This window comes from Paenibacillus koleovorans NBRC 103111, from assembly GCF_004000845.1.
Classification (GTDB): domain Bacteria; phylum Bacillota; class Bacilli; order Paenibacillales; family NBRC-103111; genus Paenibacillus_AA; species Paenibacillus_AA koleovorans.
In genome coordinates, this window is record NZ_BIMA01000017.1 from 1 (window position 1) to 57,671 (window position 57,671).

Annotated in this window: 60 protein-coding genes, 1 tRNA gene and 2 pseudogenes (1 of these 63 running past the window's edge); 11 read left to right on the plus strand and 52 right to left on the minus strand. The window is 49.4% G+C overall.

The features are described 5' to 3' along the window. The 8 genes and pseudogenes from PKO02S_RS07830 to PKO02S_RS07860 all read right to left on the minus strand — a co-directional run. On the minus strand, positions 1 to 593 hold a 593-nt coding region (locus tag PKO02S_RS07830; protein ID WP_218033912.1), incomplete at its 3' end, for a hypothetical protein. Positions 594 to 842: 249 nt separating this feature from the next. Then, a pseudogene (locus PKO02S_RS07835) lies at positions 843 to 2,150 on the minus strand (IS1380 family transposase); the annotation flags it as partial. A gap of 153 nt (positions 2,151 to 2,303) precedes the next feature. Beyond that, the gene (locus tag PKO02S_RS07840; RefSeq protein WP_127580738.1) at positions 2,304 to 2,744 is read right to left on the minus strand and encodes an ATP-binding protein; all 441 of its coding nucleotides are present in this window, start codon (positions 2,742 to 2,744) and stop codon (positions 2,304 to 2,306) included. Positions 2,745 to 2,828: 84 nt separating this feature from the next. After that, positions 2,829 to 3,575 carry a tyrosine-type recombinase/integrase gene (locus PKO02S_RS07845; protein WP_246066874.1) on the minus strand — a complete coding sequence of 249 codons (747 nt, stop codon included), beginning with the start codon at positions 3,573 to 3,575 and terminating at the stop codon, positions 2,829 to 2,831. Between the two features lie 20 nt (positions 3,576 to 3,595). Then, complete coding sequence (locus PKO02S_RS07850) at positions 3,596 to 4,090, minus strand: RDD family protein (protein WP_127580740.1); 495 nt, start codon at positions 4,088 to 4,090, stop codon at positions 3,596 to 3,598. Positions 4,091 to 4,202: 112 nt separating this feature from the next. Continuing rightward, complete coding sequence (locus PKO02S_RS33155; protein ID WP_246066875.1) at positions 4,203 to 4,781, minus strand: hypothetical protein; 579 nt, start codon at positions 4,779 to 4,781, stop codon at positions 4,203 to 4,205. Next, entirely contained in the window at positions 4,726 to 5,625 is a 900-nt protein-coding gene (locus PKO02S_RS33160; RefSeq protein ID WP_246066876.1) for a transposase, read from the minus strand. Before PKO02S_RS33160 ends, PKO02S_RS33155 begins: the two co-directional genes overlap by 56 nt. Before the next feature lie 166 nt (positions 5,626 to 5,791). Beyond that, positions 5,792 to 6,190 (minus strand): hypothetical protein, encoded by a 399-nt coding sequence (locus PKO02S_RS07860; RefSeq protein ID WP_127580742.1) that lies wholly within the window; start codon positions 6,188 to 6,190, stop codon positions 5,792 to 5,794. Between the two features lie 256 nt (positions 6,191 to 6,446). Between PKO02S_RS07860 and PKO02S_RS33825 the strand changes: the two are divergent. The 3 genes and pseudogenes from PKO02S_RS33825 to PKO02S_RS07875 form a co-directional block, all read left to right on the plus strand. Further along, positions 6,447 to 6,680 (plus strand): annotated as a pseudogene (locus tag PKO02S_RS33825) (helix-turn-helix domain-containing protein); the annotation flags it as partial. Positions 6,681 to 6,889: 209 nt separating this feature from the next. Then, the gene (locus PKO02S_RS07870; RefSeq protein ID WP_127580746.1) at positions 6,890 to 7,417 is read left to right on the plus strand and encodes a transposase; all 528 of its coding nucleotides are present in this window, start codon (positions 6,890 to 6,892) and stop codon (positions 7,415 to 7,417) included. Beyond that, positions 7,418 to 7,708, plus strand: coding sequence for a hypothetical protein (locus PKO02S_RS07875; RefSeq protein WP_127580748.1), 291 nt, complete (start codon positions 7,418 to 7,420; stop codon positions 7,706 to 7,708). Positions 7,709 to 7,770: 62 nt separating this feature from the next. On the opposite strand, the gene PKO02S_RS07880 is transcribed toward PKO02S_RS07875, so the two are convergent. From PKO02S_RS07880 to PKO02S_RS07925, 9 genes are all read right to left on the minus strand, one after another. Continuing rightward, on the minus strand, positions 7,771 to 8,322 hold the full coding sequence (locus PKO02S_RS07880) for an imm11 family protein (protein WP_127580750.1): 552 nt from the start codon (positions 8,320 to 8,322) through the stop codon (positions 7,771 to 7,773). A gap of 59 nt (positions 8,323 to 8,381) precedes the next feature. Further along, the gene (locus PKO02S_RS07885; RefSeq protein ID WP_127580752.1) at positions 8,382 to 10,532 is read right to left on the minus strand and encodes a polymorphic toxin-type HINT domain-containing protein; all 2,151 of its coding nucleotides are present in this window, start codon (positions 10,530 to 10,532) and stop codon (positions 8,382 to 8,384) included. Positions 10,533 to 10,852: 320 nt separating this feature from the next. After that, entirely contained in the window at positions 10,853 to 12,220 is a 1,368-nt protein-coding gene (locus tag PKO02S_RS07895) for a TadA family conjugal transfer-associated ATPase (RefSeq protein WP_127580756.1), read from the minus strand. A gap of 1 nt (position 12,221) precedes the next feature. Then, a complete protein-coding gene (locus PKO02S_RS07900; RefSeq protein ID WP_127580758.1) occupies positions 12,222 to 12,989 on the minus strand; it encodes a CpaE/TadZ family protein in 768 nt (255 codons plus the stop codon). Positions 12,990 to 12,993: 4 nt separating this feature from the next. Next, positions 12,994 to 13,749, minus strand: a complete 756-nt coding sequence (cpaB, locus tag PKO02S_RS07905; protein WP_127580760.1) for a Flp pilus assembly protein CpaB — start codon at positions 13,747 to 13,749, stop codon at positions 12,994 to 12,996. Between the two features lie 23 nt (positions 13,750 to 13,772). After that, the gene (locus PKO02S_RS07910; protein ID WP_127580762.1) at positions 13,773 to 14,693 is read right to left on the minus strand and encodes a type II secretion system F family protein; all 921 of its coding nucleotides are present in this window, start codon (positions 14,691 to 14,693) and stop codon (positions 13,773 to 13,775) included. Positions 14,694 to 14,717: 24 nt separating this feature from the next. Then, positions 14,718 to 15,617: a type II secretion system F family protein gene (locus tag PKO02S_RS07915; RefSeq protein WP_127580764.1), complete on the minus strand. Its 900-nt coding sequence runs from the start codon at positions 15,615 to 15,617 to the stop codon at positions 14,718 to 14,720. A gap of 18 nt (positions 15,618 to 15,635) precedes the next feature. Continuing rightward, positions 15,636 to 16,064, minus strand: a complete 429-nt coding sequence (locus PKO02S_RS07920) for a TadE/TadG family type IV pilus assembly protein (protein WP_127580766.1) — start codon at positions 16,062 to 16,064, stop codon at positions 15,636 to 15,638. 11 nt (positions 16,065 to 16,075) lie between these two features. Next, positions 16,076 to 16,498: a TadE/TadG family type IV pilus assembly protein gene (locus PKO02S_RS07925; RefSeq protein ID WP_127580768.1), complete on the minus strand. Its 423-nt coding sequence runs from the start codon at positions 16,496 to 16,498 to the stop codon at positions 16,076 to 16,078. Between the two features lie 99 nt (positions 16,499 to 16,597). Between PKO02S_RS07925 and PKO02S_RS07930 the strand changes: the two genes are divergently transcribed. The 3 genes from PKO02S_RS07930 (at position 16,598) to PKO02S_RS07940 (ending at position 19,667) form a co-directional block, all read left to right on the plus strand. Continuing rightward, positions 16,598 to 16,954, plus strand: a complete 357-nt coding sequence (locus PKO02S_RS07930; RefSeq protein WP_127580770.1) for a DUF192 domain-containing protein — start codon at positions 16,598 to 16,600, stop codon at positions 16,952 to 16,954. Between the two features lie 429 nt (positions 16,955 to 17,383). Beyond that, positions 17,384 to 19,441 carry a hypothetical protein gene (locus tag PKO02S_RS07935; RefSeq protein WP_127580772.1) on the plus strand — a complete coding sequence of 686 codons (2,058 nt, stop codon included), beginning with the start codon at positions 17,384 to 17,386 and terminating at the stop codon, positions 19,439 to 19,441. A gap of 154 nt (positions 19,442 to 19,595) precedes the next feature. Continuing rightward, positions 19,596 to 19,667: transfer RNA gene (locus PKO02S_RS07940), tRNA-Thr, on the plus strand. 293 nt (positions 19,668 to 19,960) lie between these two features. Here PKO02S_RS07940 and PKO02S_RS07945 read toward each other — a convergent pair. Beyond that, positions 19,961 to 20,221, minus strand: a complete 261-nt coding sequence (locus PKO02S_RS07945; RefSeq protein ID WP_127580773.1) for a YolD-like family protein — start codon at positions 20,219 to 20,221, stop codon at positions 19,961 to 19,963. 609 nt (positions 20,222 to 20,830) lie between these two features. Between PKO02S_RS07945 and PKO02S_RS07955 the strand changes: the two genes are divergently transcribed. Both PKO02S_RS07955 and PKO02S_RS07960 read left to right on the plus strand, forming a co-directional pair. Further along, positions 20,831 to 21,181, plus strand: coding sequence for a hypothetical protein (locus PKO02S_RS07955; protein ID WP_127580777.1), 351 nt, complete (start codon positions 20,831 to 20,833; stop codon positions 21,179 to 21,181). A gap of 16 nt (positions 21,182 to 21,197) precedes the next feature. Then, a complete protein-coding gene (locus PKO02S_RS07960; protein WP_127580779.1) occupies positions 21,198 to 21,662 on the plus strand; it encodes a hypothetical protein in 465 nt (154 codons plus the stop codon). 24 nt (positions 21,663 to 21,686) lie between these two features. On the opposite strand, the gene PKO02S_RS07965 is transcribed toward PKO02S_RS07960, so the two are convergent. Next, positions 21,687 to 22,418, minus strand: coding sequence for a restriction endonuclease (locus PKO02S_RS07965; protein WP_127580781.1), 732 nt, complete (start codon positions 22,416 to 22,418; stop codon positions 21,687 to 21,689). 191 nt (positions 22,419 to 22,609) lie between these two features. On the opposite strand from PKO02S_RS07965, the gene PKO02S_RS07970 reads away from it, so the two are divergent. Beyond that, a complete protein-coding gene (locus tag PKO02S_RS07970) occupies positions 22,610 to 23,563 on the plus strand; it encodes a 3'-5' exoribonuclease YhaM family protein (protein ID WP_127580997.1) in 954 nt (317 codons plus the stop codon). Between the two features lie 42 nt (positions 23,564 to 23,605). Here the strand turns inward: PKO02S_RS07970 and PKO02S_RS07975 are convergent, their stop codons facing one another. The 10 genes from PKO02S_RS07975 to PKO02S_RS08020 form a co-directional block, all read right to left on the minus strand. Then, positions 23,606 to 24,466 (minus strand): ATP-dependent DNA ligase, encoded by an 861-nt coding sequence (locus PKO02S_RS07975; protein WP_127581000.1) that lies wholly within the window; start codon positions 24,464 to 24,466, stop codon positions 23,606 to 23,608. A gap of 196 nt (positions 24,467 to 24,662) precedes the next feature. Further along, positions 24,663 to 24,848 (minus strand): hypothetical protein, encoded by a 186-nt coding sequence (locus PKO02S_RS07980; protein WP_127580783.1) that lies wholly within the window; start codon positions 24,846 to 24,848, stop codon positions 24,663 to 24,665. A 4-nt stretch (positions 24,849 to 24,852) separates the two neighbouring features. Beyond that, positions 24,853 to 25,413 carry a hypothetical protein gene (locus PKO02S_RS07985; RefSeq protein WP_127580785.1) on the minus strand — a complete coding sequence of 187 codons (561 nt, stop codon included), beginning with the start codon at positions 25,411 to 25,413 and terminating at the stop codon, positions 24,853 to 24,855. Between the two features lie 10 nt (positions 25,414 to 25,423). After that, positions 25,424 to 26,527: a hypothetical protein gene (locus tag PKO02S_RS07990; RefSeq protein WP_127580787.1), complete on the minus strand. Its 1,104-nt coding sequence runs from the start codon at positions 26,525 to 26,527 to the stop codon at positions 25,424 to 25,426. A 240-nt stretch (positions 26,528 to 26,767) separates the two neighbouring features. Beyond that, complete coding sequence (locus tag PKO02S_RS07995) at positions 26,768 to 28,222, minus strand: Kelch repeat-containing protein (protein ID WP_127580789.1); 1,455 nt, start codon at positions 28,220 to 28,222, stop codon at positions 26,768 to 26,770. A 120-nt stretch (positions 28,223 to 28,342) separates the two neighbouring features. Continuing rightward, positions 28,343 to 29,173, minus strand: coding sequence for a peptidoglycan recognition protein family protein (locus PKO02S_RS08000; protein ID WP_127580791.1), 831 nt, complete (start codon positions 29,171 to 29,173; stop codon positions 28,343 to 28,345). Next, positions 29,170 to 29,490: a hypothetical protein gene (locus tag PKO02S_RS08005; RefSeq protein WP_246066877.1), complete on the minus strand. Its 321-nt coding sequence runs from the start codon at positions 29,488 to 29,490 to the stop codon at positions 29,170 to 29,172. The genes PKO02S_RS08000 and PKO02S_RS08005 overlap by 4 nt, the downstream gene beginning before the upstream one ends. Beyond that, the gene (locus tag PKO02S_RS08010; RefSeq protein ID WP_246066878.1) at positions 29,487 to 29,825 is read right to left on the minus strand and encodes a hemolysin XhlA family protein; all 339 of its coding nucleotides are present in this window, start codon (positions 29,823 to 29,825) and stop codon (positions 29,487 to 29,489) included. Before PKO02S_RS08010 ends, PKO02S_RS08005 begins: the two co-directional genes overlap by 4 nt. A gap of 52 nt (positions 29,826 to 29,877) precedes the next feature. Further along, positions 29,878 to 30,081 (minus strand): hypothetical protein, encoded by a 204-nt coding sequence (locus tag PKO02S_RS08015; RefSeq protein WP_127580795.1) that lies wholly within the window; start codon positions 30,079 to 30,081, stop codon positions 29,878 to 29,880. A gap of 15 nt (positions 30,082 to 30,096) precedes the next feature. Further along, entirely contained in the window at positions 30,097 to 31,239 is a 1,143-nt protein-coding gene (locus PKO02S_RS08020) for a phage tail protein (protein WP_127580797.1), read from the minus strand. Positions 31,240 to 31,417: 178 nt separating this feature from the next. Here PKO02S_RS08020 and PKO02S_RS08025 point away from each other — a divergent pair, with 178 nt between their 5' ends. Beyond that, positions 31,418 to 31,657, plus strand: coding sequence for a hypothetical protein (locus PKO02S_RS08025; protein ID WP_127580800.1), 240 nt, complete (start codon positions 31,418 to 31,420; stop codon positions 31,655 to 31,657). Here the strand turns inward: PKO02S_RS08025 and PKO02S_RS08030 are convergent. After that, positions 31,620 to 31,883, minus strand: coding sequence for a hypothetical protein (locus PKO02S_RS08030; protein ID WP_127580803.1), 264 nt, complete (start codon positions 31,881 to 31,883; stop codon positions 31,620 to 31,622). The two genes, PKO02S_RS08025 and PKO02S_RS08030, sit on opposite strands and share 38 nt — an antisense overlap. A gap of 48 nt (positions 31,884 to 31,931) precedes the next feature. Here PKO02S_RS08030 and PKO02S_RS08035 point away from each other — a divergent pair, with 48 nt between their 5' ends. Further along, complete coding sequence (locus PKO02S_RS08035; protein WP_127580806.1) at positions 31,932 to 32,540, plus strand: stalk domain-containing protein; 609 nt, start codon at positions 31,932 to 31,934, stop codon at positions 32,538 to 32,540. Here the strand turns inward: PKO02S_RS08035 and PKO02S_RS08040 are convergent, their stop codons facing one another. The 22 genes from PKO02S_RS08040 to terS all read right to left on the minus strand — a co-directional run. Beyond that, positions 32,541 to 34,601 (minus strand): phage tail protein, encoded by a 2,061-nt coding sequence (locus tag PKO02S_RS08040; protein ID WP_127580809.1) that lies wholly within the window; start codon positions 34,599 to 34,601, stop codon positions 32,541 to 32,543. 6 nt (positions 34,602 to 34,607) lie between these two features. Beyond that, on the minus strand, positions 34,608 to 35,573 hold the full coding sequence (locus tag PKO02S_RS08045; RefSeq protein WP_127580812.1) for a hypothetical protein: 966 nt from the start codon (positions 35,571 to 35,573) through the stop codon (positions 34,608 to 34,610). A 2-nt stretch (positions 35,574 to 35,575) separates the two neighbouring features. Continuing rightward, the gene (locus PKO02S_RS08050) at positions 35,576 to 41,704 is read right to left on the minus strand and encodes a hypothetical protein (protein ID WP_127580815.1); all 6,129 of its coding nucleotides are present in this window, start codon (positions 41,702 to 41,704) and stop codon (positions 35,576 to 35,578) included. Positions 41,705 to 41,719: 15 nt separating this feature from the next. After that, positions 41,720 to 42,526 carry a phage tail domain-containing protein gene (locus tag PKO02S_RS08055; protein WP_127580818.1) on the minus strand — a complete coding sequence of 269 codons (807 nt, stop codon included), beginning with the start codon at positions 42,524 to 42,526 and terminating at the stop codon, positions 41,720 to 41,722. Then, a complete protein-coding gene (locus PKO02S_RS08060; RefSeq protein ID WP_127580821.1) occupies positions 42,523 to 46,248 on the minus strand; it encodes a hypothetical protein in 3,726 nt (1,241 codons plus the stop codon). Before PKO02S_RS08060 ends, PKO02S_RS08055 begins: the two co-directional genes overlap by 4 nt. Further along, positions 46,249 to 46,515 carry a hypothetical protein gene (locus PKO02S_RS08065; RefSeq protein WP_127580824.1) on the minus strand — a complete coding sequence of 89 codons (267 nt, stop codon included), beginning with the start codon at positions 46,513 to 46,515 and terminating at the stop codon, positions 46,249 to 46,251. 32 nt (positions 46,516 to 46,547) lie between these two features. Beyond that, a complete protein-coding gene (locus PKO02S_RS08070) occupies positions 46,548 to 46,955 on the minus strand; it encodes a hypothetical protein (protein WP_127580827.1) in 408 nt (135 codons plus the stop codon). A gap of 65 nt (positions 46,956 to 47,020) precedes the next feature. Beyond that, positions 47,021 to 47,572, minus strand: coding sequence for a hypothetical protein (locus tag PKO02S_RS08075; protein WP_127580830.1), 552 nt, complete (start codon positions 47,570 to 47,572; stop codon positions 47,021 to 47,023). A gap of 13 nt (positions 47,573 to 47,585) precedes the next feature. After that, a complete protein-coding gene (locus PKO02S_RS08080; RefSeq protein ID WP_127580833.1) occupies positions 47,586 to 47,924 on the minus strand; it encodes a hypothetical protein in 339 nt (112 codons plus the stop codon). A 3-nt stretch (positions 47,925 to 47,927) separates the two neighbouring features. Continuing rightward, entirely contained in the window at positions 47,928 to 48,332 is a 405-nt protein-coding gene (locus tag PKO02S_RS08085; protein ID WP_127580836.1) for a minor capsid protein, read from the minus strand. Positions 48,333 to 48,337: 5 nt separating this feature from the next. Next, positions 48,338 to 48,787: an HK97-gp10 family putative phage morphogenesis protein gene (locus PKO02S_RS08090; protein WP_127580839.1), complete on the minus strand. Its 450-nt coding sequence runs from the start codon at positions 48,785 to 48,787 to the stop codon at positions 48,338 to 48,340. Continuing rightward, a complete protein-coding gene (locus tag PKO02S_RS08095) occupies positions 48,765 to 49,097 on the minus strand; it encodes a hypothetical protein (protein ID WP_127580842.1) in 333 nt (110 codons plus the stop codon). Before PKO02S_RS08095 ends, PKO02S_RS08090 begins: the two co-directional genes overlap by 23 nt. Continuing rightward, entirely contained in the window at positions 49,094 to 49,480 is a 387-nt protein-coding gene (locus tag PKO02S_RS08100; protein ID WP_127580845.1) for a hypothetical protein, read from the minus strand. Before PKO02S_RS08100 ends, PKO02S_RS08095 begins: the two co-directional genes overlap by 4 nt. Positions 49,481 to 49,490: 10 nt before the next feature. After that, a complete protein-coding gene (locus tag PKO02S_RS08105) occupies positions 49,491 to 49,829 on the minus strand; it encodes a DUF7210 family protein (RefSeq protein ID WP_127580848.1) in 339 nt (112 codons plus the stop codon). A 49-nt stretch (positions 49,830 to 49,878) separates the two neighbouring features. Beyond that, complete coding sequence (locus PKO02S_RS08110) at positions 49,879 to 51,012, minus strand: major capsid protein (protein ID WP_127580851.1); 1,134 nt, start codon at positions 51,010 to 51,012, stop codon at positions 49,879 to 49,881. Between the two features lie 28 nt (positions 51,013 to 51,040). Beyond that, a complete protein-coding gene (locus PKO02S_RS32785) occupies positions 51,041 to 51,622 on the minus strand; it encodes a hypothetical protein (protein WP_174819890.1) in 582 nt (193 codons plus the stop codon). A 15-nt stretch (positions 51,623 to 51,637) separates the two neighbouring features. Beyond that, positions 51,638 to 52,342: a scaffolding protein gene (locus PKO02S_RS08125; protein WP_127580855.1), complete on the minus strand. Its 705-nt coding sequence runs from the start codon at positions 52,340 to 52,342 to the stop codon at positions 51,638 to 51,640. A 104-nt stretch (positions 52,343 to 52,446) separates the two neighbouring features. After that, positions 52,447 to 52,653 carry a hypothetical protein gene (locus PKO02S_RS08130; protein ID WP_127580859.1) on the minus strand — a complete coding sequence of 69 codons (207 nt, stop codon included), beginning with the start codon at positions 52,651 to 52,653 and terminating at the stop codon, positions 52,447 to 52,449. 14 nt (positions 52,654 to 52,667) lie between these two features. Then, positions 52,668 to 54,263 (minus strand): phage minor capsid protein, encoded by a 1,596-nt coding sequence (locus tag PKO02S_RS08135; RefSeq protein WP_127580862.1) that lies wholly within the window; start codon positions 54,261 to 54,263, stop codon positions 52,668 to 52,670. Beyond that, positions 54,263 to 55,765: a phage portal protein gene (locus PKO02S_RS08140; protein ID WP_164821345.1), complete on the minus strand. Its 1,503-nt coding sequence runs from the start codon at positions 55,763 to 55,765 to the stop codon at positions 54,263 to 54,265. The genes PKO02S_RS08135 and PKO02S_RS08140 overlap by 1 nt, the downstream gene beginning before the upstream one ends. Positions 55,766 to 55,779: 14 nt before the next feature. Continuing rightward, positions 55,780 to 57,042 carry a PBSX family phage terminase large subunit gene (locus tag PKO02S_RS08145; RefSeq protein WP_127580865.1) on the minus strand — a complete coding sequence of 421 codons (1,263 nt, stop codon included), beginning with the start codon at positions 57,040 to 57,042 and terminating at the stop codon, positions 55,780 to 55,782. Then, a protein-coding gene (gene terS, locus PKO02S_RS08150) for a phage terminase small subunit (protein WP_127580868.1) crosses the window boundary here: on the minus strand, positions 57,039 to 57,671 show its 3' portion. 168 nt of this gene lie beyond the right edge of the window; only the last 633 of its 801 coding nucleotides appear in the window; its start codon lies beyond the right edge, outside the window; the stop codon is at positions 57,039 to 57,041. The genes PKO02S_RS08145 and terS overlap by 4 nt, the downstream gene beginning before the upstream one ends.

Genomic DNA, 57,671 nt, shown 5'->3' on the forward strand with positions numbered 1-57,671 from the left:
GTAATCGAACTCCTAAGTGCATCACTGGGTTGTTCCTCAATTGGACCAACTATAACGGCTATTCCCTTGATCCCGTAAGTAAAACCATCTTCAAGCTGATCTATCTCATTCCTTGCTTCTCCTACCGCATAAGGTTTCAAATTGAGCTTATATTCGTTTTGTGTACTGTCACGAAAATACATCTCAATGAAATCCATTGCCATTTCATCTTTTTGATCTTTTTTATATTGTGGATTTGGTTTCGGCTTTCCAAATGCCCGAAATTTTGATTGTAACGTTATATATTCCTCCTGATTTTTAATGGAGATAACTTCACCTAATTTTTTATCAAAAATAAACTTAATATCTGACTGATTTGACTCTGATTGTGCGGGTGAATCTGTGTTTTTTGGTGGAGAAGTCTTAACTGGGTCTTGTGAGGAATTGTTAGTATTTGTTGCAATTGTTGTGCTAGTAGGTGTGCTAGTAGGTGTGCTAGTTGGTGAATAATAACTTGCAGTTTCATGGCCTTTGTCAGAACGAAGCACAAATCCCCATAACAACGCACCTACAATAATCAGAGAAAATGTAATTACTATGTATCTGTTTCTCATTATGGTTTCCACCTCAGTGTGTATGATGATATAAATCTAACTCTTACTAGTAAGAGTTAGATTTATATCAGAGCAAACTAATTGTTTGTAAATCAATCTCCTGAATCCGTGAAACAACTGCATTCGAGGTAAAGGTGTGGAACAGCCCAGGTTCAAAAATTAGAAAGTAGTGGATAACCTCGAAAATAGGTATGACAAACTAGAGCCTGCGAGGTGCAGACGTCGTTTCGAACATTCGTTTGCTTTTGATCAGCCCGACAATACCGTATACATACGGCGGAAAACAGGAAACCACGGACTATGGACACCAAAACGGAGCTTCGTTTGCCGCGCATGCTCGACCATCCGCGAGGCGAGCCAGATGAGGTTGTCAATCACGGTCTTCACACGTCGACGATTCCCTTTCGTCTTCACCGGGGCATCAGGTGCCTGCAAGGACAGTTGTCCAATGATCCGCAACAGGTTGTAGGCAACCAGACCGGCACAAAGCACCAAATCGTTGGTCGCAAATTTACCCGAGGGTAGTCGCTCCAAATTCAAATCCGTCTTCAACTCGCTATGAAATTGCTCGCTGGTCGCATGATCGCGGTAAAGCTGAATGACCTGCCAAGGCGAGCACGTCAGGGTCGTAAAGAAAACCTGAACGTCGATTTCAGGCACAAGCAGCAGTTGGCCGTTGGCTTCGATCGTGCGCTCGATGACCTGATACACCACACGGATCGGACGCTTCAGGTTTTTGTCCGTCCAAGTCATGGAGCCGAGATAGACCTTCTTGCCGTCTCGTTCTTCACAGCACATACCGTCTTGCTTGGCGATAAGCAACCATTCTTCCGGCGATTCCCGGCGCAGGTTGCGCTTGACAAGGAAGTCGACGTTTTGCTCCAAACACACGTTCAAGTTCACCAGCGCATCATTGCCGGCATCCATCCGTACCAGCAGCGGCCTGTCGGTCACCCGGCGAGCGAATTCCAAGCTTTGGGTCAGGAACGCGTCCGCTTCTTTCTGCACATGAGTCTTGCCCTCTCGCAGATTGACATTGACCCCATAGCCCTCCTGACCCAGATAGGCGAAAAACGGAGAGTAGCCGTCCACCTTCTTGTACGTCAGGGAGACGCCTTGCTTTCGGGTGTCGCTATTGTCAAACGGAGAAACGTCCAGATCGAGCGGCAGCCATTCCTCCGCGATGCCTTGGCGGTTTGTGGCCCGAACCGGTGTGAGTGGAGTCTGGAGCGAACGGAGCAAATCGGCAGACTCCTCCAGCAAAATCGTTTGCCAATCGTAACTATGCGCGGCCGCCAGATCCAGACGTTGCCGAAGGGTGGGCGACGACGGGACATGCCGAATTCCGAGTGCCTTGGAGAAAAAGCGATCCGCCCGGAACGGTTCAATCTGATCGAAATCGCTTTTCCCTTGGCAGAGCAGACCAAGGTAAGCGAACAGAACCTCTCCATGAGTGACGGTAGGTTGAACAGCACCGGGAAGAACACAGCGAACGAGACGATTGGCGATTTGGGTTTGCGATAAGAGCAAGCCGATGAGCGCAAGACCAAAAAACGGGTTCCGTCAGCTTCCTGTACAACGCAAGATTCCCCAGCTGAAGAGCGTCACGCTCTGCCTGTAATCGCTGAATTTCTTCTCGTAGCCGCTCAATAGCGGCTTCCATTTCAGACAAATCGACTCGATCTGTTTTCGTCATCATCATAGCGCCTCCTAGCGTTCTTTCATCAGAGCATGCTTCATTCTGTAGCTCTCGCCCTCAAACACAAGCAAGTGCCCGTGGTGCGCCAGACGGTCAATCATGGCGGCAGCCATTTGGTCGTCCGTGAAGACAGAGCCCCATTTGGAGAATTCGAGGTTGGTCGTAATGACCAAGCTGCGGCTTTCGTAGCTGTCCGCAATGACACGAAACAGCAACTGCGAGCCCTCCTTGTCGACTGGGATGTAACCCCACTCGTCCAAAATCAGGAGCTGGCAGCGCTGAATTTCGCTCAAGAGTCTCTCGAGTGTACCTGCTCGTTTAGCCTCGGCCAGACGCATCACCAGTTCTGCGACGGTGTAGAATTTCACCGTCATGCCGAGCTCACAGGCGCGAAGTCCAGCCGCAATGGCCAGATGCGTCTTGCCGTTATGGAAAACTTTCCATAACGGCAATTATCGAAAGAATTTGTTTATGGAAAGATTCTCGAATACATCCACACAGGCCAGGGATCATTACCGAAAATCTTTCCATAACAATCATGGACGGCAAAAATTCTGCAACCATTGCAGAATATCGGTATTCTCTTCCCAAGCGGGCGTGTCTGGACTCGTCACTTGGAGATAAGCTGCTTCTAAAGCCTTTCGTTTCACCTCCGTATCGAACTTCAGGTAAATCTCCGTTGTCGTCACACTGACATGCCCCAGTAAATCCCGAATGTAAATCAGATTCACGCCCGATTCCAACAGGTGAAGGGCCTTGGAATGCCTGAGCATATGCGGATGCAGCGAATCTGGGAATCCTTCGTCTTGGTGGTTACGCTTTGCTTGCTTCAAGTACTTGTCGAGCAAATAAGTAATGCCGGGCCTTGTAAACGCCTGGTAACGGCTGTTAAAGAAAACGGGACTTTGCTGACGTCCCGGATCAAGCAAATGGTTCTCTGTCATGTAGCCTTCCAGAAGATTTCTGGTCTTGGCCATGATCGGAATGTTCCTCTTCTTGTTACCCTTTCCGGTCAAGGTAATGGTCGCAGGTTGAGTCAATCTCACATCACAAGCCTTGAGGTCGATCAGTTCCTGTACCCTTGCGCCAGCATCATAGAGGACAACCATCAAGGTCAAATCGCGACGACCTTTCTTCGTCGCTGAACTGGGCTGTTCAAATAAATGGGTGAGCTGCGCCAACGTGAGATGCGGTATGGTCGGTTGTTGCTTTTTCTTAAAGGGAATCCCCAGTATCTTTTGGCTTTCCAATAAAATTTCTGGATAGCAATTATTTTTATTCACTCTTGTGCCACTTTAAACTCTTATTCGGATTGAATTTCTTGGATTAGTTTTCTCATCGAATCGTCATTTTTTGAAATAGACCGTCTAGTTAGATCACTCACTCTTACAACGTACGTCCTTGCCCACTTATCACCAATACGTTGCTTGTTTGAAGATATCCATGAAACAATACCTGCAAGCAACCCTCCGAACATTAAGGGATTAGCTTCCAGTAATTTCACTATATTTCGAATTATCGATTTTACAAAACCCGGTGTTTTTCCGTCCTCGGTTACAACTATGATCCTCATTACCCACTTACCAAGGGTCTGACCGTACTTTGCCTCAAGTAAAAAGAAATATGCTATTAAGCACACTATCCAAAGACCAAGTGAATTAGAATACCACTCTCTACCAATCATGATCTCAACTAAGACCAAAAAGCCGAACATGATGGCTCCGTCTAACCAGAGCGCAACCCATCTTCGCAGAAGAATTCCGATTCCGTAATTTTGTGTAATATCTTTAACACTCATACAACTCACTACCCCTCAACAGGAAATATTCCACGAACTGTTCTAACCTTTTATCCTTAGCATTTTTTTCTATAATATTAATAATATCTGGACAGTCAAAAGTTTTACATCTTTAAGAAACAAGCGAATTAGCGTCAGGCAAGGCTGTTTTTTGCTTGGAACGAATAATTTGGGTTAGTGAAAGCTGCGAATTTTGGGCAAACAGGCTAAAAATCGATTTGCGAAAATAGGCGACAACCGTTGCCTCCGAGACGACGGACTTGGAGGGCGTGCGGAGATAGCGGAAAAACAAACCCGGCTTCTGCCCGGAAAAGCGCAAAGCGATCAACTGAACCAGTCCCGTTGCGATGACACTGCACATGACAAATCCTTCGATGGCTTGCAAGGTCAAACGAATTCGCTTTCGCTGCTGCTCTTCGGTCACACGCTCCAAAGGATCCGGATCGCCTTTCCGACGATAGCGGCTGAGCTTCGGCATTGCCGAACTCCAGAAGCGGTAGCCGAATGCGCCGATGACTTGCTTCATTTCCCTAAACGTGCATTCGATCTTGAAGCGGTAACCGTATGCGGTGAGGATCTGCATCGGTTCAAACGTCAGGTCGGTGCTGACAAATATCGAAAAGCGCTCGTCCTGCTTAACGAGTACAAAACGCAGTTTCTGGTAGAAACCCTGGCCCCATAACAAATCCACACACAGAAAGGATACCGTCTCTTCTTTGTCGTAGAGCCTCACTGTGGCCGTTTGAAAATCGGCTGCACGTGACTGAAACAACGCGGCGAGCTTCACCATCTTGCCTTTCTTTGGCGGACGCCCCCGCGGCGGGCATCTCGTAGGCCACGGCATTCATCTTGGCTCGGGTCACGATGTGTACGTCGGACGCACGTGAATGATTGCCTTCGGTCAGCCGTTGCAGGGCGGGAATAGACAGGTAGTAACGGTCAAGCAGAAGCAGCGCCCGGCCAAAGACACCCGCAGCCGTGAACGCTTGATTGATCACTTGCACGACATGGGAAGCTTGCCGCTCCTCGGATGCATCTTCCCAACCCAAGATCGCTTTTACACCGTCCTGCAGATTGAGGAACAGAGGCAAGCAAAACCATTTTTCCGCCGTGCCGACCAGCACGCCAATCGCGCCGAAGAAGTGACCAAAAATGTATTCGCCTTTCGATGAATTCTCGGAATCCTGATGCAATTTTTTCACACCCGGCATGTACTTGGCTTCTTTGGACTTCTTCATGCCATCGCTAACCAGTAAGACACGTCCAAGAAAGCGTACGATCGGCGCGTGACGGTTCACCGCGTTGTACCAAGCGAGTTGCAGCGATTCCAGCGACCAGGCGGCAGAACGGAAGAAATGAAGCATCGACTCGTAGTGACGCGGATCCAGCGCCAGATCCCGCACGATCGAGGTCACTCCGAGATGATCGGAACGCACCATGAGACCGACAACGATCACGACGAACCATTCGTATGCAGCGACTCGGGAGAAGCAACTTCGAAATGCGGACAAAACTTCATTGATAAATTTCAGCATGGTATGGTCGATCGTAACGAAATCGGGTAAACTAACACAGTAACCCTTTCTGCGATCTACTCTCCTTTCTGGCCTAGGAACCGTAAGGATACCACAGATTCGTTCGATTGGGTTATTTTTCTATGCGTTCATTTTCAACAAGAACTTTTAACTGTCCAGATAATATCTATTTTGTCTGACCTAAATACTCTTGAAGATTCAATCTTTTTACAATTTCAATTATCTCTTCAACAGTCAAATTAGTAGTATCAATATTGTAACGCTTTGCTTCTTCGTAAAAAAAATCATTTTTGGATTTACGTCTCGCCGAAATTTCTTGCAATATTTCATCGTTCGACAAATCAGTGGTATCTATTTTGTATTCATGTGCCACTTTCAGTATATCTTCGGCGCTAGACTTGTCTTCCTTGATTTGGATCGTTTGTTCATCCTGCACTAAATGAATCTGTTGAGTTCCATCTAAACTTTGACTTGATGCAGTATTTTTATAGTTAAGTTTTAAGTACACTGAAATAGTTACCACAAATAACATAATCAATCCTGCACATAATAATATTTTCTTCATTGGTCCTCCTACTATCCTCCACACTAGTACAGCATTCTATAAGTTCGTTCCCTAAGAAATAAAAGGAAAGCTGTAAGGCCTCTCACGAAAACGGGGTAATGAAAAGAAAGCCCTATTCGCAGAGGTGAGCCAAATGAACGGCATTCGCTTAACGACCAAAGAACGGAAACGGATCAGAAAAATGATGCTGGGTCAGAAGATAGCGTTTCGTCTGAAACAGCGAGCCACCCTCATCTGGAAGTTGGCTGTCGAGCGAATGCCCGTAAGCCAGATTGCCCGGGAAGTCCATGTGACGCCCAAAACGGTACGCAAATGGCGGGATCGTTTCGTCAGCGGACGGATTCCCGGCTTGGAGGATGCGCCGCGTACAGGCGCGCCAGCTACCTTTGATGCGGTACAACGATGCGAGGTCATTGCCATTGCCTGTGACCAACCGGAACACTACGGGTTAGCTGGTCAGGTTATATGGACCTACGACACGTTGACGGAGGCCGTCCAGCAGAACGTCACAGGACCGTGCATGAGTCGCTCCAGCGTATGGCGTACACTCGAACAAAACGCTCTCAAACCGCATCGACACACGTTATGGCTGCACAGCAAGGACCCGCAATTCAAAGAAAAAGTCAATGACATTGTCGGGCTGTACCACGCCGATCTTCCCGACGATGTGGCGCTTTGCTGTGTCGATGAGAAGACCGCATGCAGGCCAATGAAAAGAAATACGAAACGCAGTTACCGCGGATCGGCCGAGCGGGTCGAATCGAATACGAATATATCCGTCACGGTACGCAGGCGCTGCTGGCCAGCTTTGACGTCAAGACGGGCGAAGTGGTGGCGTCTTGCGGCGATCATCGCAAGGCCGACGACCTGCTTGCGTTCATGGATCAGGTTGCTGTACGTTACCGACATTGTCGGAAAATCATCATCGTATGGGACAATTTAAATATCCATTACGACGGCACCGACGAGCGGTGGACGGCCTTTAATGAGAAGCACGGCAACAAATTTGCGTTTCACTATACGCCGTTGCACGCTTCATGGGTGAACCAGATTGAGATTTTCTTCTCAATTCTGTACAAACGCTGTCTGCGTCACAACAGTTTCATCTCCAAAACCGATCTTCGGCAAAAAGTGATGGCCTTTATCCGACGCTGGAACGACAAAGACGGGCATCCGTTTCATTGGACCTTCCGGGGATACCCGATCCAAGACCAGGAGGCGATGTAAATGGACAAGATGATCCTCGAAGCCATTGGCGATGAAGTCGAAGAACTGTTGGAGGCGAACGGCTTTTCCCATATTCAGGTGCGCCCCCGCGGACAGCATTTGATTCTATTTTCAACCGAGGGCGGTGAACGTGTGAATCGCGCCCGTTTGAGCGTAATCGATACGCGAACTTTCGGATTAAGCATGGCAGATCACCGAGGAAAATGGGAGCCGACTCCGTTTACCGACGCGCCTCAAGCTTTGACTCGCCTGCTGATCGACCAGTTTTCTTTTGCCCTCGTCAACCTGTAGGGCTCCTTTTTTTGATAGGTACGGATTTCTGAAATGTTGTCTAGCTTATTACATCAACATTTTTATCCATTCCAAACTTCAGTAAAGTAAAACCCTTTTAATTTACTTTTTTCGACCTTCTCAACGAATTCATCTGAAACAAAAATAATGTCTACCGGTACATCTCGAACAGTATGGTAAGTCGCTTTGAAAATGTGCTGACCTGCTACCATTTCCTTCTTGAACTCCCACTTCGTATATGCCTTAATTGTACCAGTCGGGTATGAAGTAAACTGTATTTTTGATTCATCAATACAATCAATTATATTAAGTATATTAAGAACAAAATACTCCCGGTCAGGGTGTATTAACGGAAGAATTTCGGCCATGTCCTTGATTAATTCTTGAATTACTTGAACTGCATCCTTACTAAGGATTGGCACTCTCAGTTCCTTGTGAAAATCCAACTTTTCACCTTTTTCTATTGAATTTATTGAAACTGCATTCCAACTTTTCTGAATAGAAACCCTGCTTCTTCCTATAAACTTAATAATATCCAACCCTTGTTGTACATTATCATAATTTAAAATTTCGTTACCTATATCAATTGTCCCACTCAGAATCCAAACTTTCATTGTAATCTCTCCTTAATTTGCTGCGACTCCAGGTACAACAGGAGTCGCAGCAATACTTTTTAATAATTATGCAAAACGATATTGCCATTCATTAAATTTATTCTTATATCATGTATAGCGGTTTGCAAATTGCTTTGAATGGTACTAAAAGCCCCCCCTTGTTGAACAACCGCATCTAATTCACTAGCTACATAGTCATAGTAGGAATAGATATGTCTTCCATTATGAGTTGCAATTTTACTTGACCACTCCACAGAAGTAAACTCAACTCCTGGATTTTTAGGAAGCCATACACCGTTTACTGGTGAATTCACATCAATCCCATAATTCCCCAGGATCGTTCTAGCTTGTACGGCACTTAAATATTGCTCTCCTGCAGGAACGATATGGTGGGCTTCCCAGTTTGTTATGCCCCTACTTGGAATCGGATCTGGCCTCGATAATCCCACAGATCCCAAAGCATGGGCAAGTCTTTCAGAGTTTGACCCACTTGACGATGTAGGGTTACGCTGTCCTACTACATTTGACCAATAATTCGGACAACTAGTATTATGAGTTAAAATCTTCAAATTGGAAACATAGTAAGTATGAAAATCTTCGACTCTAAAATTATAGACTGTTGCATGATCGGGTTTTACTTCAATACTGTCTATTGCAATATTATGCCCATCACTTGTCTCGACAAGATCACCAACAGTAAGGTTTTTTGCAATTACCCAACCCTTATCCTTCACCCAAAAAGGGTGTTCGTCTGTTGTTGTTATTGTTTCATTGCCAACTTTAATATTCCAAGATTCCGAAATTTCTTTTCTAAACAACATATCTACCCGTCTATAAGAAACTGCTCCGGAATCAACATTTTTGGCAAGAACCATATCTCCAACTTGTATTTCTTCGATTTGTTTCTCTCCGGTGTCAGTTGTGACTAGAGTCCCCGCAGTAAAACAATGACAAGGAACTAAATCAATGATCTTTTTAAAATGTCTTAATTCGGAAAGCACTACGTTTGCGCCTTTGGCACCAATTACAGAAGTAGCCGTTTCGCCTACCATCTTTCCAATAAGCTCTGCCCTATCGTTGCCACTTCCACTTGTCCATTGATTTTTTATATCAATGATTTGATTCCCCAGTGCATCAATAAGTGGTTCCACATATGATTCATCAAATGTAGTTACCCACTTATATAAACTATGAGCCATCTCATATACTGCACGAAGGGTATCTACTGGATGTCTAATCATTTCAAAGGTTCCTTTTAAGGAACCGTATATCCCCTTAACAATCCCTTTTGCAAAGTGATATGCGAGCGATCCAAGGCTCTTGATGTCATCCCATATTCCTTCTATTACACTTGTTTCTTGAGGTGGTGTAGGACCGGCTAGATATGGAGGACCATATTCTGAGCAATAGCCTGTATACACCCATCCAGTTTCAATAAATTGAAAGTTTCCATATGCACAATCATGCAGATCAGGCATAGTGGGAGCTGTATTAGGATTAGTATAAGCTTCCCCATAACTACCACTACTGCCGGTTCCTCCACCTGGATTTCCCGAACCACCACCAGATGCAGGAAATTCTCCAGTAAATTTTAAAAATGAAGAACTAGTTGTATACACCCATTGATAGTCGTTATAATATTCCGTTATCCATGCATCTACCCAAACTTGACCATATTCGTAATACCCACCAGTACATACTTCATAGGGTTGACTTTCATAATATCCGCCACCTGATGCTGTCACTACCCATTCATAGTACCCACCGCCCCATGATGTTACAACCCATTCATAGTATCCTCCTCCCCAATTTCCGTTCCCATCTTCCCAATAATTAACCCAATACCAAGCGCCTTCTTCCCAATAGTTCACCCAGTACCAAGCGCCTTCTTCCCAATAGTTCACCCATACATCTTGATATTCCGTGTGACAACTATAGTTAATCCACGTCGCAGTCGGCTCATAATGTCCGTTATACACTTGACGTGATTTCACTGTTGTAAGTAATTCCCAATCCCAAACATCAAAATACCAGTACCCATCTCCTGCATATTCGTCTTTAACCTCAGCATACCCAGGAGTGGTCGGTTTTGGTGGCGGCCCATCAGCATTTACTAAATTAATAGGAATTAATGAAGTGAGTACAGCAAATAAGCATATTAGAGGGATTATTTTCCTCTTAAAGCTTTTTATTAATTTATCAAAGATCATAGTAAGCCTCCAAGGACATTGTGATTTAAAAAATAATGCAACTTCCCAACGAAAAATTGCGTATACTGAATAAGGGTGAGAAGGGCGTTAACTCAGGACTCGCCAAAGACACCGGGTTATGCACCTCTTCTTGCCCCCTCGCTTATGTCCCTACCCCATTCAAGGAATTAATAATTCTCGTAAATACGGATTTCAGAGCGTCCTTGAATAGGATTAGCGTGGCAATAATCAAAACTGCAATAACGCCGACAATAATCGCATATTCACTTAGAGCCTGTCCTTTCTCCTCTCTCTTCCAATTGTCCAGATAGTAATTTGCTTTAACCCACATACTCACCAGTCTCTTCAATAGTCTCACCTCCCTTCCAGTCCATTGCGAGCCCAGCTCCAACGAACTTCTCCATATCCCGCATTTTGTTGCCGGTCGTTCTCACTTTTTGAAGTATCTCGTCCCATTCATACAGCGATTGGGTTTGGATCTCGCCCTGTTGGATTCCAGTGATCTCGATGACTTCGACCACTCTTCTCTTGCCATTCCTTTGTTTGCTCAGGTGCACAATAATATCTATGGAAGAAGCGATTTGCTTCCGGATGGCAGCGACCGGCAATTCCAGCCCCGCCATTAGCACCATCGTCTCAAGTCGACTCAGCATATCCACCGCCGAGTTGGCATGGCCAGTTGATAGTGAGCCGTCATGGCCGGTGTTCATAGCCTGTAGCATGTCTAGCGCTTCTCCAGATCGGACTTCACCTACGACGATTCGATCTGGACGCATTCTTAAGGCCGTCCTCACCAAATCCCTCATTCGAATTTCTCCCTTGCCTTCCATATTGGGAGGTCTCGTTTCCAGACGAATGAGATTTTCCGCTTCGAGCAGCTTTAATTCAGCGGCATCCTCGATTGTTATGACTCGGGAATTACTTGGGATGAACATGCTTAACGCATTGAGAAAGGTTGTTTTGCCCGAACCTGTGCCCCCCGAGATAATGATGTTATATCTGGCGTATACTAATTTCTTCAAGAAATCCGCCAACTCTTTGTCCAATGTGCCGAACTCTACCAACTGATTCATTGTGTACGGTTTCTGAGGAAACTTCCGAATGGTTAGAGTAGAACCGTCTAATGCGATGGGATGAAGAACTGCGTTTACCCTTGAGCCATCCGGCAGCCGAGCATCGACGATAGGTTCACTTTCATTGACTTTCCTGTTAATGGGCGAGACGATCTTCTCAATGACATGCATTAATTCCTCATTGTTATTAAATTTAAGTGGCACTCCTCTCCGATCACGAGCAATGTGAAACTTGCCATCCTTCTCGATAAAGATTTTGCTTAACCCATTGACCATGATTTCGGTCACGCTCGGATCGTGGATCAGATTCTCCAGAATTCCATAACCGAACATGGTATGCATTAACTGCTCTAGAATTTCTGCCCGTTCGTAGGAATTTAACGTCCACTCTCTCCTATTAAATTCCATCTCATCTTCAATGATTCTCCATATCATGTTGCGTATGTATTCCAAATCTTGATTTAGTCCTGAAACGAATAGATCTCGGTTTTCTGAAATTCGCTGTCGGACTCTTTGATACACATCGTGCTTCTTATCCAATCCTTCTGTCTGCTGCCGCTCTTCCGCCTCTAGAAACCGTTTCTGCTTGTCCTGAATGAGTTGCTCAACGCTCATATTACCCTCCTAACTTCTTTAAGAGCTGATTGGACAAATTCCTGAATGGCATAGCCGCTCTTTTATTGCCCGAGTTTACAATCGGAACACCATTGTTGATATGTTTTTGTGCCTTTTTAGATACGTCTTGTATCTCTGCGAGTAAAGAATATCCAAGCTCATCCCGGTACTCCAGGTTATTGAACCCTGAGTATTTGGTGCAGCGGTTCACAATAACGGAGATTTTGTCCCGGTCGATATTCAAGCTTTCCAAGATTTCTTTGAATAGAATCGTCTTCCAGCCCGATGTCACATCCTGCAGGGTAGGAATTAGAATACAATCCGCTTGCTCCAGACATCCGATGTTTCGTTCACACAATTCGGAAGAAGTATCAATAATGATCGCAGAGTAATGCTCCATTCTGGCAGCTTGGATGATGGCTTGCACGTAGCCGATCGTTAGCTTCTCCATCTTGAGTGGCGATGCGCTCAGCAGAAGATGCAAGTTCTTTTCCCCTTCGTACACCATCAAGGAATCTCTGAAATAGGAGGAGAACTGTTCTGGATGGATTTTCCCTTCGTTCTGCTCTAAGGCAGTAATTAAACTAGACATTCCTTTGCCGCGTATCGGTATCTTTAGCATGGAGGGCAAACTCCCATAACATGCCATATCGATCAGCAACACCTTCATATTCATATTGGCAAAATGCAAGGCTGTATTTAATGCGATCGTGGATTTGCCCGAGCCCCCTTGGGGAGATGTGACAAGAATCGTCGACTGCTTCTTCATGAAATCACCTCGGTCGATTAGTCGTAAATTTAGTTGGGTACGTAGGGTTTATTGGCATCTCAGCATTGTTCGCACCTGTAGTGGTGGCCGGCACTAAAGCAAGATCGATCTTCCCCTTTCTTTTGGCCAATGCCAGATCCTGCGCTTCTTGCGGAGTCACCAGAAGGGTGACATTTTGCATAACGGCCGTATTACTGGCTGTCTTATCCTTATCCGCAATCACTTCCGCGTCAAACACTTCAATTTTTTGCAGGATCAGAGAAGAATAGATGCCGTTGGTTTCACTAGCCATCGAGGTGAAAATGACATCCACTTTATCTCCCTTCTTAAGTGCGAATGCAACGGAGCCTTCTCCATCAAGCTTAAGTGTGATGATTCGTTTATCCGGCGGAATGAAAAATGATTTCTTAACGTCTCCCGATGCCGGCGATGTACTGCTAGAATAATCGATCGGCGCCATAATTTGAGTAGGCTCCTTCTGGATTACACTGCCTGCTTTGATTTTGGTCATTGCGATCGATCCAACCACATCACTTAGTTGAAGAACGGCGTTAGGCACTAGCAGGTTTTGATCCATTGTGTTCACTTTTACTGTGGTTAGCATATCTGCAGAGATCTTAGTTTCGGGGGAAATATCCTTTGCAGCTACAACGACAGCTACTTCTTCCCGTAATGATTTCAAATAAACGTTTACATAAAAGGCGATACAAACAGACAGCACTATTCCTAGTAATGATTTCAACCACAGATTCCTGTTCACTTATTTCTGCCCTCCTGGATCAGCTACACTTCAATATTTACTATTTTGCGACTAATAAAATAGTTCAGAACAATGAATATAAAACCAACAATCATCAATACTTTGCCAAGAAAGGTGCTATACATCGGCTCCATATAGTCAGGGGACAATAAGGTAAGGCAGGCCACGATGCCAATCGGCATAAACGACAAAATTTTGGATTCCATCTTTTTTCCAGCCGTCAAAATATTAATTTCGTTCTTAATCTCGATTTTGTCGCTAATGACTCGGGTAATATTGGTGAAGATCTCGGTTAGATTGCCACCTCGATTCTTGGCTATCAGCGTAGCATTGACGAAATCATTCACATCCTCCAATTGAACGCGATCACGGAACGCGGTAAGTGCCTCTTCAATGGTGTACCCCATGTTTAAGTCCTCTGACATTTTCTTGAACTCCAGTACTATTGGAGCGTCTTTATCTCTGTAAAAGATTCGTTGCAGATCTGCAACGCTTCTTTCAATAGCTTTCTGCAAAGAAGAACCGGCTTTTAACGAAGTCGAGAGCGAATACATGGCATCCTTCAACTGCATATTCAATTGTTTTCTTCGCTTATTAATTCGACTCAAGATGATCAATCTCGGATAGTAAAGGCCAACTAACCCAATCACTAATGAAATCTCCCAAGTCCTGAGCATAAAGGTCATGAATAAGAAGATCGCTAGGCATGCCGGGAGTGAGTAGTAAAAATACTTTTTGGCATCGAATGCATACTGCTGCTGGTCCGGACTCAATCTGAGCAGCTTATTGACGATAGTGACTCTTTTCTTTTCCTTTCCTCTAATATGGTCGAAGTATCGCTTTATGTGTCCGCGCGACCCTCTATTACCCTCTAGTAGAGATAGAATGAACAAAAAAACAATATAGACTATTAATCCGACAAAACAGCTTATCAGCAGAACCATGTCTCGACCTCCCCCAATGCGTTGCTAGTAGACGAAAAACTTGAGAATGGCAAATATGGCAGGGCTCAATAGAAAAATCATAAGCGCAGGTAGGATTAACCCGATTAGTGGCATAAACAATTTGATAGACGCCTTCTCACCAAGTTCTTTGGCTCGGGATTTCCTATTCGACCAGGCTTCAGTAGCTTGTTCTCTAAGCACCTGTGTGATCCCTGAGGAGCCTTTCTCTAATGTTTGAATTAAGGCTGAGACGAACAACGTCAACTCTTCCACGAGTACTCGATCCGCCATATTTTGGAAGGCTTCCTTCTGGGGGATTCCAACCGATATTTCTTGGAGCGTTTTTTTGATCTCGTCGGTAAGAGCTCCTTGTTTTCGATGACATATCTCTTCCAGCGCCTGGAACAGGGTCAGCCCGGCATCGGTCGTAACAGCCAGGGATATCAAGATGGAGGGAAGCTCTTTTTGAATGTCCCCTCTTCTCTTCTTGACTCTTATGGTTAACCATTGGTCGGGAAGAAAGTAACCCAGGAATACCAAGACTACGGCCAGTAAAAGGACTTCAATCGAAAAATCTAAAGCTAACAACAGCAGGGTATAAATGAAAATCGCAACTGAAACCAAGTACTTAATGCTTATTAATTGTTCTAAGGTAAGCAAGTGCTCCAAATTGGCAACTTGCAAATCATCTCTGTACTTTCTCCATTTGGGGGCATAGGGGTCGATCTTTATAAGTCGTGCTATTCGGTTAAGGAGGGGGACCAATAGTTTAAGCAAGGGGGAATTAGCCATATTTTTTGCAGGTTTGTGAGACAAGATTACGTTTACCGTGTTGCGCAGATGTCTGGTAGGAAATAGTTCGTCTAGCGGCAGCAAATAAAGAAGTACAAGTAAGAAAGTTAAACAGGAAATCGACAGTATCATTGAGTGGGTCCTCCTATATCAGTAGACACGGCCAATAGAGCTTGCTCTGATCGTATAAGATTCTATTTGGAAAAGTTTCATGAAAAACATAGGTATCTCTGCCACCGTCTCAATCTTGCACTCTTTTTTGCTCGGAAGAATCTCCAGACTTACAAGCCTGGCTCGGGGCATGTTTTGTTGAAGAACATCACGAACGATGTTCTCCGCAGCGTCTCTTCTAAGTTCCAGAATGTGTGGAGGGGTCCACCAAAGATCACGATTGTAAGAATCGGAAGAAGATACCGCTGCAGCATCGGTAGCTGTATCCAAAGCGATCTTGTTGTATATAATGATGCTGCCATCTGCACACAAGCCTAGGATAAGAATCAGAACTGGCATTAAGACAGCAAAGAATGTTGTAGTGAATCCATTACTTGCCCTAAAGGACTTAAGACGATCTTTTAACATGGGGGATTCTCCTATTTGGTTGTATATCTGTATACCAGTTGATTTCTGATCGGGACTGCATCATATCCCGTGATGTCTTCTAAAAACGGAAGGTTCATTTTGAAATAATAAATTACTGTAATTGTGATCTTCCCTTGTAGATCGTCGTAAACTGATATCTCTGAATTTGAACCGTTTGGCAAGCTGGAGAGAGATTCTCGAATAATTGTTCTTACCCTTTCTTCTTTCTTGTCTTGAGACAGATCCAGATGCCATATGAATTGACCCTCTCTTCCTCCTTGGTGAATGGATAGCACAGTAACACTTTTGGAGAATACGAACATTCCCACATAGATAATGAGCATGACAAGCAAAAGGATGATTGGAAGAATGATGGCCAATTCAATAGTTGCTTGACCTTTATTGGAGCGGAGCAGCTTTAGGCGTTTTAACATTCGTTGGCCCCCTGTGCCATAAGTGAAGAAAGCTATATTCTTCTGAACTGTTTTGTGGGATGATAGGAGCAAAAAAGTATTAGGAGAGCATTTTCAGCTATGAAATTAATAATCTGTTCCGATCAACAAGAAAAATATGTAGCAAGCAGAGTGACTATAGCGGATACTTTTATAAGTCGACTTAAGGGCTGGCTTGGTAAAAACCAAGTGCATGAGGAAGAAGCACTAATTATTAGACCATGCTCGTCTGTTCACACTTTCGGCATGAAAATGGCAATTGATGTTCTATTTCTAGATTCCAGCAATCAAATCATATACTTCATCCAAAGTATGAGACCTAATAGAATCGGGAAGCATATTTCAGGATCTAAACAAGTCATTGAACTTCGTGAGGGAACCATTCAAAGATTAGGTATTAAGATGCAGGATTATTGTCTGATCAAAGATGCAACATGATGCAACATAGATATACCATTTTCCCCATCATTTTTGCATGCTAATGCAGTAAACGGAGTTGTTTTTGATGTGAGTGGCGAGAGAATTGTCGATTACAAAGGAGATATTTGTCGATTTTTGGCAAATTCCCTAATATTGTCGATTTGAATCCTGTAATCTGTTTGTCCCTTCTTTCTAGTTAAGAAGTAATAGATAATAACTAATTGTTGTAATATGTACCATACCTGTATACAATAAAACTATCCCAATATAAGGAAGGTGACGCCTCCGAAGAGACAGGACTAACACTTGTATGCCTGAATGTATGTTCCACTCGCTTCCCACATGTCCCATCAACCACCCCATACTCGAAAGGAGGCAACCCATCTCACTTCAAAGTCAGGCATCCGCGCAGGCTGCGATTTCACCCAAATTAAAGGAGGAATCTTAGTGAACTGGAACCGCCTTGAACGCTTCAAAAGCAAGAGCAAGCTGCTCGTACAAGCCACCGTCATCGGCACGATGCTATTCGGCCTGACGGCCCCCGCTCTAGCCTCCAACAACATCTGGTATGACAAGTACACCGCCCTGGAAAGCAGCATCGGCAACACCCTTTATACCTCTACGGAAGGCAGCAACCTGGCCTGGGGCGAGAGCTATATCCTGAACAGCTATCTCGACCTCTACAGCTTGACCGGCAGCACCTCCTGGCTTGACAAATTCACCACCCACGCCGACACGATCGTCGCCAACGCCGATGACATCGACAACGACGGCTATCTTGGCTGGAGCACCTCCACCTACTCGCCTGTCGAGGACGACAACTGGGATTTCGAGACCGGCGCTTCCGGCGACAGCACGTTGCCTGCCAACTGGGTTCGTTTCCAATCGACCAGCTCCACCGCCTACCGTTCCACTGACCACGCTCCTCAAGTAACCGGCAGCTACGGCGTCAAAATCCACACCGAGCCCACGGGCACCAAATGGCAAAGCCTTTACCAGCAGCTCAATCAATACGCCCCCGACACGCTATACGTGCTGCGCATGTACGCCAAAACGAACGGCTCCGCCGCCAAAGGCCGCGCCTACATACGCGACAAAACAACCGGTACTGTGATCGCCTCGATCAATTTCGAGAACACGGACTGGGAATACAAGACGCTCGAATTCCGCACGCCAGCTGCGGCCGGTCACATCCTCGAGGTTTGGCTCGGTCATCAAACATACACGGTCCCCGGGGGCATCGCCTACTACGACAATGTCAAGGTCAGCGCGAAGGTTCCTTATATGGTGCATGACGGCATGATCGGCACGGCGATTGCGAAGTTCGTCCGGCTGATCCACCAGAAGCCCGCGCTCCAAGCCGCATACCTTTCCAACGCAAACACGTACCAAGACTTGCTGGAGGACCACATCATCCCGCGTTGGGAGAGCAGCAGCTACATCGGCAACACATGGGCTTCCATCTCGGGAACGACCGGCTTCTACAAGCAATCGACCAAATACGATGCGTTCGCGCACGGCTCCACTTGGACTTACCTTCCTTATAACCAAGCGCTTGCTTTCATTAACATGCTCATCGTGATGTACGACGTCAATGGCAACGCCACTTACCTGGACCGCGCCCGCAAAGCGTCCCAGTACTTCAAGAACAGCCTGACGGCCAACGGCACGGCTTATTCGTGGAACTACTCCTACTCCTCCAGCGGCAAAGAGGACACCTCGCACGCCAACATCGACCTCGCGCTCGCGCTCGAGATGTACCGCCATGGCGAAATTTTCACCGCGGCGGATATGGACAAATTCACGGACGCGCTGACGGAGCACATGTGGAACGGTTCGCTTACGGCACCGGTTGCAACCAAGTATGTGAACGGCACCGGCGACAGCTCCTTCACGAAATACATGTCCGTCTGGACCGAGCTGTCGCAATTCGACAAACGCGTGTTCAACATTTCATCCGAGCAGTTCCGCTCCTACACGCCAGTGTCCACCGTGGAGCTATTGAACTTGTCTAATATAATGAAGTGGGACCGCGCGAAAATCGTCAATCAAGGTTTCGAGATGAAATACTCCCTTGACGCCACTCAACCGGCCCAATGGAACCGTGTGAACGCCACTTCGGCGAACGCGTATCTGGACAGCACGAACAAGTACGAGGGCAGCTACGGCGCTACAATTAAAGCGAACGGCTCCGCCGATATGCTGATGAACCAGACTTGGGAGGGCTGGCTCCCTTCGACCTCTTATACGCTGACCTTCATGGGCAAAACGGACGGCTCCGGCGCAGGCGGCAAGGTGTACATTAAGAACGAGACGACCGGCGCGATTATCGCCAGCCTGACGTTCACGGACACGACCTGGACCAGCAAGACGCTGACGTTCACATCCCCGGCGACCGCTTCGAACGTGGTGCGGACATACATCGGCAACAACAACATCACGGTGACGAACGGTACCGCCTCCTTCGACAATATGAAGATCAAGGCGACGGCGGATGCTTGGTAAGGGGTTGCTGCAGCGGCCTCGAACGGGTATACTGAGCGGAAAATAAGCAAAGGGCGCGCAGGTTTGGCCTGCCGCTCTTTTTTCCTGTTTTTGGGTTTGACAACATCCGAAAAATGAGTATGATAGAAAAAGTACGCTTCAATCACACGTACAAGCTGATGTAGCTCAGAGGCAGAGCAACGCACTCGTAATGCGTAGGTCGGAGGTTCGACTCCTCTCATCAGCATAGCAAGATCCCACTAACAGCGCGGCTACCCGACCAAGGGGCGTCGCGCTGTTTCTTATTTTCGAGCGAACTTCTAACATTCTTCTAACCTTTAGTCAACTAAAGCGGATTATTAATCAAATTTCTCCTCGCTGGTGTTGATTTGAATTGACGGCGGGAAAATAAAAACAGAAAAAAGAGACCCCTCAAACCGCAGTTTGTCGTGGTCTCTTCTTAGAGTCCCGATATAGTCCGGACTGGATTTGCAGTCCTTGATCGAGATCTCACTATTCGACCGCTATAGGCGGTAATTATTATGAAGCGCTGCTTACTTTCATAATGTTTAGGAACGGCACTTTCCGCAAAGCCCCGTGTCGCTCCACGTGGACAAGTTTGGTTCTTGAATCAAGATCAGTAATTCTGCCTACTACAAGCTCATTCTCACCCCACACCTGTAAGGAGACCTCGGCGTCTTCATCCTTTGCTTCAATTAATTGGGTTCCTAGCTCTTCTAATTCGAATTCATCTCGTGTCGGACGTTTAGGAATGGGGTTTTTACCTGTTGATTTTGCCATATAACTCTCCTCCGTTTCTATTCCCAAGCTCGGATTACGCGAAACCTCCCGGGCTCCGCTTCCACATAGCCCTTCTCGATCAAACCGTTAATCGCTTCTCTTATTTGTTGCGGGGTCCTACCGGAAAGCCGGCAGAGGGTGACAAAATCAACTCTGGTCCAAGAGTTGTTGTACAAGCTCCACGTAATCCGCAGCAGCTTGCGCTCGCGATCAGACAGCATTTTTAACGAGGCGAACGGCCAGAATGTTCTCCAACTGCAACACCCGCGGCGCCTTCCTGTAGAGACAGTAAACCCTTACTCTGCTCCCTTTTACCGATCTGACTTCCACCCTGCGCTGCGTGATTTTTCCGTGTTTATCCAGATAGATTATTACAATATTGCGGCCGATGTACTTTTCCATATGACACCTCACAGGAACGTTTGTTCCCATTTTATAATAACACGACTAAAATAATCAATATTTATTTTGTTGACTTTATCATACAACGCATGTATGATAAAGTCATACATTTCGAAAGGGTGATCTACAATTAATATCACTGAGTACACCGTAATCGAGCACAAGGGACTTCAACCGGACGGAAAAACGCCGTGGCAATACTGGACTGTGAAGCTTGGAAAGGACTTGTACTACAAGGGGTATGACGAGGAAAAAATCAAAACGGCGAACGATGCAGAGTGGGCGAGTCGGATCGCGAACGAGAAATTCGCTCTTGATGTAATCGGCTTCCTTCAAAACTTTTTTGATGCTAAAGGAAAAAAACGTCCAGAGAGTGCGGGTAAGGTTATCCCCCCACTAGTGGGATTGGCTGAAGCTGCAGAGATTCTTGGTTGGGATAAACGGAAAGTCAGCACGTACATCCAACGCGGATCGTTCCCTGCACCGCTGAGCCAGCTTGCAAGTGGACCGATCTGGACGTACAAGCAGATCGAAGACTACCGGGATGGTCGTAAATAATCAAGGAGAGATAATTATGGCCCTACTACCGCGTACTTGTAAACAATGCAGTGCAAGTTTCGAAGGTGGCCCTCGGGCGTATTACTGCCCGACCTGCCGATATGAGCGAACAAAAATTGCCGACGCATTGCATAAACGTAAACAACGCGCCGGCATGGTGAGCAGACCGCTCGGCAGTACCGATCAATGCGAGCGCTGCGGCAATGATTATGTCGTGGCCGGAGGGCTACAGCGATTTTGCCAAACATGCAAGCCGATCCACGCCAAAGAATATGACCGGGACACATCGATCGAGTTTTACCACGAGAATAAGGAGCGCATAAATCCCACCAGAAATCCCAAGCGCCGCAAGCGGAGCAATATTTGTGCGTGGTGCCAAAAAGTGTTTGAACCAGTTGATGGTAGGACAACATGCTCTGATGAGTGCAAGCGACTGCATACCAACCGCAATGTACGGGAGTGGAATGCGAGAAAGAAATAAGCTCTGCCTGGTGGCAGAGCGTTTTTATGCTTGTATGTTATTCCGACATTTCGGAAAGCTGCTGCAGCCGTAGAACTCTCCTCGTGTACTTTTCCGCAGAACCATTGCACTGCCGCAGCGACTACATGTTTTCGTTTTGATCGGCTCAGCTTCCATTACTTGTTTTGGAGTAGATGCTTTTGCTGGAGTTCCTTTGGGATTCAATTTCAAGATCATTTCCACAAGCTCACCTCGATTTATGAGGCGGACGCCGGTTGATCGTGCTAGCTCCCTAGCTGCATCAGTAAAATCGCTGTTTGTAATCACCCAAGCTTCCGTTGCGCTATAGTGGCTCTTCGATCCATGGACCTCTTGTACAGCACTGATCCCCACATTCTGGGCATGTCGTTTTGCTTGTACAACAATCTTCTTCTCAGCTTTGGAAACTACGAGATCCGCTCCGAAATCCCCGGCGGCTCGAGTAACCTTTACTTCGTATCCGTATGCTCTGAACAGATGCCCGAGGTACAATTCGAATTGCCGGCCGTCCATTTTATCAATGTCAGCTATACCGGATCGCTTCAGCTTCTCCACTCTCTCCATGTACATCCAGACAAAAATAGCAATGGCGACACCTAAAAGCACAGATGTGATGAAGACCGCAGCTTGAAACGATCCAGTTGCTTGATAGGACAGGTAGAACGACCCCAACAGTCCGAATCCGACTAGCCCCTCTGCCAAATCCACTTCTTTTTTCTTCCTTCTACGTCGAGCCATGCGAATACCTCTTTCTTCCATAAAAGTTATCAACTACTTCTCGACAAGTTTCTCGATTCCTGCTACATTTCGATTCATCCGCCATAAAATATCGCACTTTTTTCCCATTTCACCATTGCCACGCAGCACAAAAAACATTTATCATTGCAGAATAGTTCCTAATTTATGGAGGGATTGAAGTGAATCAGACTATGAAGCTTATTAATACATTCACCGATGGAAAAGAGATCACAGGATTTTATTTGTTAAAAGAGATTCAATTGAAACAAGTACAAGGCAGCGGCAAGGACTATTTTGATATTGTCCTGGGCGATAAAAGCGGGGATATTTCCGCGAAGTTCTGGGAAGTCAGCCCGGCTGATAAAGAAGCCTTCTTTCAATTTGATGTCGTTAAGGTAGAGGGTACTGTTCAGACATACCGCGATAAACTTCAGTTTCGAATTGGGAGAATGCGGAAGGCCAGACCGGACGACAAGGTAAACGTGACGGATTTCATCCGATCAGCACCGGTGCAGCCGAATAACCTCGTACAGACAATCAAGTCCGCTGCAGCAAGCATCCAGGATGAGCAGATCCGGAATATTGTAGAGTACTGTGTGGCCAAGGTCGAGGAAAAGCTCTTGCATTCCCCGGCTGCCAAATCGATGCATCACAATTACTTCGCCGGCCTTGCTTACCACATGTGCCGGATGCTGGAGCTTGGCGATTTCATCTGCAAGCAGCGGACGTTCCTTAAACCGGATCTGATTAAAGCGGGGATTATCCTGCATGACATCGCAAAGCCAGAGGAAATGATTTCGGAGCTAGGTATCGTATCGGACTACACCAATCAAGGAAAATTACTCGGGCACATCTCCTTGGCGAACAACTGGATTCTGGAGGCAGCCTATCGACATGGGTTGGATCCCGAGGACGAAAAGGTTGTCGTGCTGCAGCATTTGGTTTTGTCTCATCACAATACGGGGGAATGGGGCAGCCCGGTTCAGCCGCAGCTCCCGGAGGCAGTAGCGCTTCATTACATCGATCAGTTGGACGCGAAGATGCAGGCTGTCGAGGATGCGTTGGATTCAACGCCGGAGGGCGAGGCTTGGACGGCGAATATACGAGTGATTGAGAATAAGTCGGTATATCGCATTAATTGGTAATTAGTGAAGCCCCGTTGGTTGAACCCAGCGGGGCTTTGCAATTCATACTACAAATTCGACAAATACAGGACTTCTAAGCAAGCCCCTCTTTGTCCAATTTCTCATTTTCACTTTGGCACGAATCCAGGGCTCCACATAAACATGATCCCGGTCCTCTCCCGTCACGAACGGGCGGATTACGCTGTAGAATGCCTGCTTTTGAGTCGGTGTCACTCCAAGCTCAATAACCCCTGCTGGTCGGTACCGGCCGGCCGGATCCGTGATAGCTGCAAGCCATCCAAACTCCGACTTCTTCCACCCAGTCAGTACCACTTCTGAATAGGACCAGTTTATCACCTTCTGCCATGCCGGGCTTCTCTGTCCTGTTACATAGGCGGACTCTTTCCTTTTTGCGACCATCCCCTCGAGTTGCCGATCCACCATTTCAGCAAACAGCCTCTTACCTTCTCGCTCTATGTAGGGCACGACGCTGATTCGAGGATTGCTGAAGTCAATACTGGAAAGCAGCTGCTTGCGGCGCATGAGCGGCCAGCCGCGAAGGTCCTGCCCTTTGTAGCGAAGCACATCGAATACGATGTAGTTGGCCGGCAGCGTAGCAGAAGGCCTGAGCACCTTTTCGGCCTTGCGCGCCGAGAAGCGCTCCATCACCGATTCAAAATCAATGGCACCAGTTAAGCGATCGACGCATGCGACCTCGCCGTCCAGAACAATGTTGTCTTCGGCCAGATCGAAGAGCTCCGGATACTTCATGGTGCAGTCATTGTGGTGGCGAGTATATAGGCGCGTATCTCCGCCTTGCCGGGATAGAATCAGCCGATGCCCGTCAATTTTGGGCTCAAATATATAGTCTGGATGGGAAAACGCAGATTGCGAAGTCTCTAGGAGCATGGGGGAAATAAACATATGCATCACCAATATAATCGTACAACCGAAGGGGGCGGTAGGGATATCTGAAGTTACTGGAAATTGCAAGCATTCGTGGATGTGCTATAGTTGACAGCGTTAGCGAGGCTTGAAAGACACATTTACGATCGAGATAGAAAAGAGCAGAAGGATTTCTCTGCTCAGTTCATCACTGCTCGTTCATATTATTTATTATTTAACTTGACTTAAATAATTCTGGAAATTGTTTTCTAAAATCAGCTATTGCCTTGTCTTTAGCTTCAAGAAATTCACTATTTGAAATAATTCCTTTTTTTGATAAGACTAATAATAACGCATTTAAGTTAACTATATCGTTTACTTGTTCGGTCAAGGTATCAAAATTCCCATATTTTATTGTCATTACTTTATTCCTCCTTCGAACGATCTATTCCAGGAGTTACACTTAGTTTCAAATCATCTTTTTGTTGCGATGTAGTTACCAAAGAAGATAATAAGTGATTAGAGCGTGCGGAGGACATTATTTCTGAATTTAAATTATCTGTTTTTACTTTAATATGTGATAAATGATCAAGCATTTTTTTAAACGTTGTTTCTCCTTGGTAAAGAGATATTAGCGACATTGCAAATGCCACTATAGCGAGAATAAATGACACCCAACTATTTGCAGAATCGATGTCCAGCACACCACTCATATTAACGAAATAAAGACCAATTAATAATAGAATAGGCATAAAGTATGTAATTAGCTTAATAAATATTGTAACACTACGTTCATTGTATTCCTCAGTGTCATTTGCAACGACAGGTTTTTTATAAAAAAATAAACTACACAAAAAAATAGCCACAGAGTTAATCAAGAAAGTAATAAATAAAGAAATACTATCGTCAAGAAAATCAAAAACAATTTTATTCAGTACAGTAACTGCTGCAACACAAACAATAAGCACAAAAAAATGACGTATCATAACTGAACACCTACTTTACCGCTAGTGTTGAGAGTCGACTCAATATTTTCTGTAATTCCATTGAATTTATTAACCCACGATTGCGTAGGAATTCATTAATATTCTTTTGTATGAGTCCAAAAAATAAATCAAGTTGTTCGAATGAATAGTTTTCCTTTTTAATGCCAATCTTTATTCTGTCATCTTTTATTAAGAGTTCTATCGATGTAGGATACTCATTTTCCTCGATGACAAAAGTGAAGTGTGTCCTGATTCCTACTAAATCTCGTTTATGAATGAAAAGGTATTTGCATATTACTTCATCTGTTAACAGATCATCACCCTTAACCTTAACAGTTTGAGGATTTTTACTTTTCGATGGTGTATCAAGTTCAACAGCATTAATTAAGCCTATCTTCCCGATTCTCGTGAGACCATGATAGATATAGTCTAGTATCTTAACTGTAGGAAAAGAAAATTCTTGAGTATCAGAAGGTAAGACACCAGATAGGTTTATCGAAACTGCCTTAACACTCTTACCAAGTAACTTGTACATGGCAATTAGTGCTTTTTCAAAATAATCTTTATTTCCAGTATAGACAGTAATGAGTTTAGTATTTTCATTGACGGTTATCCTAATTTTTTTCAAAGACGTACTCGGAGTGGATTCTCTTGCTTCAGGATCAAACCGCAAAATTTTACGGAATGCAGAGAGAATGAAAATCAATTCGTTATTCAATTTCTGATGATATTCTAAATACGATCGATCAATATGACCATTTTTAAGTAAATCATTGTGATTGTAGTCATATTCGGTATTATACTCGACAATTCTTTCCTCAAACTCTTCATTTGTTGGCAACTCTGAATCAAAAGAGGCAACAAATGCCGTGTATCGAATCTTTGGATTAAACGCTTTGTCAATAATAACACTTATACTCTCTTTCGGGATTGATGGTACTAAATTATTAATCAATTCAGGTTTACTAGCTTTCGGGTCAATCGGGATTGCATCAAACACCTTAATTAAATCTTTTAACGCACTGACACTGTTTTTGGACAGCGCATGTTTGAGTGTCAGTTCTTCCTGTGATATTTCTTCTTCAATCAATTGAACCTCGGCTGATTCCTTCAATCCTTTTCCTCCTCAACCCAATATGGGAGAATATCTCAATTCATCATACCTCATACAGGGTATTATTGGAACATAAATCGACAAACAATCTCTCCTTCAATTTGTGACATTTGTCCTAAACATTTTCACCAAATTAATCGAACATTTAAAAAGGGGGAACCTTCGGTTCCGCCCCAAAAACTTATACTTTCTATAATGTAAATAAAGTCCCCGCCAGCCAAATCCAGCGGGGATTTTGTATTACTCTACCAGATATTCGCTAACTTCAAATGTCTCGATCTTACTGAACGTGATGTAATCCTTCCTGCTCAAGAAGCTCGCCAGGTTGAACGTCTTGTTGATCGTGTAAACCTCGGTGCCGATCCCCTCTGCTCGGTTGTTGTACCAGTCAATGAAGGCATTCACTTCAGTCATTGAGAGGTCATATTCTTTCTCGAGCCCGCTGACTAAGGTGATCACCAGCAACGCACGATTTACGACCGGTGCTTGCGGTGTGGCGGATGCTTCATTGGAGTTTGCGCTCTCCCCGCCAGCGTTGACGGCCGTAACTACGTAGTAGTAAGTCGTGCCGTTGGTGACGGTTGTGTCGGTATACGTGGTGCCAGTCACGCTCGATGCGACTGTGGTGTATGGGCCACCAGCTGTGGTCGAACGCTTGATATTATAACTTGTTGCACTAGATACCACAGACCAACTGAGAGAAACTGTAGCATCCCCTGAGGTAGTAACTAAATCCTGTGGTGCACTAGGAAATTCCGGTGGCATATAAGCAATAGTTAAATTATTTACTGTTGACCCATTCGCATTCCCTCCTGCTACGTATATTTTACCTCCTATTGTCGCAGCTCCCGCAGAATGTACTGTTTCAGGCATATCTGATCTTCTTATCCATGTATCAGTCAAAGGGTTGTACTCTTCTACTTCAGACAATACACTTCCAGTACTGTTCCCACCGAATATATATACCTTGCCTTGAATAGAGGCTGATGAGAGACTCGCTTTACCTGTACCTAGACTTGATTTACTTTCCCATGCATCAGTCTCAGTGTTATATGCTTGCACTGACTTATTATTTATACCATCGTAGCCACCAATTACAAAAATTCTATTTTCTACTGCTGCTGCAGTCGTAGAATATCTCCCTGTTGGGATAGGAGCTTTTGTAGACCAAGTGTTTGTAGATGGATCGTACATTTCAACATCAGTAGGATTAATCGACCCATTTCGTCCACCGATGGCATACAACTTTCCATCAACGCTAACAACAGCATGACCATATCTAGGTGTAGACAAATTTGCACCTGACGTCCACGTATCTGTCATTGTGTTGTATATTTCTAAAGTTCCAATTGCCCCGCTTGCTGTTTGTCCGCCTACGACATAAATTTTATCACCAATACTTGCAGCCCCTGAATATTTTCTACCAGTAGGCATGCTTGTTTTTAGTGACCATGAATTGCTTGCAGGGTTGTATTCTTGAACCGTATTGGAGTAAATATTGCTTGTTAGCGTCCGACCGCCAAAAACGTATAATTTTCCATTGGCGGCAGATGCAACTGACATTTCATGTCTGCCTTGACTCATATCAGCCTTTGTCTCCCACGTATCTCCCGCAGCTGAAACTGAAACTGCAAAGAAAGATATCGCTAATGCAAGCATCATAAGAATAACAAACACTCTCTGAATATTTTTCATAAATCCTCCTATAAATGATATTTTTTATGTCATGAATTCGATACTACTCGTATCTCGAAGGGCTGTCCATGCAGAAACTTGAAAATAATGTATGTTTTAGTCGAATCATGAGAAATTCTTTTACAACTGCCCCGATACTTTCCGCAGCTCATTGGCAAGTCGGTGAAATTCTTCCTTCGCTTCAGGATCAGCAGTCGCACCGTGTGCTGCGCTGAGGAAGCTTATCACCTTATTAGCGTCCTCTGCACTTAGCGGTATGGCCGGCGCCTCGATCGCTGCACCGATTTGGTCGAACAGCGTCACGAGCTCCGATGCTGTCAGTTCGCCGCCGAATGCCTTCACCGCATAGGTGTAGTCCGTGAATGTGCCGGACCGGTATAGGGCATCCAGCCGATTTCCAAGCGCGCCCCACTCTTCAGTTGGTAATTGCATGTCGTTTCCTCCGTTTTGTAATCTCCGGTCAACCTCGGCTTTAAATGCTTCCCACTCCTCCGGATGCTCAACCCACCGCTTAGGGCATACCTTCCGCGTCACGTCGTAATGCCGCATGAAGTCGGCCGTTGTCAGGCCGTAAAGCTGACACAACTCCACGCCGATCTGTACGGCCCGCTCGTAGGTGGCCGGGTGAAAGCTCAAATCCGGCTCAATACACAATTCCACGCCGACGCTGAATGGGTTAGCCTGAGACGCGTGATATGCGACCTCATCGAGAGGGATGATGAGTAACGACTCCGATGGGTCGATGAACAGGTGTGCCGATGCGTATGTGTCGACCTTGTCGTCGTATGGGTCCTGCCGCACCAGAGTGTCGCCAAAGTATCCGAAGTGCCCACGGGCGGTGGCGCCAGGGTTGCCTGTGTAGTGCCAGACGATGTTCCGCGTCAGCTGTCGTTTGGTTCCGGGACGGCTGAAAGGGTTGATCGGTATGATGGCTTCATTCCAGGAGGTCATTTCTTATCGCCTCCTGGAGGATTAATTGATTTAATCTGTATTTGGGCGGCCGCAGCCGCCACGATATACGCATTTGCAAACGATAGGAAGTAAATCCGCCAATCCCACGCCGGCGCACCTTGCGCGAACTGAGCGGCAAGCAGCACGATCCACGCAATGAGAACCGCATAGATGTCGGTCGGCAGCCCCCAACGCACCGTCAGCCGGTCGACGAGCACCTTGGTGTACTGCACGATGTAAAAAGTCAATAAAGAAGCCCCGCCGATTGTCAGCAGGGCCGTCCAAGTAAAGAGTTGTCCGTTGTCCAAACCATTCACGCTCCTATGGTTTTCCAGATTAATGCGATTCCGCCGGCAATCACTCCAGCGATAATGGCTCCAAGCACGGTACGCCATAGCCATTTGATATCGTCTTGTACGCCACCCAGCCGTTTGTCTGTATCCGACTCGACCTTATCGATTCGATGATGTGCGGACTTGGCTCGCTGATCAGCCTCTCGTGCAATGTCGTCGGATCGATCGAGCTTGTCCACTAGTCGATTGACGCTGTGGGCCATATCGCCGATAGCTTTTGCATTCGCTTCCCCATTCGCCTCAAGCCGGCTAACTTTGACCGCGATGTCTGAAAGCATTTTGATTTCTGGTTCACTCATCCCCAACACCGCCCCGAAATAAAAATAGCTCCGATCGGTTCGGAGCCGGGCTCTACTCTTCGAAAGCTTCTACTGCATCGTAGGCAAGCGCGAGCTTGTCCATCTCGGCCTGCTCGAGTGCCGCCTGCTGCGTGGCGCCTTGGGCTTCACATGCTACTTTGTTCAGTTGCCTTTCATACCACATGGCCTGCAAGTTCCGCAGACGTTGCTGCTTGAGCTGGGCTTTGAGTTCGGTTGGTACGTTGGTTACGGACATGGTAAACACGCTCCTCTATAGGATTGAATTTAATGACGAAACCAGGTCGTTTAAATACGAAGCATAAATATCTTGATTAGGGCTTTTAGTTGATGGCGGCAAGGTGGGCGGACTCATTGGATTGATTGAGTTTACCGCTTCATTGAAAATAGTGGCGGTGAAGTAATTCCCGGTGTTCACGGTGGTAAACCCGAACGCTCCGAGACCTTTATATGTTCTGAAAGCATCGATCTTGGCGGTAAATGCATTCCACTCATCATCTGATAAATTGAAATCCCCTCCCGGTGTCTTAGAGAATGTCCAGCTGAAATTAGACGGCCGCGCCGGTACGGCAGTAAAACTCCCGGATGTCGGCAGGGTCGACCAATTTCCCTGCACATCTATAGCATAGGCGGCCAGCGTATACGAGGTCCCATGTGATAGGCCCGTGAACGTGTAGGATGCGCTTCCTCCGCTCTGCGAAGCTGTACCGTCATAAACACCGTTTTTGTAAAAAGCAAATCCACTCAATCCGGATGCGTTGCCAAGCGAGGGACTATTATCCCAGCCTGATGCTTGCACCTGGATCGAAGTGGATGTTGAGGTTAGTTTGACTATCGAATTAGCATACGGTAGTGTCTCGTCCTTAGATTTGATCGTGATCGGATCGCTTGAAGGTCCGACCCCATACGCGTTCGCCGCGTAAACCCGTATGCTATAGTCCCAATACTCCTTATCGATAGAGATAGTTGTAGATGTGCCGGAGACAGATGCTTTCCAAGTCCCATCCGCGTACACGTCATAGTAGGTCGCCGAGTACACACCTGACCAGTTTAAGCTCAATTGATGACCGGTCAGTGCGGATCCGCCGACTGTGGGCTTACCGGTTGGAGGGCTCGGAGCCAGATCGGTGATGTAGGACCCGGCACCGGTCTCGACCAACAGAACACCACCCACCAAACAGTCGTTAGCAATGCCATATGTGGTGTTCGCGCTCAGCCCGCTGAACGTCTGCGTGTGCGTGTAATAACCGTTCCCATCCGGATCGGACATGGCACTCGTGGCATACAGGCTGCCGTTAAGGTACCACTTAATCGTGCTCGCGTTGTAATAGTTGGAGTCAGCACGGATCGTAAGAGAGTTGTGTGTACCCGAGACATACGTTAGTGTGGTAGCCAAATCACTCCCCCCTTGGAACTACTAGACTCTGAAATCGTATTGAAAATTGGAACCCTCTATGTACTTCGCAGTTCGCCGCAGCATCCCCCCAACTCCAACCAAAAAGGAAAAACCTCCCTGCTGTCGAATAATGGTAGTTGTCCAGACTCACCAGTTTCGAACCGGAAGGAGGTTTAAGTTGAAATCGACTATATCCGTTTCAAACATTTCAAATGAATTGCTGAAAGAACTGCTTCCGCAGTATGAAGAGCAACTGAAGAATAATATTGCTGCGGTCGCCAATGAGGACGGAAGAGTTCGGAATCGTGCAATCCAAGTGGCAGAAGTTGAAGCCCTGAGAGTTCATTTAGAAAGATTCACCGTTCATCTTGTTCAGCGAGTTATTGATGAGATAAGTGTCCGCGAATCTTCTGGATAAGATCATCGCGATCTCGAAGTAACTCCTCTACATCCTCTACCTCTTCCGTGAACTTAATGCGTTGTGGTTGGGGCTGCTCGTATCTGAGGTCAACTGCTGACGATGATTCGAGCAGCTTCTGAAACTCATCGGGATCCATTGCATGCTTTCCTTGAACAGTTACTATCTGACTAGCGCAAGCTGATCCAGTAAAAATACCCTGATCTGTAATCGCTGTTTTGTCCATTCCGACATTCCTCCACTTTCATATATTGATTCAAAGGAGCTGATTGTTTTGAAGAAGTACCTGATCGGCGCCGTGGCCGGCGCTGCCCTGATGTTCTCCGCTCAAATCTTTGCCGAAGACGGCCTCGAGAAGATCGAAGCCTACCTCCGCCCGGGCCTACCGATCAAGCTGGACGGACAAAAGCTGCAGCTTGAAAACCCGCCGGTGATGGTCGACGGGTCTACGTATCTGCCGCTGCGCGAGATGGCCGGCATATTTGGCAAGGACGTGCACTGGAACGAAGCTGAGCAGACGGTGGAGCTGGGCAAGCGGGCGGGAACTGTCACGCCAGCTGCAACGCCGGGGCCTACGGTTACGCCCACTCCGCCGCCGATAGAGCAAAAACCGGAATTAAAGCAGCTACCAAACTATTCGGAAGCGTATGAAGCACTGGAGTTCGATGGGATCATATATGTTCCTGGAGACAAGGCTGCAAAGCACTTTAACTTGGAGATCGGATATGACCCAAGCAACGGATATAACTTTATAAAAGGGACCAATATCTTTTTCCTAGTAGGGGGTGCCTCTAAACCCGGTGATGACGGATTCCGTTACGGTGATGTTACCTACCTCCGGGAATCATTTTTCACAAGAGCCAAAACCGAATTAAATAAATGATCATTTGAACTTTGCATTTATGACTGCCGTGTTCTGAACCCAAGATTGCCCGGCAATATTGTCACCATTTATTTGGCCAGCACCAATAAAGGCTTTATTAATGTTAACCCCTATTACACCAAAAGCGTTCAAATTAATATCATCAGCTGCATTAATAGTAAGCTCGCCAGCATTATAACTAATTGAAGCTCCCCAACCAAATGCGCTTGAGAATTGAATCGATTTGGCAGTATTGCTACTTTGATTGCCAACATATATGTTGTTCCCGACCGTAAGGTCAGTACCGACATTGATTGTAGTTCCGGCAGAAATAGAGCCACCGGTTATTGATGGTGCCGAAAGTGAAATTCCCGCCACCACATAATTCGCCGTGATGCCAAGTGCATTCACGTATCCGGTGGTCACAGTATTACCAATGATGGTCGTTACTCCGGCCGCATCCTTAGCCGTACCGAGCCCGACATTGGTACCGACAATTAAGCTATCTATCATCGCAGTGCTAATCTTGGCAACGCCGGCGATCAGCTGGTCCGTGGTCACCTGGCCGGTATATATCCCGCCCGAGGTGAGCAGCGTCGTTTTGTTGTTCCAAGTTCCTGCGCTGCCAATCAACCCGTCTCCGATCGTCTGACCGAATGGACCGATGACAATCTGGTTCGCATAAACCTGAGCAAATTCGCCAAGGATGCCGACGACATATTCGGCGGCCACGCCATCAGCTGTGACGGCAGCGCGCACCGTCTCCCACCCATCTGTCGATACTCCCAAGCCCGCAGCGGTCAATTTGACTTGACGCTGGGGGTTTAGTTTATCTTGAGCTAGGATACCACCGTCCTCCGGGTAGATCAGCTCCGTTTTGGAATTGTTGATGTCGGTGATGGCTTGCCGAGCTGCCGATTCGAAGGCGGTGGTCCGAACGCGGCCGCCGGTCATCAGGTCGTCTACGATACGCTTGGACCGGTCCAGGTCGGCAATAATGTCGTTGTAGTCTCGCTTCAGGAAGTTGGCCAGATTCACGCTCGCATGCTTGTCCATGGCAAACGGGTATTCGACCAGCTCCACGATCCGGGCGCCGATGTCCAGCATCTCCATGCCTTCGTCAACGCAGAGTACGTCGTCACCGAGATATGGTTCCGGCTCTTCCGGATCAATTTTGTGCAGGTCCGCCGGGTTAATATGGATGTCGAGCTGCGGAACCTCAGCGCGCCGGAGCGCCTTCCTCGTTGCCTCCAGCAGCTCCAGCGGATCCTCAATGTTCTGGTCTATGATCTCGCCGTCGTAGTACGTGTTGGTCGAATTTGACCAGCTGGCGGCGTAAGGAGAGATCAGGTAGTTGACCTTGATGAGCCCGCCGGCGATGGCCCCCGGGACCGTGTTCAGGAGGTCTTGTTCCTCGCTCGTAAGGTGCGAGGCCGGCAGGTCGATAAAGGTTAGTCCGTCCTTCATCTGAGCGAACATGCGCGTCACCAGCGCGCCAACATCGTCGCCGAAGGTGAGGCCCATTGTGTTCTTGCCGTACCGGTACTGCAGCCCGCGGTCAATGCCGATCCGTTCCTTCAGGTGAATGACGAAGTTGTCGGGGTCCACCTCGCAGCCAAAAGTGCTAACCACGAAGTTCAGCGCCTGCAGCGCATTCCCCCGCCCGAAATCCTTGATGTCCTTCGGATCAAAGGTTGAGTCAATCGAGAAGGTGAATACGCCGCTGGTCGCATCACTGATCGCATCGGTGAGTGTGCTAATCGATACCCCAAACGCTTCGCCGACATAGGCATCGTATGGCATTTTGATATCGGCCAGCTTGAACATGACATGCCGGCAACTCACCAGCGCCATCCGCTTCAACTTTTTCCGATCCCTTCGTCGGCTGTTGATCACATAAAATTGGCCACGCTCGTCTTGAACGTGGCCTTTCAGTCGGATGGAGTCAACGTAATCCTCGCTTGTCATCGGAACTTGGAAAGATAGGTCGTAGTCCGAATTGATCCGGCGCCGCCGCTGGACCTCCGTAGCGTCCGTCAGGATTCCGAGAGGAACAAGATTCTTGTCGAAGACCTTTAGCACACGCTATCACTCCCCATAGCAGACCGTGAACGCCTCAAGCACCGCCCGCCGGTCGCCCGTATTCTCGAAGCGGACCGTCACGGCCTCTACGGGATTTGGCAACTCAACGATTCCGCCGGCGGGCTCCACCCCGTTTATAGTCATGACGATCGTTTCCGATCCGATCAAGCGCGCAACGTGGAAAACGCCATTCGGCTCGCCCAGCTCATAGGTCGCTTGAATGTGGCATCCGGGCGGGATCGAAGTGAACTTCATACCGAAGTCGGCGACGGAGCCGCTGTCCGGATCGAGCGGCATGAACGCCTCATTCGCGAGAAAGCTGTTGCCAAACGTGTACGAGCAGCCCGTCTGCTGCTTCAAGCGTTGGATAAGGTGAGTGGTGACGTCGGTGTACGAGAACAGCTCCGGCTCCTGCGTGAACCAAGCGGTTCGTTCGGTGATGATCGTCTCCGTGGCCGGTTCCAATCCCTCCGCGTACTCCTCCGTCTCGATCGGCGGCTGCGGCTCGTAGGTGGTCAACTCCTCATCCACATCCATCCAGTAGAGGGGATCGCCCTCACTGTCCTGCTTCTGCACCTCGATCACCTGCGAGGTCCACAGCGGCAGCGGCGAGCCGCTCGGCTGCTCCTCCTGTCCTGTAACGTCGCCCTCTTCGTCGTATAGGTCGACCAGCACGGTCGGCTGATACGACAGTTGCACGTCACCGTCCATGAGTGGCACACGAACCGTCTGATCGACCATGATCGGCATGATGGTCGGCTCTGTTGTCTCGATCCGGCGCGTGATCGTGGTCACGTTCTCCGCATCCGGCTGCGGCAAGAGCCAGAAGCCTTCCTTGACGCGCTGCTCGGGCGTCTGGACGGTCTTGTGCAGCCCGGCTACATTTACATCCCGGACGGCAAACTCTAACGGAGAAGGGAGCCGGTCGGCCTCCGCGTACTTGTATGATTCCTTATTGAAGATGATGTCCATGGTTACACTCCTCTCAATAACGGACGTCCCGGGATCCGGAAGCTGTCATATACGCCTGAGTCCGCGTAGTATTGCAAAACGGTACTCTTGCTCTTGCGGAACGATACGACAATCAACTTAATTTCTCCGTTATCCACGACAATCATCGGCAAGTATATAACCGCTTCACTAGGTAACGTAGTCGGCAAACTGAATTTGAATGTTGGATTGTTTTGCGTGAAGTTGTCCCCTGTCAGGAGCATACGCTGACTCGAACCTCGAACCACGGTTTCGCCTAAGGTAGATCCAGGATCAATGTACGTTCCTGCTTTTGGCACAACCCTGTAGAATCCGTTTGGAACCGGATTTACTAAGTTTTGCTTTAACGTCAGACTGTCTATCGTTGTCGATACGCCTTCGCTCGTAAACTTATCCGCAATAAGATTGTAATCTTGGACCGAGGAAGGGAGTCGCGTGCTAAGTCCCCCAATTCCTGCTGTAATTGAATCGCTTGGATAAGCCCCAGTTCCCAACGTGCTTATCATCGGCGTCCCTATGGCGAGAATCTTCGACTTTCCGATGCTGCCTTGACCCTGATACGGCACATACCGATAATTGAGCGACACGACATCACTGTTCGCCCCGCCGCCCAGGTAGCGATAGCTGCGGGCTGGGAACTTAAGCTTGACCGTCTTCGTTTCCGGCTGCACAAACACAATATTTGATTTTACGTAATCAACGTAGTCAGCCATCGTATTGTCCAGCTTGGCATAATCCATGAGCAGCGTCGACGCATTCGTGGCGCTGGCCGGATAAGTCGGGTGTACGAGGATATGCGCCTTCTGGCTGCTGTTGATGTACTTAATCAGCGTAGAATTCGTGCTGTTCGTGTAGCTCAGCGTCTCGATCGTTCCAGCCGTTCCCGTCGCAATGCTCACCCAAGCCGAAGTCGTGTAGTCGTAGACCTTGACCGTCGCCCCATTAGTCAGAACACTGGCGTTGTCGCCCGATCCCTGTGCAAGGATCGCCGCCGCCCAGCTGCGTAGCGCTTTACGCATCTCCGACAGAGACATGCCGTAGTGTGAGAAATCCAGCTCGACCAGCGCCATCGGGTATTGCCCGTTGCTCGACGATGAGAGCGTCATGACGGTGCCGTCTTGTTTGGACAGAGCATCGTAATCGGACTGCGATAGCTCCAGCGCGAATGTGCTCGGCGCATCGAAGGTGGCTGAGGTCTTGTACAGGACACGGTGTGGCAACTCCACCAAACTACCGGAGCGCTTGCCGATCAGGTTAAGCGTTTTTTTCTTAACGCGTCCTGGTGTCCACGCGGCTGCAAATGCGCCTTCCTGTAGCTTCAGCCCGTCAACGTAAAAGGTAACCGCTTGTGCCGGCGGCGTTTCGTCAGTCTGAACAAATACGGCCAACGTGGCATGGCTGCTGTCTGTTTTGATGGTTGCGGTAACATATTGCCAGCTTCCCATTGCCGTGAACTTGACTACCTTAGTCAGATCCACCGTATCACTGACTTGCATCTGCATCTTAGTGCCTGACGGAGCATTGACCCAAACCCCACCGCTGTAATAGGTGTTTGTTCTTACGGTTATTGCTGCCGATCGGCAACCCTCGCCCGCAGCCGATCCAGGTGTGACCACTTTTACCGAAGATGGCCCTACTTTTGACTTGGTAGCATCGATACTCATTACACCACTATTAATAGCCGTGTAATTTGCCAAGTCCAGAGGACGCGCCTGATCTGCGGTCAGCATGTTCTCGCTGAGCTGCGGGAACGGGTTTTCGGGTTGTAGCACGGTGAAGCCGGTTTCGGCTACGTTCAGCGTAATGGACAACTCAACGTAGTCGGTGTTGATGATCGACGCGGTCGTGCCGTCGGATGCATCAGCGTAGGCGATGAAGTGGACGAATCCATTTGCGTCTATCGTATTATTGCTGTTGATTATTGCATTACTCATTGTTAAAGAAATTTTAGCCACACTAGCGGAGGTGGTCGAATCGGATGTGCTAGCATAGTTTTGATATGAGTTATCCGAATTTCTCCAACCTCTAACTGTGGCTTTATTTCCTAATGGCCCTGATCCGAAGCCATTCCAATCGAATCCTATAGAAATATTAGCCTTGAGCAACGCGACTTTCTCCGCCACCGTCTGCGCTCCACCGAAGATGCCTTCGCCGTATTTGTCTTCGAGCAGGCGGATTAGGTCGAAGGAGAATAGGTGTTGTGCAATGGTAAGGTTATTGCTTCGGGAACTTGAAGCCGTTGTTCCATCCAGAACGCCACTTGAACCATATGCGTTTTGTGATAACTCTGTCCAAGATCCGCTTGAGGGCGCCAGTAAAGATGTTGTATTATTTGCCGCATATGCCACATGAGGTATTAAGTCTGTACTACTTGATTTTTTGCCTACAAAATTCGCCTTCGCGCTCACCGTCGTACCCGACACATTTCGTTGATCGTTCACATAGACATCATCCACATTCACTGACACATTGGTTAGCCCTTTACCGGGCGGGATATTGTGCGAGTACGTTATAACCGCATTCAACACGTTGGCGTTGCCGAGCGTTCCGTCCGTGGCTGTGGGCATCGTGCCGACCGTAAACGTCGCCTCTTTGGTGCCAAGACCCGCCCACGATCCCGGCATCGAGATCGAGTACACGCTGGTCGCATTTGGCGTCGGGCTCCACGCGCTCACTGTCGCAACCTTCGTACTGCCTACGTAGTCGGTAATTGTCCGGCTCTGTCCGGCGCCGGTACCGCTCACGATCGTAACGACAAGCCCATTATAGTAGTCATCTGCTACCGATGCGTCAGCGGCCATGTTGAGCGTGGTACTGGTGCTACCGGATTGGGCCGTCTTGGATTGCTGCGGCGTGTAAGCGACTTGTGGGACGCTGGATGCAGATGTGGTTTCTATTACATAAAACCCAACTTGATTGGAGTCGAAAATGATTCTTGTTCCGCTAGACCAAGTAACGGTCAATTGATTTCCAGATATAGAATTAACGGTACCCTCTCCGCTGCCCGAAATTATTCCAACAGAGAGATCGTCGATTCTGTAAATCTTGTCATTTACCGCGAACCTTGATGCGCTATCCACTTCAAAAACAGACTGAATAGAACCCGAGTTATAGCTAATGACATTAGTTACTCTCGCCAGTCCAGTATCCGCATCAATCACGCCGCCGATAATCCCCACATCGCTCCGCACCTTGATTGTGCTACCGCTTGCCCATACTCCCTCGCTTGCCTGCGTGACCGCAATATGACGCTGCGGCGTCCGTAAAGCCTCGACGATGTCCGTCCGCGTCTCGCTGGTCAGCGGGTCGCCGAATACGCTGCGGTTCGCGTGATACTGCGATCCGTTTACGCCGTCGTAGTGGATCAGGCCGTTGTTGCCCAAGTGCGAGTTGTAGCCTTGGTAGTCGGCGGGAAGGTACCAGCGACCGTATGGGACGTAAACATTAGGAAGAACAGAGTCTTTAACAAGATGCGGTTTTATTGTAAGATCAGTGGTTGTAAATCTGAATCGTATATATTTTACATTCGATGGTGTTGTAAATACGGTTGAACCAACCAATGCATGGTTTATGAATGAAAAAGAACTGTCATAATAAAAGACTCTTGTATTCAAACTAGATGATGATGCCGTTGTGATTACGTAATTTGTAGAGGGTAATACTTCTGAATAACTAGCAGTACGAACCATAGTACCATCGGCTTCGCTTGCCCCCGTTGAAGTATTCATAGTTCCAGATTCAATTTGTCCATCCCATAGATTCTCGACCCAATTCGGTAACGAATCCACATACGGATACAGCGCCGCGATCTTGTCGCCGCCTGTCCAGTTTGCGTCTACGTCGATGAGGGCATATTCGGCTGCGGGGATTTCGTATAACCGAAAACCATCAATATCGGTTGTTATTGCGGTTGTTGTATTATCAGTAAACCAACATCTAACTAATTTTGTTGTACCATCCCCTTGTAATTTGACGTACACAGTATCATATCTGTTTATTACTGTGGTCCGTTTCGTCCCACTTCCGACTACTTCAATCCCGGCTTTATTCGAGACACTACTATTCACATCGACTACTGCTAAGTAGTATTTACCAGTTTCAAATAAGATTGATTTATCTACCCTTGCGTTATTGTTATTGGACCCACTGGAAACAAACCTTTGTGCCTTGGTTCCGTATTTAGCATTGCTAGACAATGAAATTGTAGCGCCTAGAGATGAACCATAACTGTAATTCCAACCTCGTCCAATTCCACTTCCCCCATCAACTTCAAAGTTACCATCTGCCCCAAACAGATTCGCCAACTCCACCATCGTCCCATCCGCCCGTTTCACCGTCACCGCCTGCAGTTGCTGCGGCAATCCGAGCTGATCCACACGCCGCAAGCCATACGTCTCCCGCACGGCGGTCTTGGTGTCCTTGGTCGTGAGCGCACCACGGATCGTTGCGTCAAAGGCGGCTTCCACTTCTGCCGTGATGTCGATGCGGATCGGTGTCCGGTGCCGCAGGTCGATGCAGTCGGATACGTCAATGATGTTGCTATAGAGGCCATCTGGGCGGTCAGAAGCTAGCGCTAGAGTAACTGTGCCCATTGAAGCTACTGCCGGATTGATGGTCATGGTTGTTCCGCTGTCAATCGATAGAATGGTCGCGAATAATGTACCGCCTAAAGACACAAGTCGATCGCCAGGAATTAGCCCTGTTGTAGTCGTGCCTCCAGTCAAAGTGACTTGTTGGCTTACACCTATTACAGAACTTCCTCCAGCAAATGAAACCGTCTTGTAATCACGAGCCCCGTTCGGGTTGTCCGCCCGCCATCCGCCCGAGTTTCGGCGACCCACTCCGGGTTTGCCAATTCGGAATAGCGGGATAGCGTAGACGTAGCCATCGGCAGTTGCTAGTCTGGCTTTAGAGGTATTGGTGCCATCCCCTGCTACATATAGCCCTTGATCGTCATTGAACCGCCATTCAGCTGTACCGGATGAGTTAGAAGCCTTTCTGAACCCATCATACCCATTCGTGTAAGACGAGAGTGGAGAAGCGTTCCCACCCTGAGCCAGGGTAGACCTGTTGATTTGAGAGGCAATCGTGGAATCACCAGAGACAAAACCATCGTTGTTGTAAGTGCCAAAATCAACCCCCGCCACCGTCCGAATCCGCCACGACAGGACACCGCGCTGCCCGGTGGTCGGATACCACGCTTCGAGGAATACTAGGTCGTCCCGTGTGCCATATGTCGGAGCAGCGGGAAGGGTAATTTCATGCCGCCTCGTAGTCGCATTCGCCGATCCATACACATTTGTCTTGTATCCATTCAGCAATGCCTGGAATCCTCGGAATGAAAGAATGTTCGCGAACGATGCAACCGGCGTCAGTGGAATAAACAGCTGTCCGTCTGGCTTCCCACCTGTGTCCGAGGTGCTGACTCCACCGGTCCAATCGAGAACCCCACTGAAGCTCCGCTGCCGCTCCATCTCCGCACGTGCCGTGTCGATTGCTGCTTGATATAGGTCTGCATCGTCCAGTCGACCGTCGAGTGTGGCAAACCCGTTACGAGCGTCGAGAATCTCCGTGTTGCTCGCGCCAGCTCCGGCGACGATCTGTGTGATCCGTTGGTTTACCTCCCGAATGGCCGGCCCGGCCTTTACAGAGGACAAGCCGCTCGCGCCGGGTGTAAACCCGATGTTCTCTGCGTCATGGGCGGCAGAAGAATCGTTGTGCGCCTGCAGCTTCGTCTCGATGTCGGCCTCGTTAGTCGTAATCTGCTCTTGCAAGCTAGCCAGGCTACTATCGTGCTGTGCATCCTTTGTTTGCAGCGCACCGATTGCCGCGCCGTTGGCGCTGATCTGTGATTGCAAGTTGGCATCAGCTGAAGCTCTCGTTGAGGCCTCGGCGTTGTCCGCTGCTTCTCGTGCAGCCGCTTCGGCGGAATCCGCCGCCGCCCGCGCTTCAGCTTCGTCTGCAATCGCGGCAGTTCGGTCAATTATCTCATCGTTGATTGCTTGTTCAACGGCTTTGAGGTCCGCATCCGCGGTGTCCCAGTTCTCTTGGATTCTCTCCAAATCCGCCATTGTCGTGTACTTGGTGATCGTATGGAATCGATCGTTTGCCATGAGGTTGTCCCCTCCCTAAAACAGGTATCTATGCCGGAATGGAGCAAAGGTAATCGTGAAGTTCACCGTGCCGGATGCGGTCGCCGTGAATGTCGTTTCCCCTTTCGGGAGCACAAAAAAACATCCATTCGATTGGGAATAGATGTTCTGACTATTGTTCAGTTTGACGGTTCCCTTCTCGCAGTTGATGTCGATGTAATCGGAAGGGCCATTTACTCGGGTAAGCACCAATGTATTCCCGCGGCCGTCGCTCAGATTCAAATTGGTAAAATGGCCGGTGATTCTGAACTTCGGCTTGATCGGCACATTGCCGGCGTGGTAGATCTCGAAAGTATCCGGGGACGAGCTGACCGTATAGCTGTACTCGTCTCCATAACGGAGCCCCATTCCGTAAGAGTAGCCTTGCCCGTACTCCCAACCACTCGACACATCCGTTGATTCCGGGAACGGCTGATGCATCTTGAGCGGAATGGCGAGCGTTCGAATAGTACCTCCCTTATCGATCGGCACTGTGCCGATCGGCCGGGCGGAGTAGACTCTCCCGGGAAGATCATCGAAGGTGACGGTAAGTTCGCCAATGCGAGGATTGAACATTTCCACCGCTGCAGCAATCTTATCGTAATAGTCTAGCTCCGTGTACTCCGTGAGGAAGAAGACAAGCTGGATGACACGGGGGCCATAGACCATGCCGAAGTCTATTTCGCCGTCCCGGCCATCAATCTGCACGTTCTGATCCTCGACGTTCGGTAGCGGCGGAATGTAACGTTCGACCAGCTCGAGGTCGACGGACGCGGTATCGACGCCATTGATGAAGCATTTCATAGCGATTTCTCCCCCGTTCTAGCCTGGATCCGCTTGACTAGGCTTTCCCGCTCGTCGTACAAGCTTTCAATATCGGCATCGTCCTCGACATGCACCTCATCGATCGACAAGTCGAAGTGGTTGACAATCTGCTGCGAATTATTGGTCGTTGATTGTGCCGCAATGGAAGGCGTTGCCGAATCAAGCATCCGAAACAGTGCATTTTGCTGGTAAGCATTCAGCACAATCTCACCAGCATGAGCAACGATCGGCACGGCGCGGTCCCGGATGCCGGCCACCACCCCGCCTTCACTGAAATGCTGCAGGTTGTCATAATCATCCTGCGGAACCCCGTACTTCGTCCGTAGCTCCGTATTCCGGCGGTGCAGCTCACCCTTCCTTGCCGGGTCATTCGTGGAGTACCACTCGGTTGTATTGGCCGTGTACTCCGCCCAATCACGTTGCTTTTCAATATCTCCAGAGATTGAGGTTACGGTGGCCATCTTTTGGCGGTAGGATTCAACAAACACGTCCAGGTCGGACAATATCTTTGCATTCGCAGTCCCAGTGCTGGAAATACGAAACGCTTGAATGCTCTTCTCAATTCCTTCGACATCGCCGCTGTAATCCTCAAAGGCGCGAATCAGGTCATCGTATTGCTGCTCCACTGCATCTTGCTGGTCGTCGAAAGCCTCTTCCTTCGTTCGCTTCTCATCCTCAAGCGCAAGCTTCTCTGCCTCAAGCTGTCGCCTGCGAAGCTCGCGCTGGTGGTCCGTCTCCATATCGGCAATTTCTTTCAGGAGTTGCTCCTGTTCTCGCTTTCCTTCCGGTCCAACAGCAGAAGCCAGCAACTCCGCTCGAGCACGCTTTTCGGCCAACTTGGCGGCAAAATCGGAATCGGCGTTCGCATCCGCTTCCGCATCCATCAACCGGTCGATAGCACGGATTTTTTCTTCCTGCGCATCAACGAATGCCTCTCGCGATTCCTTTATGGCCTTCAACTCAGCGCGACGTGCATTTTCTACTGCTTGCTTTTGCTTGTCGAGCAGATCCTCAACTTCGTTCACGGCCGCCTTGCGTTGCTTCTCGAGCTCCTCCGCCCGATCCAGTTCCCGCTTATGCATTTCCTCCCGGACGCGGAACATCTCCCGCTCGGCCCGGTCGCGCTCCTTCGATCCCTCTTCATATCGATTCTGGACGCGCTCCCAAGCGGCATACTCCTCTTCGAGTGACAGTCGCTTGAAGTGTTTCTCCCGCTCGATCCACCACAGCGACAGGTCAAACCCTGCCTTGCGGGTCGCCTCCGCTTGCTTCAATTCATCTTCGGATATCGCATCGTGCAGTTGCTTGATCTGAAGATTGACCATACGTTCGTCTTCCACCGCGCGCGCCAGATATGCTTTGTGGCCCTGCTTCACCTTCTCAAGCGCTTCAATCTGCTGCTGCGCGGACCAGTCATACATTTCGGCTTTGTAACGGATGAGCGCAATCTCCTCCTCAAACGCTTTCCGCTGAGGATCGTCCTTGGGATCGGGAGGGTCGCCTCCGCCTCCGCTAGGAGGACCCTTAGGGCGATAATCATCCAGATTTCCTGTTTCTAAATTCTGCTGCATTTTTTTAATCTCGTTTAGCGAGGAACGTATTGCGTTTAATCCGTCAGTCCTTTCGAGTAATCGGCGATTGGCTTCTTCATTCAGCTTCTTGCCTTGCAAGATCATAGCCTTCCGCATGTCACCAGTTACATAATCAGGAATCTGGGATTCATCGAACTGCTCTTTGAGCATCGGAGCATCTTTTCGCATCTGAGCTTTGGTGACTTCCTCGAGAGCGGATACTTCAAGCTCAGCTTGTTTCAATTTCACTTCGGTACTTTTCTTAAGGTCTTCCAGCTCCTGTTTTCGAAGTTCCGTCTTGATACGTAGTGCGCCACGTTCAGCATCGATCAACTCAAAGATCGCCTCGCGGTTGGTAATGTGATAGCGGCCCTCTTCATCCAACTTGGCGATGAGATCAGGGTACTCCTTCTTAAGTTGCTGGACAACGCCGGCTAACTCTTTTTTCTGATCTTCGCTCAGTTTTTCGGATGATGACAGCTCGCTGTACTTCCGGCGTAGCTCCTCCGTTTTTTTGATCTGATCCTCTTTTGTTGCGAGTTCTGCCATTTCGGCTCGCTTCAAAGCAACAACAGCCGGGATCGCTTCTTCCAAATGTTGCTTCATTCGCTTTAATGCTTCTGTTGCTTGCTGGATGTTCTGAAAATCCATTTTTCGCAAAGCAGCGTCAATCTCGGTGATTTCGACGGACAAGTTCGTCGCATCGGAATCAGTAGCAGCGTTGAAGTATTGCTTTTCTAATTCATTTCGCCGTACTAGAAGTCGATTCAATTCGTCAATGTCGGATTGTAGGCCTTTTACTTCATCAGACGTTCTCTTTAGCGGAGATTCGTCTAATTTCTGATTCAGTTCTTCTATGCTTTCGGCAAACTGCAGAGAGGAGTCTGCCGCCGAGCTTGCGGCGATATTGTAAGCGACAACCCCGGTCGTAACCGCACCGATCGCTAGTATGGCCCATCCGACTGGCCCCATCACCGCGTTCAACGCGAAGAAGGCGGCAGTCAATCCGCCGACAACCGCAATCATAGCCGTAACTGCAATTGCCGCCGCGGCCAAGCCGACAACAATCTGCTCGTTCTGATCGACCCACGCTGCTAAGTCCTTGATTACCGGGGTCACGACCTCCATCATCCGCTCGAGTGCTGGAAGGAACGATTCACCCAGTTCCACCCGCGCTGTCTTCAACGTCTGGGCGTAGGTCGCCTGCGTGCCCGTGTAACCTGTCATTGCAGAATCGGCATTCCCGGCGAACATCGCCGCTTCGGCCAAGATGCCATTGTACGCCGCCTGAATCTTCTGTCCCTCCGTCAGCTTATCAGCGGTCGTACCAATCGATTTCGCATAGCGTTCCTGCATGACAGAAAGGTTCGTCGTAATGCCGGCGGCGTCCGTCAGCTCCGAGTTCCCCATCTTAATGCCCTGCGCGACCTGACGGATAGCCTCGTCCCATTCCAAATGAGCTTCACGGTTATAGACCGCAGCATCCGCAGTGGCGGTGATGATGGTTCGTGTCTGATCGAGTGTTAGCCCGGCAGTCAAGTAGGTTTTTACCGTATCTGCGAGCGCCGCCTTGTTCAGGCCCCAGCGATCCGCCAGCTCGTCCGCGAGTCCGATCGTCTGGCCGACGTCTTGGTTCAATGATTTGGAGACCTCAGATAAGCCACGGTAAGACCGGGAAAGAGCCGTGGCCTCGTCCGTAAACGCCTGAATCATGCTCACCATTCGTTCGGCGGCGAAGCCAGCTCCCAACGATGCCAACCCAGCACCAAGCCCGTCCACGCCCTGTTTGGCCCGTACGGAGCCGGTCTCGACGTTCTTCAGCTCTTTACTGACCTTTTCGACCTGCTTGCTCTCGACACCCATACGCCGAAGCTCCTGCACGATTTCCGCAAGTCCCTGCTCCACCCGGGAAGGATTTATTTTGCTCAGCTGGGCTTCGACCTTCTTCAGTTGCTCTGTGTTCAGGCCGATCTGAGTCAACGCGGCATTCATCGTGCTGAAATTGCGCCCTGCCTTCTTCCCCTCCTCGCCGAGATCGCTGATATCCTTCTTCACTGTACGGATTTCTTGCTTCATCTGCTGCGCTTCAGCTGTCAACCGTGCACGGAGCTCACCGATCTGTACCGTCACCTAAATCCCTCCCCGCATGCGCGCAAGCTGCGCTTCATACTGTTCCTCAGCGGACTTCGCCGGTACCGCCGGCGCCTGAGGAAGACGTCCCCTTATTCGATTGATTATCGCCTTCTGCGCGGCCTTGTCCGCAATATGTGGATAAGCCGTCACTTCCAGCTGCTCCATCAGTTCGGCGGCTCGCTTTTCATTTGCAAGCTTCATCAACTCGGGAAGATCAATAAACGCGTATTCGTTTTCGACCTCATACTGCGTCTTGCCTAACACCAAGCAGCACCTCAGCACGAATTCATCGTGGCTTAGTGTTTTGCCTGATCCATTCGCTGCAGAATGCTCTGCACGAACTGCTGCGCCATTGGCGGGATCAGGCCGTTTAAGTTTCCCAAGGCGGCATTAATGTCGTTCTTCTCCCAGGTCAATCGGAGATACTCAGCGCACTCCCCGAAGCTGGCGTGTTCGCTCAGGTACTCCTCCGGAAGCCCGCTCAAAATCGCCGTGACCTCGTATATTTCATCGATCGCAATATCGGCAGCCGCGACGAGAAAGGTTGCACGTCCTTCAGCCGGCGTCATGAACAGCCTAACGAGGAAATCTCCGATCGTGCCGATGTGGTCGGTCAGTTTCTTCAGTCGGTTGCGAGTAAGTTTGGGAATCTCGACTTTCTTCGAACCAAGCCGAACGTGGTCCTTTTTGATAAATGGAAGCATGAATGCCCCTCCTTAGACGGAAGAGAGAGGGCTAGTGGGCCCTCTCGCGTCGAATGAATGATAGATTATGCTGTAGCTGTAATATCGCCCCAGGTGTACAGCAGCCCCTTAGGCGTAGCCTCCAACGAAGGGTATGCCAGACCATTGATGGTCATTGTCTGGTTGGCGTCCAGTTGGAACCTAGCATCTACGTCGAACTTGATGCTGCAGGCTTCGAGATAAATGTAGCGGTTCGGATCCGTAATGCCCTGCGGTTTGATTACCGCACGCTTCCGCGGGAGCTCGCGGCCGGCCAAGCCCGTGATCTGGTATTTGATCTTGCTGGATGTGGTCCCGTCGACGACCTTCGAAGCATCCGGATTAAATGAGACCACCTTGTCGAACTTCATGTCCGGCGTGGCAAGTTCTACACGGCCAACCGTTCCCGTCTTAATCGACTTCACCGGCGCGGTACCTGTTTGGTCTGTGGTCGGCTCGAAGTATGTCGTCTCCGTGAAGAAGCGGATGCCGCCCTGAGTCAGATCAATCGTGATGGCCCCGGCCTCCTCTGTCCCGTTGGAGTTAATCCCCCATACGAAGATACCCGGTCCGGCATAGATGTCATTTACGTCACTCAATTTGATTCACCTCCTATGGATGGGCGCTGACGGCGCCGATAGTCACGCTAGTCGCAGCTGATAGGTCAAACTGAAGTTTGCCGTCTGGCTGGCAGTACAGGTCTTTGGTGAACGGACCAAGCACCTTCTCCTCGGTTGTCCCAACCGCGACGACCTTCGTACCGGTTCGTCCGTACTTATCGGCAGCGTATTTCAGCGTTACGTTGATCGATGCACCGCCGCCGTTCTTAATGATCAGCAATGTATTCCCGTTATTGACCATCTCATGATTGTTCACGGCATCGCCATTCGTTCGAGCCAACAGCGCGCCGGCGTCTGATGGTTGTTGAACAGCAATAGGTGTTCTGGGCATCCCTTATCCCTCCCTCGTGTAAAATTGGAAATTGGTCGAAAACACAGGCCGGTCCTTCTCGTCCAGCCCAAGTGGAATCGGTGCGGACTGTATAGCCCGGCTCGAAAATACATGAGTTGCACCGACCTGGTAGTTTGGCCGGCGGTTCAGATGATGGATGAGCTGCATTGCCAGTACCTCGGTGCTCGCCATGTTCGATGAGTCAGCCTTATATGACTTACCTTTGATGATGATTTGGTACGTTGGCCGCTCCGTCGGCACATAATCATGCGGCGCGAAGCCGCCGGAACCGAAAACGAACAAGCAGGGAAGCTTATTTTCAGGAAGGTTGTCGGGAATGAAGTTCGGATCCGGATAGACCGTGAAGCCGGATGCCGTTAAGTATGAAATCAATTCGCTCGCCAACATCCTCTTCACCCCTCCAGAATCTTGCTCAGTTCTTCCATAATGAGCTTCTCATTCATCTGCAGCGCACGCTCCAGATACTTCTTCCCGGGCATCTCCCCGTTATACGGCCCCTTGCTGATCGTCTTCTCGCCGGGCTTAAACTGGACCAGTTTGCCGCCTTTCGTCACCCGGAACCCTTCATGCTGGGCAATCGCGTAATGATCGACCTCGGGGCTTGTCCCTACATCGATATACATCACACCGTATCGCTGCATGATCTCGCCTACTACGAGTGCCGCTTCCAGGTCGCCTGTGTCGAGTGGAGCTAGACGCTTTGCATCATGGATGACCTTAAGCGCCAATCGAGTCAACGTATCGCGAAGCCGACGATCGAGTTCTTCCGTGAACCGGTCCAGTTCACCGATCATCACCTCGATTCCCTCGAGGCTAAAGCTAAACGGTTTGCGGTCGGCCATAGACAACCACCTTCTTCGTCCGATCGGTCCCGAGGAACTTACGCACCTCGATGTGCGCCACCTCGCAGCGAATCAACTCGCCTAACTCGCTGTTGTAGGTGAAGTAGTCGTCGAAGCCTACGGCATGCGGACCCTCGAGGTGAATGATATACGCGATCTGAACGTCCTCGCCTCGTGCGTTCTTGATGAGCCGTTGCTCCTCGACAACCTTGGCTGACTTTACAGCTGACGCCGGCGGCAGCGGGCGGCCCCATTCGTCCATAGCCGAATGATAGTGGGTGACGGTGGCTGGATAACCGAAGAGACTCATACGAGCTCTCCGCCATACTGCCGCTGCTCCGCCGCAGCCTCTTCCTCGGCCTTCAGTTCTTCAGCAGTTGACCCGAGGATCTGGCGAACATCCGGAGCAACCACATCCCGCTGGCCGTCCTTGTAGCTGATGGACTCGCCGTTATCAGAGACAGATTTGACGTTATGCTTCTGATACTTGAGCGTCGGGTCGTTGCCCTGCAACTCCCACACCGCCTGATAGGATACCAAGGCAACGACAAGCTCGGCCGCCGGGTACCAGCGAGCCAGATTGCGCTCAGCTTGAACGACAGCAACCGTCTGCTTCTGCTCACTCACCTGGTCCCAGGCATCGGTATCAAGCAAGTTGGCGGCAATCCAAGAATCAACGACTACACGATCCATACGCGCTCACCTACTTCTGTTCTTTAGCGGCAATCTCCGTAAGCAGGGTTTCGGCATCTTTATCAGCGGCGCCTTCGATCCCGAGTTCAGCCGCTTTCTTCCGGAGCGATTTGAGCTTCTTCTCCGCTTCTTTCTTCTCCGCTTCTTTCTTCTCCGCTTCTTTCTTTGCCGTCTCAGCTGCCGCCGCTTCTTCCTCGGATGCAATCTCGGCTGGTGTCTTCAATACTTCTTCCGCCACGTCTTGGGCAATCATTTGCTTCCCGATTTCTTCCGAAACATCGGTCAGGATGTCACCCTTTACCCGCCATTTCCCGCCGTATTTGACGAGACCTGTAATTTTCACTTTCACCGCTACTCACCCTCCCAAGGAAAATAGAAAGAGCGCCATGAGGCGCTCTTTAGATGACTGTTGCCGAAACAACCGAGTCGGCCCAAGCGAACGCCGGGAAACTCAGCGCTACGCCGGCAGTACGTACCCGGATCGGGTTCTTGGTCACATCGCGGAATACGTAGATGCCCATGTCGCCGGTCTGAACAGCTTCGATCTCGGCCAGCATTTCCTCCGTGGTCTTAGCCCACAGATAGTTACCCAGCGGGCCTTCCGGAAGAAGCATGAACTTGCTGTCTGCGAAAGTCCGAGTCGTCGTGTATGTGACCTTTCCATTCGTAAGTGCCTTGTCCTCGGTGCGTAGTTGCGTGTCATTAATTGCAATCTGCGGCAGGCCAAGAGAATCAAATACCGCATTCAACTGAGCTCGGTTGAGCTGCGGAGGCTGCGCTGAACCGCTTGGGTTACCGAAATACTGCAACCGGATCGATTTGTTTTGCAACAAGTGTGAAAGAATCTTGCGGGACGTTAGCGATCGAGCTAACTTGATGCCTTTCAAAGCGCGCTCCTCCACCCAACCTTGAATATCCGTGATTGGAGTAGAGTTATCATAGTCAGACCATCTGTCCGTACTGGTCAAGACCGGTTTCTGCGCGGTCTCATAGCCCCAATCAACGGCAATTTTCACGTTGCCTTCATTGTAGGTTACAGCACCATTCGAGACGGCCTGCATCGCGATCCACTCTTTTCGAGCATTGATAGAGTCGACCGCATACTGGGCGTCGTTCAACTGCTCATTGCGCAACTGGTTCGCTTCCTGCGGCCGGAGCCCGAAGGAGCTGGACGCCTGCAGGGCAAGACGAACAAGCCTCTCGTCCATATAACGGCCACGCTGGATCTTCGGAATCTCGATCCGGGTACCGGACAGTCCTTCACGCGACCCATATTCGACTTCGGTACCGAGCTCCGCAATTTGGGCCATAACTGGAAGGCGGCCGGCAGAGCTGCGGATGACATCGATCGTCAATTCCGATGTTTCCTTGGGAGGGAACAACAACGGATTCAGATACTCGTTGTTGATCGTCAGGTTCCGGGAGTATACCAGCAAGTCCGAACCCATGAGTGCTTGTTCCAGTGTCATGTTGACCGGATCTTCGGCAGCAAACAACTGGAGGTTCATTTTCAAACGATACTTCTTTTCCATGTTCCTGTTCAGTCCTCTCTATTCCGGATTAGGCGAACACAATATGCGGCATCTTCGCCCGCAAAGCAGCGTCAACGGTGACTGGGATACGTTCGGTGATGAACTTCCCAACCTCGTAGCCACCGACCACATGATCGCCATCCTTCACGTTAATGCCGCGCTTCAAGATGATCGTCGGGCTGTCGCCACCATCATCGTTCGTCAGCACACCATTGGCCGTTGTATAAGCGTTCGTGATGGCTGTGAACGTGATGACCTTCGTCGTGTAGTCGATCGCCGTGATCGTCTTGTTCTCGGTGTTCGTCCCGTTGTAAAACTTGATCGTATCCCCTACGACCAGCCGGCTGACATCGTTAAGAGTTGCTGTAGTCGCGCTGCCGGAGACGTTGGCTGCCAGAGCGAGCCCGCCCGTGTATGGCCGCCATTTGCCGGACGATGTAATCTTCGCCATCGGCATCCCCTTTTGAATCTTGCGATCACCGTTGGCGTCGGCCGGCACCTTCGTATAATCAATTGTGATCCCGTTGGTGACTTCGCGGATCACCTCGAACGATGCGAGAATCTCCGGCTCGGCTTCGACCATGAATCGATCCCTTGGTTGCAAACGCATGCTTCTCAGTCCTCCTTATTTGCCCCACGGGTTGTAAACCGACTGACTTGCCGGCAGCGCCCCCCGCGATTGAGCTTGTTTAATAAGCGCTTCCTGTGCTTCTTTCGTGCCGGCCCCTGCGCCGCCGCTACCGCCGACAGGCGCTCCGAAAGAGCCGCCACCAGGCTTTTGCTTTCCCAGATGCGGTTTCTTCTTCAGGAGCTCGTCCAGCGCTTCCTTCACGCCGATCAGATTACCCTTCTCGTCTTCCTTGACCTTGGAAAGATCAGCGAGCGCCGCCGCGTCTTCCCAATCGGCGAACCCGAGTTCATTCGCCAATACCTTCACCTCGGCGCGGAGCAGACGCTGGAATGTCTTCTCCGATTGATCCTTTTGACTAGCCGCGAGCAGCTCCTTGGCGCGCTTCTCGACATCATCCATCGTAAGGGGGGTGCCTTCGCTCCCCTTACCACTACTGCCTTCCGGCTTCTTCAGCGCAGCTTGCATAGCCTCTACGGAGTCATATCCAAGCTCTTTAGCGAGAGCTGTCTTCGCTGCTTTCTCTGCCCTTGATAGACGTGACTGAACCGCTGTATCAAGTTCAGCTTGTGTGAATGTCTTATCCTTCGGATCCGGAGCAGGATTTGGATTCGGGTTTGGATCAGGGTTTGGATTCGGATCACCCGCAAACAACTGCAGATTCAAAGGTAGACGGAAACGACTTGCGATTTTCTGTTTCATATTGACCTCCTGTTTTACGCCTGGGTAGGCAGCCGGCTAGCAGTTTAACGTCATGCCACGTTTTGGACAAAAGAAAAACACCCCCGAAGTCTCGAGAGTGCTCATTAGATCGTAACTTGAATTGAATTGGCCTGTTCTTCACTTATTTCGTCGTAAAACCCGTCCTCACCAACGAATATACAAGCTTGCTCCGGTGATGGCTTCCAGTTGCCAGCGCCCGGATCGTATCGCTCGAATTGACCATTGATAAACCGATACAGGCGGGAAGCAGACTTGCCGTCGAAATCATATGCAAAATAAAAGTCATCCATGGCCACCAGCCTCCTTACTTCAATTTATCAATATCCTTCGGTCGCTGCAGCCCATGCGACAGCTTGAACATTTCGTTTGTAAGCTCGGTCCTGCGATCTGCAGAAGTGCTGTCCAGCCGGTATTCTTCGTACAACTTGTGCATCTGACCGTTCTTAAGCTCAAAACTCTCGGGCGTATGGAACTGAACTTCGAATTGTTGCCCATCCGAGCCTTTGAACGTTGCGTTAACGCCGTTGTAAGGATTCCGCTTATCGTTCCAGAAGTTCTTCACAAGCGTCGGGGCGTATCCCTTTTCAGCGAGCCCTCGGACAACCTCATCGTAATCGGCGACCATTTTATCCGCTGGGGATTGATACGTGTATCGAATGACGTCGTTCGTACTTGATATGGTGTCATCAATGACTTTAAGATCATTGCTGTAGTTGCTGTAGCTGTTTATTTTCCTCAGGTACGACTCTTTGCTCTTTAGCCTATACTCGAGGCCAACCATTTCAACACCGGTTGCCTTTGATACGTCGAGTAGATCAGCCGTAATGTGCGGCTCCTTCTCAACGATCCTATTGTACGCATTCAGTTTCCGGTACCGGCCCTGAAGCTCATTCCACTTTACATTTCCATTATACTTCATTCGCCTGAACGTCGCGAACGTTTTGGGAGTCGCATCTTCATCAACGGCCCTATAGCGTAGCCATTGCTTGTGGTCTTCGTTCAATTGAGCCTTTTGGCGACGCAGCTCATGGTACCGACGAATGTTTTTCTCGGTGCGGTTATCCACGAACGGGCGATTCGACGCCTCGATCATGCTCTGGACCTCAGCAGCCGGCGTGTACTCCTCCACCCAAACAGACATGGAGTGCACGCAATGCGAATGATAAGGCGGCCTCAGCTCAAGACGGGGAAAACGCTCGTCTTGCCCACTGATTGAGTACACCCTCCCTTGATACTTGGCACAATATTCACAGGTTATCCCCACGTTATTCACATACACAAGATCCCGTTTGTTCTGGACGGCCATATTCTCGACGCCAGTAACATGTGCCTTCCGCTGGTGGTAATGGATCACCGAAGACATATACTTGTCAACCGGGATCCGCGCGCCGTTCTTAGCGACCATCCCAGTGATCTGCCGCTGGGTCAGCTCAGCAATGGCCGATTTAGTCGCCTGCCGGCGGGAAGCGCCGCTGATCAATGATTGCTCATTGGCTCGCCGGGTCACCTCTTCGACCCGCTGCTTGATGTCCTTGCTCATGTGATCCGATGCTTCAAGGATGGAATAGAACGTATCGTCCATAATCGCCTGGACGGCTTGTTCGTGAACAACCGGGCGAAGAGTACGATCGATCGATTCTGCCGACAAACCCAGTTCTTCCATCCCCGCGGCGGCTTCTGCGGCCCCCACTTTGTAAGATTCGGTCAAAATGGAAAGAGCCCGCCCCGAAGATTCCCGGGTGAGCCCATTCAAGATTGAATCTATTCGAGTTAGGAGCTGCTCTTTCAGCCGCCTACTGACGCCGTCACCCATGGATCGTAGTAGATCCAGAAGACTCAGGCCGGCTTGCGTGTAGGCTAAGATCATTTTATTGATTTCGTCGTCGATCCGGAGCGCCATTAAGCACCACCGCCCAACCTCACCTTAGGTGGTTGCGTGAGCTGCGGGTTCAGGCTATCCACTGCCTGCTCCTCCTGAATCTTCTCGACTTCCTCTTGGATGGCCTCCTCCGACCAATCCGGATGCATACGCCGGACTGTCGTCTCGAGCGATTGTACACCGCCGGCGAACTTCTCCGTTTCCTCAGAGTCACGCTCAGAATCAGCTTTCGGCAGCATATCGCCCCACTCGACTACCGGATTGGATACCTTGTACGATTTGCCGCCAAGCGCATTCTCGAGTATGATGCACTTTCGTATGGCTGCCTTCAATGCCGCATCGAACTTGGCTTGGACCGCCTCTGCCTTGATGACCGATTGAATCCAAAGATAGAGGAGTGCGACACCGGAGTCACCTTTCCCTTCCTCCAAGCCGGCTGCCTGGGGCGAAGTCTTGCTGATCGCCAGCATGTACTGAATCAACCGCGTGACATGCTCGAAGCTTTGGGCCGTCTTGGCGTCCCATGTAATGTACTGCGGTACCGCTCCCGTCTTCTCATCGAAGCTCACAACCTCGAGGTCCGCGTTCCGGACGAACCGGCCGCCATAGTCACGCTGGTTCTGGTTTGCAACCGTGTCCCAAAGGCCGCGGGGAATGGCAAGCTTCGGCTTCCCGTGTTTCTCGAACACGATGGAATCACGGGTGATCGTCCAGTTGATCTCCTCTTGAATGACATCAATGTTCCGGAGTGCCGATCGGCCGCGCGGGTGCCGCAGCGTCTCGTCGTTTGGAATGGCTCCGCATAGCAGCTCGGTAACGCCACCCAACTGCTGATCCTCAGGAATCTCGGTGTTCCATCGCGTTGCATAAGCAGCGTTGTTGAGCAGGTCACCAACCGTCTCCCCATCCATCTTGTAGACGAATTGCTGGACGGTCAAGCCGGCCTCATCAAGCCGCTGTCGCTCTACCCGTAGGAACTTCTGCCGATTGCTTTGCTCCCCCCATTCTTCGATCCAAGCGATATCGGCGCCCTGATCGTCATCATGGGGAAAGTACCGGTCCCCGAGCATCCATTCGAACCATACCTTCCCCTTTGAATTGCGGCGTATCCGGTAAGCGATCAACCCGTCGACCTGGTGGGAAGCGATGGCGGCCCAAATCTTCTCGTTTGGCTTCGACGCTTCCACGACGGCGGTCACGAAGTCTAGCTCCGGCCCTTGCTCGGCATCCGCTGAGATGTTCCCGAGCGCCCTATTGAGCAGATCGGCCGGCACTTCGGCGATAAGGCTGCTGAAATTGAGCACGACGTAGATGTTGGTTGTCTCTACTACCTCGCGAGTCTGCTCCCAGCGCTTGATTCCGGTTCGTTTGATGCCATAACGGGTATCTTTCGTCGCCGTCTTGGCGCGCGGGAAGATCGTGGCATGGTCGCCATCGTACAATGCTCGGAAATAGGCCATATCGGCGACTTCCTTATCAAACGGCGGCGGTGGAAACCGCTGCTTCGTATAGATGATCGTCATCCCTATCATCCTTTCTACCAGCCCGACGGGCGTTGGTTGGAATAGAACATCTCCGGCCGTCGGAGGGGCTCGGCAGCATAGCGAAGCGCGGCCATGGCATCATCGAACACGGTCACCGGCTCATCAAGATACAGCCCCGTCTTCTTGTCCTTCTGCCAAGACCACTGCTGAATCTCCTTGGTCGTGTTGACGCAATCCGGATGGATGTAAATCTTCCGTTGCTTCAGGTAATCGATCTGCGCATGCACGCTGCCAGGCTCTTTGACCACGGCCGACGCATAGTAGCCGGCGTTCTGCCACATCTGAATCCGATCCGGCTCTGCGGAGTCACAGTACATCGGCAGGTACTTGGACAAGCCCTGCCGATCGGCCATTTCGATGATCTGGGACGTGTCCCGCTCATGAACGTAAATTTCGCCACAAATGTAAAAATCACCGTCCTTAACGCCGACGGTGAGAATGGCATTCGCATGGTTGAAGCCGAAATCCTGCGCATGGTGCATGGTATCGAAGCGGTCGAACGATGTATCGAACTCAATCACGACGAAGTTCTTGAGAATCAGGCCGCCCAGCTCGCCCCATTCGCCAAGGCCGTACACGGCATACCCTTCCGGATCCTCTTGCTTCCGCCGCATCATCCGACGGTGATAAGCCGGGTCAATGAAACGATTCTGCAAATAGGTCGAGTGATGGGCCAGCACATCGCGGCTCGCCTTGTCAAAGTACTTCCGCTTGATCCAGTGTGTTGCCGACACCGGGTTGAACGTGAACGTGATCTGGTAGTACAGGTTCGGATTGAGCAGAATGCCCCGCAGACGGTCGTCGAGGATGTCAACGTCGGACTCCTGTAGCTCCGTTGCTTCCTCTGCCCATATCCACGTCAGCTTCCCGTGCGTGAACGTGATGGACTTGATCTTCTCGCGGTCCCGGGCGTCATTCATGCCGCGGAAGATGATCTCGTTGCCGGTCACCCGGCTGCGGATCAGCAGCGGCGACTTCAGGACTTCCCAGAATTCATCAGCACGCTGCCCGTAAATCCGATTGATCGCGCCGACCAGCTCCGAATAGGTACTGTTCCGGTTCGTCTCGTTGACCTTGCGGACGCACAAGAGGTTCGCGCCGGAATACTTCGGATCGCCCAGCTTTAGGATGTAGTCCTGGGCGATGTTGACGGACTTTCCCGAGCCCGCACTGCCGCGGAGTGCCCGGTACCGGCGCTTCGTTCGGTTGACTTCGCGGAAATGGCGGTTGAACTGCACTTTCACGGCTGCGCTCATTCATCATCGCCGCCCATCTCGTAGTCGCTGTCCTCACCGTAGTCGACCTCAATATGCATCGGTGTCTTTCCGTCGCCCTTGCTGGCCTTCTGTGCTTCAGCCTTCACCTTGTCGACTTCGGCCTTCGTCTTCTCGACCTGAGCCTGCATCAGCTCCAGCTTCGCCCGCCGTTCGTCGTTCTCCGGCGCCGCGGCGAGGAACTGCTTGATGGCGCCACGAAGCTCCGACATCGCCGCCGATTGCGCTTTGAGGTACTGGGCATAGCGCTCCCATGACCATTGAAAATTGAATTCTTCTTCGACGACGATTTGATGCAGTTGCTTGTCCTTGCCACGCCCAGTCGAATGGACCTCGAACTTCTGCTTCTTAATCTCCTTGATCATTTCATCCTTGCCGGTCACGTGCATAACGGCCGGCGCCCGAATGATGGCCGTAAACTGGGTGACGATGTTCTGCCAAATCATGTCCAGTGGGTCCATTTCATGCACCATATCCATGATCTCGAGGAACTCGCCATCCTGGGGCATGAATTTACGGAACAGCCCGTGCTTGACGGCTCTATCGTTGCCGGATGGTGCACCTTTTCCGCCCTTGTTCCCTTTTGCGTTCCGATTTCCTTTCGGCGCGCC

What these genes read in the sequence shown, in the direction of transcription:
- PKO02S_RS08080 (WP_127580833.1), bottom strand. Translation starts at nt 47,924, where the DNA reads ATGCCCAGAACACCTATTGCTGTTCAACAACCATCAGACGCCGGCGCG.
- PKO02S_RS08100 (WP_127580845.1), bottom strand. Translation starts at nt 49,480, where the DNA reads ATGGATCGTGTAGTCGTTGATTCTTGGATTGCCGCCAACTTGCTTGAT.
- PKO02S_RS07875 (WP_127580748.1), top strand. Translation starts at nt 7,418, where the DNA reads ATGGACAAGATGATCCTCGAAGCCATTGGCGATGAAGTCGAAGAACTG.
- PKO02S_RS08095 (WP_127580842.1), bottom strand. Translation starts at nt 49,097, where the DNA reads ATGAGTCTCTTCGGTTATCCAGCCACCGTCACCCACTATCATTCGGCT.
- PKO02S_RS08125 (WP_127580855.1), bottom strand. Translation starts at nt 52,342, where the DNA reads ATGAAACAGAAAATCGCAAGTCGTTTCCGTCTACCTTTGAATCTGCAG.
- PKO02S_RS08000 (WP_127580791.1), bottom strand. Translation starts at nt 29,173, where the DNA reads ATGACCTCCTGGAATGAAGCCATCATACCGATCAACCCTTTCAGCCGT.
- PKO02S_RS07915 (WP_127580764.1), bottom strand. Translation starts at nt 15,617, where the DNA reads ATGATACTGTCGATTTCCTGTTTAACTTTCTTACTTGTACTTCTTTAT.
- PKO02S_RS07930 (WP_127580770.1), top strand. Translation starts at nt 16,598, where the DNA reads ATGAAATTAATAATCTGTTCCGATCAACAAGAAAAATATGTAGCAAGC.
- PKO02S_RS07920 (WP_127580766.1), bottom strand. Translation starts at nt 16,064, where the DNA reads ATGTTAAAAGATCGTCTTAAGTCCTTTAGGGCAAGTAATGGATTCACT.
- PKO02S_RS08045 (WP_127580812.1), bottom strand. Translation starts at nt 35,573, where the DNA reads ATGGACATCATCTTCAATAAGGAATCATACAAGTACGCGGAGGCCGAC.
- PKO02S_RS07975 (WP_127581000.1), bottom strand. Translation starts at nt 24,466, where the DNA reads ATGTTTATTTCCCCCATGCTCCTAGAGACTTCGCAATCTGCGTTTTCC.
- PKO02S_RS07870 (WP_127580746.1), top strand. Translation starts at nt 6,890, where the DNA reads ATGCAGGCCAATGAAAAGAAATACGAAACGCAGTTACCGCGGATCGGC.
- PKO02S_RS08140 (WP_164821345.1), bottom strand. Translation starts at nt 55,765, where the DNA reads ATGACGATCATCTATACGAAGCAGCGGTTTCCACCGCCGCCGTTTGAT.
- PKO02S_RS07980 (WP_127580783.1), bottom strand. Translation starts at nt 24,848, where the DNA reads ATGACAATAAAATATGGGAATTTTGATACCTTGACCGAACAAGTAAAC.
- PKO02S_RS07925 (WP_127580768.1), bottom strand. Translation starts at nt 16,498, where the DNA reads ATGTTAAAACGCCTAAAGCTGCTCCGCTCCAATAAAGGTCAAGCAACT.
- PKO02S_RS07985 (WP_127580785.1), bottom strand. Translation starts at nt 25,413, where the DNA reads ATGATACGTCATTTTTTTGTGCTTATTGTTTGTGTTGCAGCAGTTACT.
- PKO02S_RS08135 (WP_127580862.1), bottom strand. Translation starts at nt 54,263, where the DNA reads ATGGCGCTCCGGATCGACGACGAAATCAATAAAATGATCTTAGCCTAC.
- PKO02S_RS33160 (WP_246066876.1), bottom strand. Translation starts at nt 5,625, where the DNA reads ATGCTGAAATTTATCAATGAAGTTTTGTCCGCATTTCGAAGTTGCTTC.
- PKO02S_RS08050 (WP_127580815.1), bottom strand. Translation starts at nt 41,704, where the DNA reads ATGGCAAACGATCGATTCCATACGATCACCAAGTACACGACAATGGCG.
- PKO02S_RS07860 (WP_127580742.1), bottom strand. Translation starts at nt 6,190, where the DNA reads ATGAAGAAAATATTATTATGTGCAGGATTGATTATGTTATTTGTGGTA.
- PKO02S_RS07970 (WP_127580997.1), top strand. Translation starts at nt 22,610, where the DNA reads ATGAAGCTTATTAATACATTCACCGATGGAAAAGAGATCACAGGATTT.
- PKO02S_RS08015 (WP_127580795.1), bottom strand. Translation starts at nt 30,081, where the DNA reads ATGTCCGTAACCAACGTACCAACCGAACTCAAAGCCCAGCTCAAGCAG.
- PKO02S_RS07895 (WP_127580756.1), bottom strand. Translation starts at nt 12,220, where the DNA reads ATGAGCGTTGAGCAACTCATTCAGGACAAGCAGAAACGGTTTCTAGAG.
- PKO02S_RS07945 (WP_127580773.1), bottom strand. Translation starts at nt 20,221, where the DNA reads ATGGCAAAATCAACAGGTAAAAACCCCATTCCTAAACGTCCGACACGA.
- PKO02S_RS07960 (WP_127580779.1), top strand. Translation starts at nt 21,198, where the DNA reads ATGGCCCTACTACCGCGTACTTGTAAACAATGCAGTGCAAGTTTCGAA.
- PKO02S_RS08055 (WP_127580818.1), bottom strand. Translation starts at nt 42,526, where the DNA reads ATGAAATGCTTCATCAATGGCGTCGATACCGCGTCCGTCGACCTCGAG.
- PKO02S_RS32785 (WP_174819890.1), bottom strand. Translation starts at nt 51,622, where the DNA reads ATGCGTTTGCAACCAAGGGATCGATTCATGGTCGAAGCCGAGCCGGAG.
- PKO02S_RS07995 (WP_127580789.1), bottom strand. Translation starts at nt 28,222, where the DNA reads ATGAAAAATATTCAGAGAGTGTTTGTTATTCTTATGATGCTTGCATTA.
- PKO02S_RS08110 (WP_127580851.1), bottom strand. Translation starts at nt 51,012, where the DNA reads ATGGAAAAGAAGTATCGTTTGAAAATGAACCTCCAGTTGTTTGCTGCC.
- PKO02S_RS07850 (WP_127580740.1), bottom strand. Translation starts at nt 4,090, where the DNA reads ATGAGTGTTAAAGATATTACACAAAATTACGGAATCGGAATTCTTCTG.
- PKO02S_RS07965 (WP_127580781.1), bottom strand. Translation starts at nt 22,418, where the DNA reads ATGGCTCGACGTAGAAGGAAGAAAAAAGAAGTGGATTTGGCAGAGGGG.
- PKO02S_RS07910 (WP_127580762.1), bottom strand. Translation starts at nt 14,693, where the DNA reads ATGGTTCTGCTGATAAGCTGTTTTGTCGGATTAATAGTCTATATTGTT.
- PKO02S_RS08070 (WP_127580827.1), bottom strand. Translation starts at nt 46,955, where the DNA reads ATGCTTCCATTTATCAAAAAGGACCACGTTCGGCTTGGTTCGAAGAAA.
- PKO02S_RS07885 (WP_127580752.1), bottom strand. Translation starts at nt 10,532, where the DNA reads ATGATCTTTGATAAATTAATAAAAAGCTTTAAGAGGAAAATAATCCCT.
- PKO02S_RS08145 (WP_127580865.1), bottom strand. Translation starts at nt 57,042, where the DNA reads ATGAGCGCAGCCGTGAAAGTGCAGTTCAACCGCCATTTCCGCGAAGTC.
- PKO02S_RS07900 (WP_127580758.1), bottom strand. Translation starts at nt 12,989, where the DNA reads ATGAAGAAGCAGTCGACGATTCTTGTCACATCTCCCCAAGGGGGCTCG.
- PKO02S_RS08130 (WP_127580859.1), bottom strand. Translation starts at nt 52,653, where the DNA reads ATGGATGACTTTTATTTTGCATATGATTTCGACGGCAAGTCTGCTTCC.
- PKO02S_RS08030 (WP_127580803.1), bottom strand. Translation starts at nt 31,883, where the DNA reads ATGGACAAAACAGCGATTACAGATCAGGGTATTTTTACTGGATCAGCT.
- PKO02S_RS08010 (WP_246066878.1), bottom strand. Translation starts at nt 29,825, where the DNA reads ATGAGTGAACCAGAAATCAAAATGCTTTCAGACATCGCGGTCAAAGTT.
- PKO02S_RS07880 (WP_127580750.1), bottom strand. Translation starts at nt 8,322, where the DNA reads ATGAAAGTTTGGATTCTGAGTGGGACAATTGATATAGGTAACGAAATT.
- PKO02S_RS08085 (WP_127580836.1), bottom strand. Translation starts at nt 48,332, where the DNA reads ATGTTGGCGAGCGAATTGATTTCATACTTAACGGCATCCGGCTTCACG.
- PKO02S_RS08090 (WP_127580839.1), bottom strand. Translation starts at nt 48,787, where the DNA reads ATGGCCGACCGCAAACCGTTTAGCTTTAGCCTCGAGGGAATCGAGGTG.